This is a genomic window from Robiginitalea aestuariiviva (assembly GCF_029537735.1).
GTDB lineage: Bacteria > Bacteroidota > Bacteroidia > Flavobacteriales > Flavobacteriaceae > Robiginitalea > Robiginitalea aestuariiviva.
On sequence record NZ_JARPUQ010000001.1, the window covers coordinates 115468 to 172918 of the forward strand.

The 57451-nt window shown below is 57.7% G+C and carries 54 protein-coding genes (1 of these 54 cut by a window edge); 38 read left to right on the plus strand and 16 right to left on the minus strand.

What is annotated here, in order from left to right; all coding sequences use genetic code 11:
- Together OZ410_RS00565 and OZ410_RS00570 are read left to right on the plus strand one after the other, a co-directional pair.
- Positions 1–3898, plus strand: a 3898-nt coding sequence (locus OZ410_RS00565) for a beta strand repeat-containing protein (RefSeq protein ID WP_277705961.1), incomplete at its 5' end; no start/stop codon positions are given.
- Between the two features lie 3 nt (positions 3899–3901).
- On the plus strand, positions 3902–5044 hold the full coding sequence (locus OZ410_RS00570; protein WP_277705962.1) for a T9SS type B sorting domain-containing protein: 1143 nt from the start codon (positions 3902–3904) through the stop codon (positions 5042–5044).
- Positions 5045–5424: 380 nt separating this feature from the next.
- On the opposite strand, the gene OZ410_RS00575 is transcribed toward OZ410_RS00570, so the two are convergent.
- Entirely contained in the window at positions 5425–5709 is a 285-nt protein-coding gene (locus OZ410_RS00575; RefSeq protein ID WP_277705963.1) for a hypothetical protein, read from the minus strand.
- On the opposite strand from OZ410_RS00575, the gene OZ410_RS00580 reads away from it, so the two are divergent.
- The 14 genes from OZ410_RS00580 to OZ410_RS00645 all read left to right on the plus strand — a co-directional run bounded on the left by OZ410_RS00580 (position 5693) and on the right by OZ410_RS00645 (position 17601).
- Positions 5693–6175: a hypothetical protein gene (locus OZ410_RS00580; protein ID WP_277705964.1), complete on the plus strand. Its 483-nt coding sequence runs from the start codon at positions 5693–5695 to the stop codon at positions 6173–6175. The two genes, OZ410_RS00575 and OZ410_RS00580, sit on opposite strands and share 17 nt — an antisense overlap.
- A gap of 144 nt (positions 6176–6319) precedes the next feature.
- A complete protein-coding gene (locus tag OZ410_RS00585; RefSeq protein ID WP_277705965.1) occupies positions 6320–6571 on the plus strand; it encodes a hypothetical protein in 252 nt (83 codons plus the stop codon).
- A gap of 117 nt (positions 6572–6688) precedes the next feature.
- Entirely contained in the window at positions 6689–6814 is a 126-nt protein-coding gene (locus tag OZ410_RS00590) for a hypothetical protein (protein ID WP_277705966.1), read from the plus strand.
- Between the two features lie 279 nt (positions 6815–7093).
- Positions 7094–7483: a hypothetical protein gene (locus OZ410_RS00595; RefSeq protein WP_277705967.1), complete on the plus strand. Its 390-nt coding sequence runs from the start codon at positions 7094–7096 to the stop codon at positions 7481–7483.
- A 59-nt stretch (positions 7484–7542) separates the two neighbouring features.
- Positions 7543–8016 carry a hypothetical protein gene (locus tag OZ410_RS00600; protein ID WP_277705968.1) on the plus strand — a complete coding sequence of 158 codons (474 nt, stop codon included), beginning with the start codon at positions 7543–7545 and terminating at the stop codon, positions 8014–8016.
- A 23-nt stretch (positions 8017–8039) separates the two neighbouring features.
- Entirely contained in the window at positions 8040–9203 is a 1164-nt protein-coding gene (locus OZ410_RS00605) for a T9SS type B sorting domain-containing protein (protein WP_277705969.1), read from the plus strand.
- A 51-nt stretch (positions 9204–9254) separates the two neighbouring features.
- Positions 9255–9989, plus strand: coding sequence for a M15 family metallopeptidase (locus OZ410_RS00610; RefSeq protein WP_277705970.1), 735 nt, complete (start codon positions 9255–9257; stop codon positions 9987–9989).
- Positions 9990–10030: 41 nt separating this feature from the next.
- The gene (locus OZ410_RS00615) at positions 10031–10792 is read left to right on the plus strand and encodes a M48 family metalloprotease (RefSeq protein WP_277705971.1); all 762 of its coding nucleotides are present in this window, start codon (positions 10031–10033) and stop codon (positions 10790–10792) included.
- Between the two features lie 124 nt (positions 10793–10916).
- Complete coding sequence (locus tag OZ410_RS00620; RefSeq protein WP_277705972.1) at positions 10917–11084, plus strand: DUF6747 family protein; 168 nt, start codon at positions 10917–10919, stop codon at positions 11082–11084.
- Between the two features lie 292 nt (positions 11085–11376).
- Positions 11377–12906: a 2,3-bisphosphoglycerate-independent phosphoglycerate mutase gene (gene gpmI, locus OZ410_RS00625; RefSeq protein ID WP_277705973.1), complete on the plus strand. Its 1530-nt coding sequence runs from the start codon at positions 11377–11379 to the stop codon at positions 12904–12906.
- Positions 12896–13450 carry a thioredoxin family protein gene (locus tag OZ410_RS00630; RefSeq protein ID WP_277705974.1) on the plus strand — a complete coding sequence of 185 codons (555 nt, stop codon included), beginning with the start codon at positions 12896–12898 and terminating at the stop codon, positions 13448–13450. The genes gpmI and OZ410_RS00630 overlap by 11 nt, the downstream gene beginning before the upstream one ends.
- Before the next feature lie 36 nt (positions 13451–13486).
- The gene (gene map / locus OZ410_RS00635) at positions 13487–14305 is read left to right on the plus strand and encodes a type I methionyl aminopeptidase (protein WP_277705975.1); all 819 of its coding nucleotides are present in this window, start codon (positions 13487–13489) and stop codon (positions 14303–14305) included.
- 12 nt (positions 14306–14317) lie between these two features.
- Positions 14318–15094, plus strand: coding sequence for a class I SAM-dependent methyltransferase (locus OZ410_RS00640; RefSeq protein WP_277705976.1), 777 nt, complete (start codon positions 14318–14320; stop codon positions 15092–15094).
- Positions 15095–15216: 122 nt separating this feature from the next.
- Positions 15217–17601 (plus strand): T9SS type A sorting domain-containing protein, encoded by a 2385-nt coding sequence (locus tag OZ410_RS00645; RefSeq protein WP_277705977.1) that lies wholly within the window; start codon positions 15217–15219, stop codon positions 17599–17601.
- Here OZ410_RS00645 and OZ410_RS00650 read toward each other — a convergent pair.
- From OZ410_RS00650 to OZ410_RS00685, 8 genes are all read right to left on the minus strand, one after another.
- Positions 17598–18623: an FAD:protein FMN transferase gene (locus OZ410_RS00650; protein ID WP_277705978.1), complete on the minus strand. Its 1026-nt coding sequence runs from the start codon at positions 18621–18623 to the stop codon at positions 17598–17600. The two genes, OZ410_RS00645 and OZ410_RS00650, sit on opposite strands and share 4 nt — an antisense overlap.
- The gene (locus tag OZ410_RS00655) at positions 18601–18957 is read right to left on the minus strand and encodes a Na(+)-translocating NADH-quinone reductase subunit F (protein WP_277705979.1); all 357 of its coding nucleotides are present in this window, start codon (positions 18955–18957) and stop codon (positions 18601–18603) included. Before OZ410_RS00655 ends, OZ410_RS00650 begins: the two co-directional genes overlap by 23 nt.
- A gap of 75 nt (positions 18958–19032) precedes the next feature.
- Entirely contained in the window at positions 19033–20340 is a 1308-nt protein-coding gene (gene nqrF / locus OZ410_RS00660; protein ID WP_277705980.1) for an NADH:ubiquinone reductase (Na(+)-transporting) subunit F, read from the minus strand.
- Complete coding sequence (gene nqrE, locus OZ410_RS00665) at positions 20341–21105, minus strand: NADH:ubiquinone reductase (Na(+)-transporting) subunit E (protein WP_277705981.1); 765 nt, start codon at positions 21103–21105, stop codon at positions 20341–20343.
- Between the two features lie 26 nt (positions 21106–21131).
- Entirely contained in the window at positions 21132–21779 is a 648-nt protein-coding gene (locus tag OZ410_RS00670) for an NADH:ubiquinone reductase (Na(+)-transporting) subunit D (RefSeq protein ID WP_277705982.1), read from the minus strand.
- Between the two features lie 4 nt (positions 21780–21783).
- Complete coding sequence (locus OZ410_RS00675; RefSeq protein WP_277705983.1) at positions 21784–22530, minus strand: Na(+)-translocating NADH-quinone reductase subunit C; 747 nt, start codon at positions 22528–22530, stop codon at positions 21784–21786.
- Between the two features lie 2 nt (positions 22531–22532).
- A complete protein-coding gene (locus OZ410_RS00680; protein WP_277705984.1) occupies positions 22533–23810 on the minus strand; it encodes an NADH:ubiquinone reductase (Na(+)-transporting) subunit B in 1278 nt (425 codons plus the stop codon).
- 4 nt (positions 23811–23814) lie between these two features.
- Entirely contained in the window at positions 23815–25167 is a 1353-nt protein-coding gene (locus tag OZ410_RS00685; RefSeq protein WP_277705985.1) for a Na(+)-translocating NADH-quinone reductase subunit A, read from the minus strand.
- A gap of 152 nt (positions 25168–25319) precedes the next feature.
- Here OZ410_RS00685 and OZ410_RS00690 point away from each other — a divergent pair, with 152 nt between their 5' ends.
- The 4 genes from OZ410_RS00690 (at position 25320) to pruA (ending at position 29815) form a co-directional block, all read left to right on the plus strand.
- Entirely contained in the window at positions 25320–26564 is a 1245-nt protein-coding gene (locus OZ410_RS00690) for a type IX secretion system plug protein (protein WP_277705986.1), read from the plus strand.
- 16 nt (positions 26565–26580) lie between these two features.
- Positions 26581–27714, plus strand: coding sequence for a DUF3667 domain-containing protein (locus OZ410_RS00695; RefSeq protein WP_277705987.1), 1134 nt, complete (start codon positions 26581–26583; stop codon positions 27712–27714).
- A gap of 3 nt (positions 27715–27717) precedes the next feature.
- The gene (gene apaG, locus OZ410_RS00700; RefSeq protein WP_277705988.1) at positions 27718–28104 is read left to right on the plus strand and encodes a Co2+/Mg2+ efflux protein ApaG; all 387 of its coding nucleotides are present in this window, start codon (positions 27718–27720) and stop codon (positions 28102–28104) included.
- An 82-nt stretch (positions 28105–28186) separates the two neighbouring features.
- The gene (pruA, locus tag OZ410_RS00705; RefSeq protein ID WP_277705989.1) at positions 28187–29815 is read left to right on the plus strand and encodes an L-glutamate gamma-semialdehyde dehydrogenase; all 1629 of its coding nucleotides are present in this window, start codon (positions 28187–28189) and stop codon (positions 29813–29815) included.
- Positions 29816–29845: 30 nt separating this feature from the next.
- Here pruA and rsmG read toward each other — a convergent pair whose 3' ends face one another.
- Positions 29846–30493: a 16S rRNA (guanine(527)-N(7))-methyltransferase RsmG gene (gene rsmG / locus OZ410_RS00710; protein WP_277705990.1), complete on the minus strand. Its 648-nt coding sequence runs from the start codon at positions 30491–30493 to the stop codon at positions 29846–29848.
- A gap of 101 nt (positions 30494–30594) precedes the next feature.
- Here rsmG and OZ410_RS00715 point away from each other — a divergent pair, with 101 nt between their 5' ends.
- Together OZ410_RS00715 and OZ410_RS00720 are read left to right on the plus strand one after the other, a co-directional pair.
- The gene (locus tag OZ410_RS00715; RefSeq protein WP_277705991.1) at positions 30595–31698 is read left to right on the plus strand and encodes a fatty acid desaturase family protein; all 1104 of its coding nucleotides are present in this window, start codon (positions 30595–30597) and stop codon (positions 31696–31698) included.
- Positions 31699–31713: 15 nt separating this feature from the next.
- Positions 31714–32901, plus strand: coding sequence for a pyridoxal phosphate-dependent aminotransferase (locus OZ410_RS00720; RefSeq protein ID WP_277705992.1), 1188 nt, complete (start codon positions 31714–31716; stop codon positions 32899–32901).
- A 130-nt stretch (positions 32902–33031) separates the two neighbouring features.
- On the opposite strand, the gene OZ410_RS00725 is transcribed toward OZ410_RS00720, so the two are convergent.
- Together OZ410_RS00725 and trkA are read right to left on the minus strand one after the other, a co-directional pair.
- Positions 33032–34522: a TrkH family potassium uptake protein gene (locus tag OZ410_RS00725; RefSeq protein ID WP_277705993.1), complete on the minus strand. Its 1491-nt coding sequence runs from the start codon at positions 34520–34522 to the stop codon at positions 33032–33034.
- A gap of 1 nt (position 34523) precedes the next feature.
- Positions 34524–35873, minus strand: a complete 1350-nt coding sequence (gene trkA / locus OZ410_RS00730; protein ID WP_277705994.1) for a Trk system potassium transporter TrkA — start codon at positions 35871–35873, stop codon at positions 34524–34526.
- Between the two features lie 181 nt (positions 35874–36054).
- Here trkA and ubiE point away from each other — a divergent pair, with 181 nt between their 5' ends.
- Positions 36055–36783 carry a bifunctional demethylmenaquinone methyltransferase/2-methoxy-6-polyprenyl-1,4-benzoquinol methylase UbiE gene (ubiE, locus tag OZ410_RS00735; RefSeq protein ID WP_277705995.1) on the plus strand — a complete coding sequence of 243 codons (729 nt, stop codon included), beginning with the start codon at positions 36055–36057 and terminating at the stop codon, positions 36781–36783.
- A gap of 4 nt (positions 36784–36787) precedes the next feature.
- Positions 36788–37480 carry a type IX secretion/gliding motility protein PorT/SprT gene (gene porT, locus OZ410_RS00740; RefSeq protein ID WP_277705996.1) on the plus strand — a complete coding sequence of 231 codons (693 nt, stop codon included), beginning with the start codon at positions 36788–36790 and terminating at the stop codon, positions 37478–37480.
- Between the two features lie 3 nt (positions 37481–37483).
- Here the strand turns inward: porT and OZ410_RS00745 are convergent, their stop codons facing one another.
- Complete coding sequence (locus OZ410_RS00745; RefSeq protein ID WP_277705997.1) at positions 37484–38191, minus strand: TrmH family RNA methyltransferase; 708 nt, start codon at positions 38189–38191, stop codon at positions 37484–37486.
- A 24-nt stretch (positions 38192–38215) separates the two neighbouring features.
- On the opposite strand from OZ410_RS00745, the gene tamL reads away from it, so the two are divergent.
- Genes tamL through accD form a run of 3 tightly spaced genes read left to right on the plus strand, consistent with a single transcriptional unit; the run spans position 38216 to position 42826 of the window.
- Entirely contained in the window at positions 38216–40798 is a 2583-nt protein-coding gene (gene tamL / locus OZ410_RS00750) for a translocation and assembly module lipoprotein TamL (RefSeq protein WP_277707152.1), read from the plus strand.
- Between the two features lie 54 nt (positions 40799–40852).
- Positions 40853–41920 carry a class II fructose-bisphosphate aldolase gene (fbaA, locus tag OZ410_RS00755; RefSeq protein ID WP_277705998.1) on the plus strand — a complete coding sequence of 356 codons (1068 nt, stop codon included), beginning with the start codon at positions 40853–40855 and terminating at the stop codon, positions 41918–41920.
- Positions 41921–41950: 30 nt separating this feature from the next.
- Positions 41951–42826: an acetyl-CoA carboxylase, carboxyltransferase subunit beta gene (gene accD / locus OZ410_RS00760; protein WP_277705999.1), complete on the plus strand. Its 876-nt coding sequence runs from the start codon at positions 41951–41953 to the stop codon at positions 42824–42826.
- Positions 42827–42894: 68 nt separating this feature from the next.
- Here accD and OZ410_RS00765 read toward each other — a convergent pair whose 3' ends face one another.
- Positions 42895–43761 carry a hypothetical protein gene (locus OZ410_RS00765; RefSeq protein ID WP_277706000.1) on the minus strand — a complete coding sequence of 289 codons (867 nt, stop codon included), beginning with the start codon at positions 43759–43761 and terminating at the stop codon, positions 42895–42897.
- 193 nt (positions 43762–43954) lie between these two features.
- Between OZ410_RS00765 and rpsO the strand changes: the two genes are divergently transcribed.
- The 4 genes from rpsO (at position 43955) to OZ410_RS00785 (ending at position 48409) form a co-directional block, all read left to right on the plus strand.
- Positions 43955–44224, plus strand: coding sequence for a 30S ribosomal protein S15 (rpsO, locus tag OZ410_RS00770; protein ID WP_277706001.1), 270 nt, complete (start codon positions 43955–43957; stop codon positions 44222–44224).
- A 208-nt stretch (positions 44225–44432) separates the two neighbouring features.
- Positions 44433–46700 carry a polyribonucleotide nucleotidyltransferase gene (locus tag OZ410_RS00775; RefSeq protein WP_277706002.1) on the plus strand — a complete coding sequence of 756 codons (2268 nt, stop codon included), beginning with the start codon at positions 44433–44435 and terminating at the stop codon, positions 46698–46700.
- A gap of 171 nt (positions 46701–46871) precedes the next feature.
- Positions 46872–47735 carry a sigma-70 family RNA polymerase sigma factor gene (locus OZ410_RS00780; RefSeq protein ID WP_277706003.1) on the plus strand — a complete coding sequence of 288 codons (864 nt, stop codon included), beginning with the start codon at positions 46872–46874 and terminating at the stop codon, positions 47733–47735.
- Between the two features lie 170 nt (positions 47736–47905).
- On the plus strand, positions 47906–48409 hold the full coding sequence (locus OZ410_RS00785) for a VOC family protein (RefSeq protein WP_277706004.1): 504 nt from the start codon (positions 47906–47908) through the stop codon (positions 48407–48409).
- Here the strand turns inward: OZ410_RS00785 and OZ410_RS00790 are convergent.
- Positions 48406–49800 (minus strand): glycoside hydrolase family 99 protein, encoded by a 1395-nt coding sequence (locus tag OZ410_RS00790; RefSeq protein WP_277706005.1) that lies wholly within the window; start codon positions 49798–49800, stop codon positions 48406–48408. The two genes, OZ410_RS00785 and OZ410_RS00790, sit on opposite strands and share 4 nt — an antisense overlap.
- A gap of 169 nt (positions 49801–49969) precedes the next feature.
- Between OZ410_RS00790 and rpe the strand changes: the two genes are divergently transcribed.
- Positions 49970–50635, plus strand: coding sequence for a ribulose-phosphate 3-epimerase (gene rpe, locus OZ410_RS00795; RefSeq protein ID WP_277706006.1), 666 nt, complete (start codon positions 49970–49972; stop codon positions 50633–50635).
- Here rpe and OZ410_RS00800 read toward each other — a convergent pair.
- Positions 50629–51054, minus strand: a complete 426-nt coding sequence (locus tag OZ410_RS00800) for a CBS domain-containing protein (protein ID WP_277706007.1) — start codon at positions 51052–51054, stop codon at positions 50629–50631. The genes rpe and OZ410_RS00800 overlap by 7 nt on opposite strands.
- A 119-nt stretch (positions 51055–51173) precedes the next feature.
- Here OZ410_RS00800 and OZ410_RS00805 point away from each other — a divergent pair, with 119 nt between their 5' ends.
- The 6 genes from OZ410_RS00805 to OZ410_RS00830 all read left to right on the plus strand — a co-directional run.
- Positions 51174–52163, plus strand: coding sequence for a YpdA family putative bacillithiol disulfide reductase (locus tag OZ410_RS00805; RefSeq protein ID WP_277706008.1), 990 nt, complete (start codon positions 51174–51176; stop codon positions 52161–52163).
- A gap of 64 nt (positions 52164–52227) precedes the next feature.
- Positions 52228–55365, plus strand: a complete 3138-nt coding sequence (locus OZ410_RS00810; protein ID WP_277706009.1) for a PVC-type heme-binding CxxCH protein — start codon at positions 52228–52230, stop codon at positions 55363–55365.
- A 4-nt stretch (positions 55366–55369) separates the two neighbouring features.
- Entirely contained in the window at positions 55370–56341 is a 972-nt protein-coding gene (locus tag OZ410_RS00815; protein WP_277706010.1) for a ThuA domain-containing protein, read from the plus strand.
- A gap of 101 nt (positions 56342–56442) precedes the next feature.
- Positions 56443–56616, plus strand: coding sequence for a Lacal_2735 family protein (locus tag OZ410_RS00820; RefSeq protein WP_277706011.1), 174 nt, complete (start codon positions 56443–56445; stop codon positions 56614–56616).
- Between the two features lie 21 nt (positions 56617–56637).
- A complete protein-coding gene (folE, locus tag OZ410_RS00825; protein WP_277706012.1) occupies positions 56638–57321 on the plus strand; it encodes a GTP cyclohydrolase I FolE in 684 nt (227 codons plus the stop codon).
- A gap of 97 nt (positions 57322–57418) precedes the next feature.
- Positions 57419–57451: the beginning of a hypothetical protein gene (locus tag OZ410_RS00830; protein WP_277706013.1), read on the plus strand. The gene runs 477 nt beyond the window's last position; only the first 33 of its 510 coding nucleotides appear in the window; the start codon lies at positions 57419–57421; its stop codon lies off the right edge, out of view.

The following is a 57451-nucleotide window of genomic DNA, read 5'->3' on the forward strand; positions in this document are numbered from 1 at the left end:
TGCCAAAGTGGGCCTCACTCCAGACGGGGTTACCGATGTGGAACTGGCCAGCACCACCGTAACGGCCGGAGCATACTCCGCTGCCAATATTACCGTGGATGCCGATGGACGCCTTACCAGCGCTGCCGATGGTACCGCTGCAGATGTGAATTATTCTAATGTCACCTCCGCCCTGGCAGCCACAGACGTGCAGACCGCCATTGACGAAGTAGAAGCACGGGTAGATGTAAACGATGCCAAAGTGGGCCTCACTCCAGACGGGGTTACCGATGTGGAACTGGCCAGCACCACCGTAACGGCCGGAGCATACTACGCTGCCAACATTACCGTGGATGCCGATGGCCGGATCACCGCAGCAGCTAATGGTACCGCTGCAGACGTTTCCTACGACCCTACCCTTTCCGGGTTGGCTGCAACCGACGTAAAAGCAGCCCTGGACGAACTGGCCGGCGGGAGCTCGGATAACCAAAACCTCACCGGGGCTTCCCTGGATGGCAGTAACATTTTGCAGGTTGATATTGAAAACGGCACCTCTGCCACGGTAGACCTGTCTGCCCTGGTGGACGATGCGGATGCGGACCCCTCCAATGAGCTCACGTCCCAGGGCAGTGGCGCTCCTGTAACAGCAGGCACCCTGGCCGGGGAAACCTATGTGGATACCACCGCCGGGCAACTCTTTATCTGGGACGGCGCCGCCTGGCAGGCCGTGGGCAGCAGCAGCGCCGGGGATGCGGATGCGGATCCTTTGAATGAAATCCAGGACCTGAGTCTTTCAGGAAATACCCTCACCCTTTCTGGGGATGCCACTACGGTAGACCTCTCCGGATATGTAAATACCGACGCCCAGGACCTCACCCTGACCGGGAATACCCTGGCCATCAGCGGCGACCCCAATACCGATGTAGACCTCTCCGGATACCTGGATAATACCGATGCACAAACCGTCTCCACTGATGGTACGGCTGGTAACCTTTCCATTTCAGGGGGCAACACCATTGCCCTGAACGTGGACGATGCAGATGCTGATCCCGCCAATGAAATCCAGGACCTGAGCCTGACAACCAATACCCTGAGCCTTTCAGGTGATGCCACAATTGTGGACCTCTCCGGCTATCTCGATAACACCGATGCCCAGGACCTCACCCTGACCGGAAATACCCTGGCCATTAGCGGCGACCCCAATACCGATGTAGACCTTTCCGGGTATCTGGATAATACCGATGCGCAAACCGTTTCCACCGATGGCACGGCTGGAAATCTTTCCATTTCAGGGGGCAACACCATTGCCCTGAACGTGGACGATGCTGATGCTGATCCCGCCAACGAAATCCAGGACCTGAGCCTGACCACCAATACCCTGAGCCTCTCCGGGGATGCCACTACTGTAGACCTCTCCGGCTATCTCGACAACACCGATGCCCAGGACCTCACCCTGACCGGGAATACCCTGGCACTAACCGGAGATGCCACTTCTGTGGATCTTTCCGGATACCTTGACAATACCGACGCCCAGGACCTCACCCTGACCGGAAATACCCTGGCCATTAGCGGCGACCCCAATACCGATGTAGACCTTTCCGGGTATCTGGATAATACCGATGCGCAAACCGTTTCCACCGATGGCACGGCTGGAAATCTTTCCATTTCAGGGGGCAACACCATTGCCCTGAACGTGGACGATGCTGATGCTGATCCCGCCAACGAAATCCAGGACCTGAGCCTGACCACCAATACCCTGAGCCTCTCCGGGGATGCCACTACTGTAGACCTCTCCGGCTATCTCGACAACACCGATGCCCAGGACCTCACCCTGACCGGGAATACCCTGGCACTAACCGGAGATGCCACTTCTGTGGATCTTTCCGGATACCTTGACAATACCGACGCCCAGGACCTCACCCTGACCGGGAATACCCTGGCCATCAGCGGCGACCCCAATACCGATGTAGATCTTTCCGGGTATCTGGATAATACCGATGCACAAACCGTCTCCACTGATGGTACGGCTGGAAACCTTTCCATTTCAGGGGGCAACACCATTGCCCTGAACGTGGACGATGCTGATGCTGATCCCGCCAATGAAATCCAGGACCTGAGCCTGACAACCAATACCCTGAGCCTTTCAGGTGATGCCACAACGGTGGACCTCTCCGGCTATCTCGATAACACCGATGCCCAGGACCTCACCCTGACTGGGAATACCCTGGCCATCAGCGGCGACCCCAATACCGATGTAGACCTGTCCGGATACCTGGATAATACCGATGCACAAACCGTGTCTACCGATGGGACCGCAGGAAACCTCTCCATCTCCGGAGGTAATACCATTGCCCTGAACGTGGACGATGCAGATGCCAGCCCCACCAACGAAATCCAGGACCTGAGCCTGACCACCAATACCCTGAGCCTTTCGGGTGATGCCACAACGGTGGACCTCTCCGGCTATCTCGACAACACCGATGCACAAACCGTGTCTACCGATGGGACCGCAGGAAACCTCTCCATCTCCGGAGGCAATACCATTGCCCTGAACGTGGACGATGCAGATGCCAGCCCCACCAACGAAATCCAGGACCTGAGCCTGACCACCAATACCCTGAGCCTTTCCGGGGATGCCACTACCGTAGACCTCTCCGGCTATCTCGACAACACCGATGCCCAGGACCTCACCCTAACTGGAAATACCCTGGCCATCAGCGGCGACCCCAATACCGATGTAGATCTTTCCGGGTATCTGGATAATACCGATGCACAAACCGTGTCTACCGATGGAACATCAGGAAACCTCTCCATCTCCGGAGGTAATACCATTGCCCTGAACGTGGACGATGCAGATGCCAGCCCCACCAACGAAATCCAGGACCTGAGTCTGACCACCAATACCCTGAGCCTCTCGGGTGATGCCTCTACCGTAGACCTCTCCGGCTATCTCGACAACACCGATGCCCAGGACCTTACTCTTACAGGAAATACCCTGGCCATCAGCGGCGACCCCAATACCGATGTAGACCTGTCCGGGTATCTGGATAATACCGATGCCCAGGACCTCACTCTGACTGGGAATACCCTGGCCATCAGCGGCGACCCCAATACCGATGTAGACCTTTCCGGGTATCTGGATAACACCGATGACCAAACCGCAGCCGAAGTTAACCTGGTCACCCCCACCGACCTCAATGGGGATACGACAACGGAAACCACGGTTGAAGCGGCATTGCAAGTCTTAAATGGTATGACCTTGGGGGAAAATTTGGAAAACACAGATCTGTCTCAAACTGAATTATACAGAACATATGACCTCAATGGAGGAGACCTTGTATTTACTGGCGGATTAGGAGAAAATGTAGGTATTGGATCTGTATTTACACTGGTAAGCCCACCTACTGAAAAATTAGATGTAGACGGTAATGTGAGGGCCCGATTGCGCTTCAGGTCAGGTTTTGGCAGCCAGAGTGATCCCAATTATGGCTTTACCCAGGATACAAATACGGATACAGGTATGTACCGTAGTGGGGAAGATATTATTGGATTCTCTACAGGAGCTACACAAGCCATGGTCCTGGATGCCGAACAGGAAATGGGATTAAATGTCAATGCGCCAACATCCCGTTTGCATATGGACGGATCCTTTGCAAACAATGCCATCCGATCCGTGTCCGCCTCCACAACCCTGGATGGCACGGATTATACTGTGATCATTACCAATAGTGCCGCTGTTATTACCTTACCCGCCGCTGGAACAGCTACAGGTAGGGTGTATATACTAAAGAATACGACCGTATCCGATGTAACTATTAGCTCTTATCAGGATGAAACTAATACCGGAGCAACAGCTATTACGGCATCAACCGTACTCTGGCTCCAATCCGACGGCACCAACTGGCACCAAATCAACTAACCCATGTGCAAACGCCTCCTTCTCGCGCTTTTTTGCGGCCCCCTGGCCTGGGGGCAAACGGCCCTGCAGCATAACGGCGGCATGGCGCTGCACCCGGGTTCCCAGCTGGGCTTCCACACCCACCTGATCAACCAGGCGCCCCTGCAGGCCCAGGGCGGGCTGGTGGGCTTTTACGGCAGTAACCCCTTGAGCGTGAGCGGTACGGCTGCCCCGGTCTTTTTTGACCTGGAGATTTTCCGCACGGCCGATGTAGACCTGAACCTCTCCGTTTTTGCCGCCAATGCGGTAAACTTTATCGAGGGGGATTTCTGGACGGACCGCGCCCTGTCCGACCGCTACCTGGGGCTCTTGCAGGATGCCTTTACCAACGGCGAGAATAACCTCTCGAAGGTAAACGGCAGCGCTGCAGCCATCAACAAACAGGAAATCCTGTTCCCCGTGGGCGACGCCTCCGAACTCAAAGGCCTGACCCTGCAGGGCAGTGAACCCTACCCCTTTGCGCGCTGCGCCTATTTCCGGGAAGACCCCAATTTCCCTTCCATTTACCCCCAGTTCCGGACGGACCTCAAACCCCAGACCGTGGAGTTTGTGAGCACCTTCGAATTCTGGCGCCTGGAGGGCAGCGTCCCCGGTACCATTACCCTGCCCTGGACCCCGAGTTCCAACCTGGCGGCCATTGCGGACGACCCGGCCAACATTATCCTGATGGGGTGGGTTAAAAGCGGGCAACGCTGGATTGAACTGGGCACCACGGCCGTGGCCGGCGACCTCAGCAACGGTTTTGCCGTGTCCGAAGCCTTTGTGCCGGACGACTTTGAGATCATCACCTTTGGGGTGCGGGCCGTGGCCGAAGAGCTCACTTCTGTGGGGAATTTTTACATCAGCCCCAACAACGACGGCCTGAACGACCAGCTTATTATCCCGGAACTGCTGGACTCCCCCAACAACGAGATCTACATCTACGACCGGCGGGGGCTGCTGGTGTACCAGAAAGAGAACTACACGGACGAGTTTACCGGCATCTCCAATGTGGACGGCCTGGTCTTTGACAGGGAGGCCGGCCTGCCGGAAGGCATCTATTTTTACGTGATCCGCCTGTTCGATCTGGCCACCGAACATCAGGGATTTTTGTACTTACGTCGATAGACGGGTAACGCATTCCTGTCGGCGAACGGCAGCAAAGCGTAGACGATTGGCAAACGGGGGCCGTTACACAACATCCGGGGCACGCTTCACAACATTCTGCCGTACAGCCCTGGGGGCCGGGGTACCTTTAGGTACCAATAGCCCACAACATGCGTTTACGTCTGCTTACGATTTTAACCCTCCTGGTCACCTACGGGGCCACGGCCCAGCTTAAGGTGGGCCAAAACCCGGACCGCATCCACGCCAATTCCGTGCTGGAACTGGAAAGTTCGGACAAGGCCCTGGTCCTACCCCGGCTTTCCAACGCCCAGATGCAGGCCATTACCCCCCTGCAGGGCGCAGTGGTGTTCAATACGGACGCCGGTTGCCTCTTCTATTTCTCAGGCGGTACCTGGCACAGCCTGTGCGAAGGGGGCGGCACTGCAGCCGAATTCAGTTTCCAGGATAACGGCAATGGCACCTTTACCATCCTTTACGGCAACGGCACTGCCTACACCTCCCCGGACCTGACCGGACCTGCTGGTGCTGTGGGACCCCAGGGCCCGCAAGGCCCCGCCGGACCTGCTGGAGCTGATGGTGCCGATGGCGCTGTCGGACCCCAAGGCCCGCAAGGCGAAGTGGGACCCCAGGGACCTGCCGGAGCGGATGGTGCTGAGGGCCCTCAAGGCCCCAAAGGAGATACTGGTGCGCAAGGCCCTGCTGGCGCTGATGGTGCTGTGGGACCCCAGGGACCGCAAGGCCCCGCTGGCGCTGATGGTGCAGATGGTGCTGCTGGACCTCAAGGCCCGCAAGGTCCCGCCGGACTGGCTGGAGCGGATGGCGCTGTTGGACCCCAAGGACCCCAAGGACCTGTTGGACCCGCCGGCGCTGACGGCGCTGTTGGACCGCAAGGCCCGCAAGGACCTCAGGGAGAAGTGGGACCCCAGGGACCCGCCGGAGCGGATGGCGCTGTGGGACCACAAGGACCCAAAGGCGATACCGGAGCTCAAGGACCTGCTGGACCCGCCGGACCTTCAGGAGCAGATGGTGCTGTCGGACCTCAGGGACCCGCCGGAGCGGATGGCACTGTGGGACCGCAAGGACCCAAAGGCGAAATGGGACCGCAGGGACCGGCTGGAGCGGATGGTGTAGATGGTGCTGTCGGACCCCAGGGACCGCAAGGCCCCGCTGGCGCTGACGGTGCTGTGGGACCCCAGGGACCGCAAGGAATGAAAGGAGATACCGGAGCAGAAGGACCCGCTGGACCCGCTGGGCCTCAAGGACCTGCCGGAGCTGATGGTGCTGATGGAGTTGATGGTGCTGTCGGACCCCAGGGCCCCAAAGGAGATACCGGAGCACAAGGCCCTGCTGGCGCTGACGGTGCTGTGGGACCCCAGGGACCCAAAGGCGATACCGGAGCACAAGGTCCGCAAGGACCCGCCGGACCCGCCGGAGCGGATGGTGCTGTTGGCCCGCAGGGGCCCGCTGGACCTGCAGGAGCTGATGGTGCCGATGGTGCTGTTGGACCCCAGGGCCCACAAGGAATGAAAGGAGATACCGGAGCACAAGGACCCGCTGGCGCTGACGGCGCTGTGGGACCCCAGGGACCCAAAGGCGATACCGGAGCACAAGGTCCGCAAGGACCCGCCGGACCGGCTGGAGCGGATGGTGCAGATGGTGCTGCCGGACCGCAAGGCCCGCAAGGCCCCGCCGGAGTGGATGGCGCTGTTGGACCCCAGGGACCCAAAGGCGATACCGGAGCTCAAGGCCCACAAGGACCACAAGGAATGAAAGGGGATACCGGAGCACAAGGACCCGCTGGCGCTGACGGCGCTGTGGGACCGCAAGGACCCAAAGGAGATACCGGAGCACAAGGACCCGCTGGACCCACCGGACCTGCAGGAGCTGATGGTGCAGATGGCGCTGTTGGACCACAAGGCCCGCAAGGCCCGCAAGGACCCGCCGGAGCTGATGGTGCAGATGGTGCTGTCGGACCGCAAGGGCCGCAAGGAATGAAAGGAGATACTGGAGCACAAGGCCCCGCTGGACCCGCCGGACCCGCAGGAGCTGATGGTGCAGATGGCGCTGTTGGACCCCAGGGACCCAAAGGAGATACCGGTGCACAAGGACCCGCCGGAACGGATGGCGCTGATGGCGCTGTCGGACCCCAAGGGCCGCAAGGTCCCGCTGGAGCTGATGGTACAGATGGTGCTGTTGGACCTCAGGGACCCAAAGGAGATACTGGTGCACAAGGCCCGCAAGGACCGCAAGGCGAAGTGGGACCCCAGGGACCCGCCGGAGCGGATGGTGCTGTCGGACCGCAAGGACCCAAAGGAGATACTGGTGCACAAGGCCCCGCTGGACCCGCCGGGGCTGATGGTGCAGATGGCGCTGTTGGACCACAAGGCCCGCAAGGCCCGCAAGGACCCGCTGGAGCAAATGGCGCTGACGGTGCTGTAGGACCCCAGGGACCCAAAGGCGATACCGGAGCTCAAGGCCCCCAAGGACCTCAGGGAGAAGTGGGACCTCAGGGTCCCGCCGGACCCCAGGGGCCCGCAGGCCCGGGCAGTGTAGAGAAAAACCTGGCTACCGACCAGCTTACCCAGGATGCCGAGGCCCGTACCTACAACCAGAACGGACAAACCCTGGGCTTTACCAATGGCCAAACGGGCTTTGGCACGGCTACCCCCAATTCTACCGTACACATTGCCGGGACGCTTTCCCTGCCCATCCGCGCCACGTATACCTCCACCGCCCTGGGGGCCACAGACCATACCCTGGTGCAATACGCCGGGGGCCTTACCCTGACATTGCCATCTGCCGCCTCCTGTGCAGGGCGGGTCTATATTCTGAAAAACCTGGCCAATGCAGACAATACCACTTCGGTGAATTTTATCTCCGAAGACGGGGCCTCGGAAAACCGCATCATTAAAAACCGGGTGTACTGGCTGCAGAGCGACGGGGTGAGCTGGCAGCAAATCAATACCGACTAAAAGGGGACATAAGGGGAACGGACATGTTAAACAAGAAAATTATAGGGGGACTACTGGGGAGTATGACCCTGCTGGCAGCGCAAGCGCAGGATGGGGTGGGCAACCACGGCGCCATGCAGCTGCATGCAGGCGGGGCCGCCGGTTTTCATACGGACTTCCAGAACCACGGGGCCTTTACAAGCCCTGAAAGCCTGGTGGGCTTTTACCGGGAAAACGCCTCCCTGGTCATTTCCGGGGAGCATGCCCCGGAGGTCTTCGACGCGGAATTTGACGCCCCGGCCGGGATCTGGCTGGAAACCCCCATGGAAATCCGCAACAACGCCAATTTGATCCGGGGCGATGTGCGCACCACCCGCTTCAGGGCCGAGGCCTACCCCATGTTTGGCCTGGCCTCCTTCTACACAGGCGAGAGCAACGTCTCCAAGATAGATGGGTACGCCAGCATACGGGACAAAACCGAATTCACCTTCCCCATAGGCGACAATTCCCGCTTGCGGCCCCTGCGCATCCAGGCCGATGCCCCCGTGCCTGTGGCCAGCGCCGCCTATTTCTTTGAAGCCCCTCAGGCCAGCGGCACCCTGGGCATGAGCTTTGTCTCCAAAGGCGGTAACGGCAACCTGAAAATCTCCGCCAATGAATTCTGGAGGGTAGAGGCCGCAGTACCCCTGCGCGTAACCCTGAGCTGGGACGTGCTCAGCAATGCCCCCGGCCTGGCTGGCTTTCTGGGAGACCTGCGGGTAGTGGGCTGGGACAAAAGCCAGGAGGCCTGGGTAGACCTGGGCAATACGGACGTACAGGGCGGGCGGGATTACGGCACCATCACCTCCGACACCTTCCTGCCGGACCGATACGAGATCATTACCCTGGGCGGTACAGACGGCAGCGGGGCCCAATACCGCACCGTAGACCTGAACAACTATTACCTCTCCCCTAACGGAGACGGGAAGAACGAAACCCTGGAACTGGAAGCCACCCGGGAGGCCCCCAACAACACCATAGAAATCTACAACCGTTATGGCCAACTGGTCTACCGGGAGAATCAATACCAGGGCGGCTTTGACGGGCACGCCAACACCGATTTTACCGTGGGCCGGGGCAAGTCCCTGCCGGACGGTATCTATTTCTACATCATTACCCTACACGAACGCATGGAGCGTCACCAGGGCTACCTTTACCTGAATCCATAAGTCCAGGGTTCCCGGACTTTTGGTATCTTCGGAAATAAAATTCAGCACCTCATGCAACGCAGATCCTTCCTGACTCGTACCGCCCTGGGCGGGCTGGCCCTCTCCCTCCCCCTGCCGGCCTGGGCTTCCCAGGACCTGAAATACACCATTGAGGAACTCATGGGCAAGGCCAACCTGGAACTCTACGGGGAAGGCTACCAGTTGCAGGAGGAGGCCCACCTGGCCTTCCAGGAAATGAAACGGGACGCCTACCAGGACGGGATCACCATACAGGCGGTGAGCAGTTACCGCAGCTACGACCGGCAGCGGGCCATTTTTGAGCGCAAGTACCTGCAGTTTACGGACGACGAAGGCCTGACCCCTTTGGAGGCCATTGACAAGATTATCGAATACTCCACCATTCCGGGCACCAGCCGCCACCACTGGGGTACGGACGTAGACCTGATTGACGCGTCCAAACCCACCGAAGGGGATGTACTGGTAGCCGATAAGTTTGCTGAAGGGGCACCCTTTGCAGATTTCAAGGCCTGGATGGACGAGCACAGCGAGGACTACGGGTTTTACCTGGTCTACACGGACCACCCGCGCCGGCGGGGCTTTAAATACGAACCCTGGCATTACAGCTATGCGCCCATTTCCATCCCCATGCTCAAGGCCTACCGCTCCCTGAACCTGGTGCGCCTGATGGACAGTGAAGACTTCCTGGGGGCCGAACACTTCACTACGGGTTTCCTGCGTACCTATTTCACCGATAACATCCTGGACATCAACCCGGATTTACTGTAGTTTTTTCGTACCTTTTTCCGACTAACCATTAACCCTATCCCATGCGCCGAGGCAGTTGGAAATTCCGCATCCTGATCGGGCTGGCCATTGTGGCCTTTGCCTACATCAACCGCTGCAGCAACCAGGAAGAGAACCCGTATACCGGGCGGGTGCAGCACATCAATATGTCCGCAGACCAGGAGATCGCCATCGGGCTGCAATCTGCCCCTGAAATGGCCCAGAAGCACGGCGGGCTCTATCCGGACCAGCGCATGCAGGCCTTTGTGGATGCCGTGGGGCGGAAGCTGGTACAGCAAAGCTATGCGCGGGAAACCCCGTACCGCTATGAATTCCATTTGCTGGCCGACTCTAAAACCATCAATGCCTTTGCCTTGCCGGGCGGGCAGATCTTTATTACCTATGCCCTGTTTTCCCGCCTGAACGAGGCCCAGCTGGCCGGGGTACTGGGGCACGAGATCGGCCACGTGATCGGGCGGCATTCGGCAGAGCGCATTGCCGACAGCCAGTACTGGCAACAACTGTCCATGGGCGCCTCCGTTGGGGCCGACATGGGGAACGTGGTAGCCGGCATCGGGCAGAACACCCTGCTGAAAAACGGGCGGGGGGACGAACTGGAAAGCGACGAACTGGGGGTGTACTTTATGATACAGGCCGGGTACGACCCGGAAGAGATGATCCGCGTGATGCAAATCCTGAAGGATGCGGCCGGGCCCAACCGGGTCCCGGAATTCCAGAGTACGCACCCGGATCCGGACAACCGGATCGAGAAAATACGGGCGGCTATCGAAAAATATAGCTCCTGATCGAAAAAGCAGGGAATCCTACCCTATGGCGGCCCAATTTTTGTATATTCCGCCTATCCCAATCTTTTTACTTACCCGAATTTAGCCCTTATAGCTGTGTCTTGAGAACACTGAGAACAACTATATGGGAACATTATTACACTTTAAGGACATCTACGTCCACGCTTTTGACGAATGTAAACCGGCTTATGTGGTCCTCTTCCTGAAGGGGTATGCCTTTTGCTGCGCCCTGCTCTGGCTTGTGGCCATGTACGCCTTGTTTTACCGGATCTTTACCGGCTTCGAATTCTGAGGTACTTTCCGGGCAACCCCCGGTACGGCATACGAAAAACCCTGACGGCACAGTCAGGGTTTTTTGATTGATGAATAAACTCCAGGCTGCGGCCGGGCCGCTTCCGGGGTGGCGCCTTTCAGAGGATAATCGAAAAACGCTATTTAAATATAGAGAAAAGCTATGGCTGCCCGGGCAGGGGCCGCCTGTTAAATAACAGAACTTTAACAGGCGGGGAACCCGGTATTTAGCGGGGCCCATCCCTTCGAAAGCCCGTTAAAAGTGGTATTTTTGCCCCAGAAAGAAGACAACCATGAATACCAAAGCCATACTGATGATCCTGGACGGGTGGGGCATCTCCCCCAACCCGGAGGTCTCTGCCATTGCCCGGGCCAAGACCCCTTTTGTCGATAGCCTGTACACCCAATACCCCAATGCCACCCTCCTGACGGACGGGATGAACGTGGGCCTGCCCGAGGGGCAGATGGGAAACTCCGAGGTGGGTCACATGAACCTGGGGGCCGGGCGTATCGTTTACCAGGACCTGGCCAAGATCAACCGGGCCGTGGCCCAGGACACCCTAAAGGACGAACCTGCCCTGAAAGCGGCTTTTGCCCACGCCCGGGAACATGAGAAACCCGTGCACTTCCTGGGGCTGTTGAGCGACGGGGGCGTACACAGCCATATTGACCACTTAAAAGGCCTGGTGCGCGCTGCCGACCAGGCCGGGGTACAGGAATCCTTTGTACACGCCTTTACGGATGGCCGGGATGTGGACCCGAAAAGCGGGAAGCGTTTTGTGGCCGAATTGCTGGAAAGCCTTACAGGCACCCCTACCCGCCTGGCCTCCCTGGTGGGCCGCTATTACGCCATGGACCGCGACAAACGGTGGGAACGGGTAAAAGAAGCCTACAACCTGCTGGTGCACGGCACCGGCACCCCGGCCACCGATGCCATTCAGGCCATGGAGGGCAGCTATGCCGAAAATGTGACGGACGAATTCCTGAAACCGGTGGTCCTTACCGGCCAGGACGGCCAGCCGGTGGCTACCGTAAAAGACGGGGATGTGGTGATCTTCTTCAACTTCCGTACGGACCGGGGGCGGGAACTTACCCAGGCCCTGAGCCAGCAGGCCTTCCACGAGCAGAACATGCATCCGCTGAACCTCTATTATGTGACCCTGACCAACTACGACGACACCTTTAAAGGCGTGCACGTGGTGTACGACAAGGAAAACATACGGGAAACCCTGGGCGAAGTAGTGGCCCGGGCCGGCAAAAAACAGATCCGCATTGCGGAAACCGAGAAATACCCCCACGTAACCTTCTTTTTCAACGGGGGGCGGGAAGAACCCTTTGAAGGGGAAAAACGCCTGCTCTGCCCCTCTCCCAAGGTAGCCACCTACGACCTGAAGCCGGAGATGAGCGCCTACGACATCCGGGACGCCATCCTGCCCGAGCTGGAAAAAGGGGAGGCGGACTTTGTGTGCCTGAACTTTGCCAACCCGGACATGGTGGGGCACACCGGGGTGATGGAGGCCGCCGTTAAGGCCTGCGAAACCGTGGATGCCTGTGCCCGGGACGTGATCACCAAAGGCCTGGAAAACGGGTACACCACCCTGGTGATTGCGGACCACGGCAACTGCGACACCATGGTAAACCCGGACGGCACCCCCAACACGGCCCACACCACCAACCCGGTACCCCTGATCCTGGTAGACCCGGACCGTACTTATATCCGCTCCGGTGTACTGGGGGATATGGCCCCTACCATCCTGGAAATCCTGGGGGTGGAACAACCCGACCTGATGACCCAAAAATCCCTCTTACACGATGAAGCTTAGCACCTGGTTTGGCGCTGGCGCAGCCCTGGTATTCCTGCTGGGGATGGCCTGTAAGGCCCAGCCCCACCATACGGCCGAACGCATGCCGGACAAGAAAGAACACGAGATCCTGGTAGGGACCCTGAGTTTTGACTCCCTGCAGGTAGCCCCGTTCAACACCTGGTTTGGGGACAACCGCAGCGCCTACCAGCCGGACCCCGAAAAGGTGGCCCAGCTCAAAGGCCTGCTCAAAGGCGTTTCCATCACCACCTATATGGGTACCTGGTGCAAGGACAGCAAACGGGAAGTCCCCCATATTGTCAAGATCCTGGAAAGCGCAGGCTACCCCATTGAGGATGTGGAGGTGATCGCCATGACCCGCGACAAAACCACCCCCCAGCAATACGAAGCCGGCATGGACATCATTAACGTGCCTACCTTTATCTTCTACAAGGACGGGACGGAGTTGGGGCGGATTGTGGAATTCCCCATCGAAGACCTGGAGTCCGACATGCTGAAGATCCTGAGCGGGCAGCCCTACAAACACGCCTACGACTGGGACTGATCCCCATTGCCCTGAAGAGTACTATCTTTGCCGCCTATGATTCTTGTAAAGACTGCCGAAGAAATTGAATTGATGCGCGAAAGCGCCCTGGTAGTATCCAAAACCCTGGGGATGCTGGCGGCGGAAATCAAACCGGGGGTAACCGGCCTGCAGCTGGATGCCCTGGCCGAGACCTTTATCCGGGACCACGGGGCCGAACCCGGGTTCCTGGGGATGTACGACTTTCCCAATACCCTGAACATCAGCCCCAATGCACAGGTGGTGCACGGGATTCCCAACGACACCCCTTTTGAGGAAGGGGATATTGTTTCCGTAGACTGCGGGGCCCTGAAAAACGGGTTTTACGGCGACCATGCCTATACCTTCCCCGTGGGCGAGATTGCCCCGGAAACCCAAAAACTGCTGGAGGTAACCAAGGCCTCCCTGTACGAGGGCATCCGGGAATTTCGCCTGGGCAACCGGGTGGGCGATGTGGCCTACGCCATCCAGCACTATTGCGAAGCCCACGGATACGGGGTGGTACGCGAACTGGTGGGCCACGGCCTGGGCCGCGACCTGCACGAAAGCCCGGAAATGCCCAACTACGGCAAACGCGGGCGGGGCAAGAAATTCGTGGATGGGATGGTGGTGGCCATAGAACCCATGATCAACATGGGCACCAAGCGCATCCGCCAGCTACGGGACGGGTGGACCATCCTTACGGCCGACGGCAAACCCAGCGCCCACTTCGAACACGATGTGGCCCTGGTGAACGGAAAGCCCGAATTGCTCTCCACCTTTGCCTATATCTATCAGGCCCTGGGGATTGATTCGGATGAAGAAGCCGAATTCCGGCAGACCCCCATCACCCTTTAATCTGTACGCAAAGTGAAGCGGTTGTTCAAATGGGCCCTGGGATTGTTCCCCCGACCCTGGCTGATCCGCCTGAGCTTTGCCGTGCGCCCCATCCTGGCCCTGCTGCTGCGGGGCAAGCGCTATACCGACCCTATAGACGGGCGCAGCTTCCGGAACTTTTTACCCTATGGGTATGAAAACCCCAGGGATGCCGTGCTCTCCCCCTCTACCCTTTCCCTGGAGCGGCATCGCCTGTTGTGGCTTTACCTGCAGCGGGAAACAGACTTTTTCGAAGCCCCTGCCCGCCTGCTGCACTTTGCCCCGGAACAAGCCTTTTATGGCCGTTTTAAAAAACTCCCCCACCTGGAATATACCACCACGGACCTGAACTCCCCCCTGGCGGAGGTGAAGGCGGACATCTGCAACCTGCCCTTTGAAAGCGACCACTTCGACATCATCCTCTGCAACCACGTGCTGGAACATATCCCGGACCACCTCCAGGCCCTGTCCGAACTCTACCGGGTCATGAAACCCGGGGGCTGGGGCGTATTCCAGGTTCCCCAGGACCTGAAACGGGAACTGACCTTCGAAGACGCAACCATCACGGACCCCCGGGAGCGGCAGCGCATCTTCGGGCAGTACGACCACCTGCGCGTCTATGGCCGGGATTACTTCGATATCCTGCGCAAGGCCGGCTTTGAGGTAGAGGCGGTAGACTACACCGCCACCCTGGGCCCTGAGGCCGTAGAGCGCTTCCGCCTGGCCGCAGGGGAGCTTATCCCACGGGTATCCAAACCCCTGACGGCCTGAAAGTACCACTGACCGACACCTTCTCGCCATCCGCCTGATCCGGCCCTGCTCCTCCGGGGGCCTGTCCTACTTTTGGATCAAACAAAAACGCGGTACGATTCCGATACAACCCAAATCTTTTTATGCGAACCTTCCCCAAAGTTCCCCTGGCAACGGCATTCCTCTTTTGGATGCCGTTGCTTTTTTTACAGCCCCTGGCCGCCCAGGACCTGCCCCTGGACCCCAACGACTGTGGGTATTCCTGCAGCGCCAGCGATGTGATTCTGACCAACCCTTTCCTGTCCGCTGATATTTCCGGGACCCCGATAGGGACCTGTGACGGGGAGACGGGAGAAACCTTTGTAGCCTACATCGCCTTTACCATGACCAACACCACGGGCAACCTCCGCTATACCCCCATGATCCATGCCCGGCTGAACATTGACGGGGCCACTACGGTCCTGAGCGGGTGTTACCCGGATCTGGCCGCCAACAGCGGGGCGCTTTACGTAAGCCCCCTGGCCTATACCTTCAATTGCGGGTCCGAGGTGTTCCTGGAAGACGTGTGGGTAGGCTGGAACGTGTCGCCCACGGACTGCGGCGACATTGCCACCGCCAAAGGCTGCAACCAGCTGGTACCGGCCGGAAAGTGCGGGGATTACAACTTCTTTCCCGTGTACCTGTCCATGCCCGCAGACGGCCCGGTGGAACTGGGGCCGGAAAACACCGCTAAACGCTGCAGCGACGGGGTGGACAACGATGCCAATGGCCTGATCGACTGTGATGATTTTGAATGCACCCCCTTTGAAAATTGTGATTACACCGAGACTACCAGCGGGGAAGAAGGGGGCCTGGAGAGCAACCCCAGGCTGCTGGAGAAAATCGCCCGCCGCCAATACCAGCGCAGCCGCGAAGCCGGAACGCGGGAGCCCGTGGTACGCCCCGGGAATACCCTGGAAGCCGTGCGCGGCAAAGTGCGCACCCGACGATCGGAAAAAGCGGACTGGACTTTGCGCAACATGCTCCCGGATGGTACTGCCCTGGGGGCCGAAGCCTACGTAAGCTCCCCGGAAGACCTGGGCAGCCTGACCAATGCCCTGGAAACCTTTGCGGCAGACTACCTGCAGGAGGGCACCCTTAAAGGCGCCATCCTGGCCACCCGCACGGCATCCGGCGTGTATGAACACACCAAGGTAATCTGCGACCGGGTAGACGGCACCCGCCTATCCGGGATCTGGAAGGTAGACCTGTACCACGGCCAGCCGCTGCTGATGAGTAAGCTGGAACGCCCCGGCGGGGTGGTGGAATACAGCTGCAGCTTCTCGGCCCGCGTAGATGCCGGCGGCAGCCTGCATGTGGAGAACTTCTGGAACGTTGCCGAATACACCCCCGGCTCCGGCTTTATGAACTTCCAGGTCTGGGCCGCAGACCCCATGAGTATGCGTACCCTGACCCGGGGCGTACTGGACCGCCTGCTGGCCCAAACCAGCGGGCAGGCCTCCTTTGCCGTTGGGGAAACGCCCGAACTCTACATCCTGCAAAGCACCTACCGCAACCGCGTTCTGGAACTGGAAATCGCCAACCCGGCCGGGCTTAAAACCGTACAGCTGCACGGCATGCGGCGGCGTACGGAAACCGATACCGACCAGGCCTTTACCCAGACCCAGACCCTTTCCGGGGCAGCGCGGGAAACCCTGCAGTTCGATACCGAAGGCATCTATAGCCTGGGGCTCACCTTTAGCCCGCAGGCCGGCACCCCGGACACCGTCTTCTTTGCCGACGGCTCCTGGGGCCTGGATGCAGATCCCGCTTCCGAACAGGTTACCCTATCCGTGTTCCGGGATGTTCAAAGCGAAAACGACCAGGACTGGTACGTAGAGCGGGGCATCCGCATTCAGGGCGTACTGCACCAGCAAATGGCCTGGTACCGGGCCCTGAAAAACACCTTTGCCCCGGTAGACCTGAGCCCCTATACGGGCCTGGCCTTCCGCACCCAGTCCGAATCCCCCCTGGAATTGCAACTGGTGCTGACCTCCCCCGGCGTGGCCTGGGAGGACCTCCCGAAAAAAACCCTGCAGGTTGGAGCCGGGATGCAGGAGCACCGGATATCCCTGGACGATTGGGCCCCGGAAGCCCGCTCGCAGGTGAGTATGATGACTTTTGTGGTCCGCAATAGAAAGGAAACGCCCCAAACGGTACGCCTGGAGATGAACCAGCTGCGGTTCACCGTGGAATCGCCTGAGCAGGCTTCGGCCCCGGTGGCCCGCCTTTCCGAAGCCCAGGTGCGCCTGTATCCCAACCCGGTTTCCGACAGGGCCAAACTCGTATTTAGGGCAGCGGCCCCCGGCGAGGCCCGGTGGCAGGTATTCAGCTCAGGTGGCCAACAGCTGCGCGCCGGCACCGCAACGGTGCGTACGGGCGAGAACCAGGTTCAACTGCCCGTAAACGGCCTGGCCTCAGGGGTATACCTGGCGGAAATCGGTTTGCCGGAAGGCCGGCGCCTGCAGGTGCGCATGGTGGTGCGCTAAGGCGTAATTCCCAGGTCCTGTACCCGCTCCCGGAAGCCTGCGGTCATGTATTCCGCCGGCTGCCCGGCATCATCCAGGTAAATGATATAGCCTTCCAACTCCGGATCGGATGCCAACAGGGCCTGGGAGGCTTCCAGTTCCATAGCCATAAAGGCCGTGGCATAGGCATCTGCCAGCATACAGGTAGGGGCGATCACGGAAGTGGCCAAGACCCTGGCATTGCGGGTAAATCCCGTATGGGGGTCTATGGTGTGGACAAATTTTTCGCCCGTTCCGGGATCTACCCGGAACTTCCGGTAGTTCCCGGAGGAAGCCATGGAGCGGTCCTCCAGGTTTACAATCTGTTTAATGCGCCGCCCCTCGGTTACCTGGGGGTCGTCAATACCCACCCGCCAGGGTTGCCCCTTCAGGGGGTGCCCCCCCCGGGTGCGTACTTCGCCCCCAACTTCAACCAGGTAATTCGGAACGCCATGCGCATCCAGCATGGCAGCCAATCGGTCTATGGCATATCCCTTGGCAATGGCATTGAAATCCAGGCGAATGCCGGGTACCGTTTTACGGATGCGCCCGTCCGGGCCCAGGGATACTTTCTCCAGGCCCACGTAAAGCAGCAGGCTGTCTACGCGGGTACTGTCCATGATCAGGGCCTGTCCCGGGCCAAAACCCCAGGCATCTACCAGGGTGCCCACGGTGGGGTCAAAATACCCGTCAGTAGCCTCAAACACCTCCTTTGAGGCCTCCAGCACTTCCCGGAACATCTGGTCTACCTGTACAGTAGAATCGCCCGCATTGATGCGGCTGATATCGGAATCCGCCTGGTAGGTGCTTAGGGACTGGTTCAGCACCCGAAAGACCGAGTCAATCGCCGGCCGTAAATCCTCTGGTGTTTCGGAATAGGTGGTAATGGCATAGGAGGTGCCCAGGGCCCCGCCCTGGTAGTGCTGTTCCTGCAGGGTTGCTGTCCCGCATCCTGCAAAAAGCAATACCAACCCCAGCAGGTTATATTTCGATAAGTCCTTCATAATCCACCATATATTTTTCGTTCAGGTAAACCGGGGCATGGCGGTCTTCCGCATTGTACAGGCCCACACCGGCGTAATAGGTACGCGCCTCGAACTTCTGGGCGTGGTCCCGCACCTTCTCCATCAGGGCCTTGTCATAAGCCCTGGGGTCTTCGGGGAAGGGCACTGGCCGCACCACGATAAAATGCAGCACCTTCTCTTTGAGGCAGACAAACTGGGGGTTCTTACCCGGCTTGGAGTTCACGCCCATAAACTCGTAGCCCTCGGCTTCCAGTTCCCGGCCCACAATGTTCATGGCCAGGTTGTGCAATTCCTGTTCGGTCAGTTCCTTCATGTCAGGCCCTGGTTTTCGGGTTAAAAAAAACCGATATACAAGATATCGGTTTTTAGGTATTTTTCAGGCTCGGGACTATCCGCCGAAATCGTCGAAGCGGATATGTTCGTCCGGGATTCCGAAGTCCTCGCCCATTTTCTGAACCGCCTTGTTCATCAGGGGCGGGCCACAGAAATAGAGTTCGATGTCCTCCGGGGCGTCGTGGTGGTTCAGGTAGTTCTCAATCACACAGTTGTGGATAAAACCTACAAACCCGTCGCCCGGGGCGTCTATGTTCTCCTTCACTTTCCAGTTGTCCTCCTCCAGGGGTTCGGAAAGGGCCATGTAGAACTTGAAGTTCGGGAACTCCTTTTCGAGTTGTTTGAAGTGGTCAATATAGAAGAGCTCGCGCTTGGAGCGGCCGCCGTACCAATAGGTCACCTTGCGGTTGGTCTTCAGGGTTTTGAAGAGGTGGTACAGGTGGGAACGCATGGGGGCCATCCCGGCACCACCACCCACATACAGCATCTCCGATTCGGATTCGTTAATAAAGAATTCCCCGTAAGGACCGGAAATGGTCACCTTGTCTCCGGGCTTGCGGGCAAAGATGTAGGAGGAAGCAATTCCAGGATTTACATCCATCCAGCCGTTCTTGGAACGGTCCCAGGGCGGGGTGGCAATCCGCACGTTCAGCATGATCTCCCGCCCTTCTGCAGGGTAGGAAGCCATGGAATAGGCCCGCTCTACGGTTTCCGGGTTCTTCATCACCAGGGGCCAGAGGTTAAATTTGTCCCATTCCGCCTGGAATTTATCCGGGGTTTCGTGCTCCTCCGGGTGGGCGGTAATGTCGATATCCTTATAAGGCACCTCGCAGGGCGGGATCTCGATCTGGATGTAGCCCCCGGCCTTGTAATTCATGTCTTCGGGGATTTCCACCACGAATTCCTTGATGAAAGACGCCACGTTGTAGTTCCGCACCACGGTAGCCTCCCATTTCTTAATCCCGAAGACTTCTTCGGGAATGGTGATCTCCATGTCTTGTTTCACCTTCACCTGGCAGGCCAGGCGAGCCCCTTCGTTCAGCTCGCGCTTGGAGAAGTGCGGGGTTTCGGTGGGCAGGGCTTCGCCCCCGCCGGCCAGCACATGGCATTCGCACTGTATGCAGGTTCCCCCACCCCCGCAGGCGGAAGGCAGGAAAATCTTGGCGTTCCCCAACGTGGAAAGGAGGGAACTGCCCGAGGGCACTTCAATTTCCTTTTCCCCGTTAATGGTGATCGTTACCGGCCCGGAAGGGGATAACTTTTCCTTGGTAAACAGCAGGAGAGCCACCAGCAGTAATACCAGGATCAGAAAGGCAACTACGGTAATGACAATGGTTCCTACGGTACTTGCAGCTAAGATCATTTAGTTCGGGTTTGTAAGATCGTTATAGGATACGGCCTTGGCTGCCGCGTTCTCGGTTTCGGTATCGGTATCGGTGGTTTGGGTTTCCTTGTTCGCCTCGGGCAGGATAACCGCCTGCTCTTCGGTTTCCTCGGAACCGCTGTCGCCGCCGGTGAGCATGCCCCCGAAACTCTGGAAGCCAATGCCCATCAGGCCGGTGATGATAAAGGTGATGCCCAGGCCGCGCAGGGGTGCCGGTACGTTGGAGTAGCGGATTTTTTCCCGGATGGCGGCAATGGCCAGGATGGCCAGGAACCATCCAATCCCGGAACTAATCCCGTAGTTGAAGGCCAGCCCCAGGCTAGGGATCTCGCGGGCCTGCATAAAGAGGGAGCCCCCCAGGATGGCGCAGTTTACCGCAATCAGGGGGAGGAAAATCCCCAGGGAATTATACAGGGCCGGGGAGAATTTCTCCACCACAATTTCCACCAGCTGTACCATAGTAGCAATGGTGGCGATGAACAGGATAAAAGAAAGGAAACTCAGGTCGTAATCTGCATATTCCGGGCCCAGCCAGGTAAGGGCGCCTTCCTGCAGCAGGTACTGGTCCAGCAGCCAGTTGAGCGGTACGGTAACCCCGAGTACGAAGATCACCGCTGCCCCCAGGCCCACAGCCGTGGCCACCTTTTTGGAAACGGCCAGGTAGGAACACATCCCAAGGAATACGGCAAAGACCATATTGTCGATGAAGATGGATTTGAAAAAAAGTTCTACATGTTCTAACATAACAATGTGCTTTTAATGCGCTGCTATCAGTTTTCTTCGATCAGGGCGCGGTTGCGCGAACGTTGAACCCATATAATGATCCCCACCACAATCAGAGCGGCAGGCGGGATAATCATAAAGCCGTTATTCTCGTACCCCGTAGCGTAAAGCCCGGTCTTGGCAATGGGGTCGCCCAACACGGGGAAGCCGAACAGGGTCCCGGAGCCCAGCAATTCCCGGAAGAAACCTACAATAATGAGGATCACCCCGTAACCCAGGGCGTTGCCGATCCCGTCCAGGAAGGAGCGCCAGGGGCCGTTCCCCAGGGCAAAGGCCTCAAAGCGGCCCATAATGATACAGTTGGTGATGATCAGCCCCACAAAGACCGCCAGGGTCTTGCTGAGCTCGTAGGCAAAAGCCTTGAGTACCTGGTCTACAATGATTACCAGGGTGGCAATCACAATCAGCTGTACGATAATGCGGATCTTGGATGGGATGATGTTCCGCATGAGGGAGATCACCACGTTTCCGATCCCCAGCACGAAGATCACGGACAGGGCCATTACCACGGAAGCCTTGAGCTCTGCAGTAATCGCCAGGGCCGAACAGATCCCCAGTACCTGGATGGTGATGGGGTTGTTGTCCGCCAGCGGGTCCAGGATCAGGTTTGCATCTTTTTTGCTTAAGAGTGCCATATGCTTATTTTCTGATGGTTTGGAGATAGTCTTTGTAGAGCTTCAGGGTCTCGGAAATCATAGCGGTAATTCCGTTTCCGGTGATGGTGGCTCCTGCCAGGGCATCTACCTGGTTGTCCTCTTTGTCCTGGTTCAGGGGGTCGTTATTCCCCTTGGCCACGGCAATACCCGCATAGCGGCCATTGTCCATGATGGATTCCCCGGTAAAGTCGTCCATGAAGTAGCGGGCCTTAATGTTGGCCCCCAGGCCCGGGGTTTCCCCTTTATGGTCGAAATACACCCCCTGGACCACCATGTTTTCGTCCAGGGCGATAAAGCCCCAGATGGCATCCCAGAGCCCCTTGCCGTACATGGGGATCACATAGAAGGTCTTGCCGTCTTTCTCTCCGATCATAACCGGCAGGCTGGGGGTTTCCCCCTCCTTGGCCCGGCTGATCTGCTTCTTCATATCGATCAGGTAGGCCTCCGGGTTCTCGGAGATATCGCCGCCCTCAATCACAATTTGCTTTACGATGTATTCGGAAAAGGTCTGCTCCACCCGGTCGGTGGGGATGAAGTTCACAGCGCCCTCGTCCGTATTTTCATTAACGCCCATCGCATAGAGGATGTTCTGCTGCTTCTCGAAGCGCTCGTTCTCCTTAATGCGGGGTTTCAGCCCGGAGGCGGCGAAGGCCAGGATGGTCCCGACCACGGCTACCATTACCGCGGCGAAAAGTACTGTATAAACGTTTTTATCCGTATTCAGTGCCATAATCAGACAGTTTCAGCTTGAAGTTCTTCCATTTTACCGGCATCCGCCTGGGGCAGGATGGTGGCATTCTTAAGGCGTTTCAGACGCTTGCGGACATTGGCCCGGATCACGTAGTGGTCAATGGTGGGCGCAAAAACGTTCATCAGCAGGATGGCCAAAAATACCCCTTCCGGGTAGGCCGGGTTAAAGACGCGGATCATCACGGAAATAAAACCGATCAGGAACCCGTATATCCATTTCCCGCGATTGGTCTGGGAGCCGGTAACCGGGTCGGTAGCCATGTATACAATCCCGAAGGCCAGGCCGCCCACGATCAGGTGTTTCCAGAAATCAAAGCTCATCAGGCCGTAGAAGCGGCTGCTCTCGCCTACCCAGCCCATGTCTGCCACGCCGTTAAAGATCAGCCCCATAACCAGGGCGCCAATCACGGCGCTGAGCATGATCCGCCAGCTGGCGATCTTGCTGAAGACCAGGAAGAGCCCGCCCAACAGGATCAGGAAGGCGGAAGTTTCGCCCACGGACCCCGGGATAAACCCGAAAAACATATCGGCCGTACTGTAGGAGTAGGAGGCGTTCTGCGCCAGGGAACCCAGAATGGTTTCCCCGGAGATGGCGTCTGCCGTTCCGGTGCGTTCCACCGCCTGGTGTACCCATACCTTGTCGCCGCTCATCCAGGTGGGATAAGCAAAAAACAGGAAGGCGCGAATGGTCAGGGCCGGGTTCAGGATATTCATCCCGGTGCCCCCGAAAACCTCTTTCCCGATCACTACCCCGAAGACCACGGCCACGGCCAGCATCCACAGGGGAGTATCTACCGGTACGATCAGGGGAACCAGCATCCCGGTCACCAGGTAACCTTCCTCCACTTCGTGTCCCTTGATCACGGCAAAGATGAATTCTACCAGCAGGCCCACCCCATAGGATACAATCAGCAGGGGCAATACCTGGGTAAAGCCCAGCCAGAAGTTCTCCCAGGTCAGGAAGTTCCCGAAGAGGTCTACAGTGCGGGGGGTACCGTTGGCAGCGTCAATGGCCGCATAAAATTGGTAACCCGTGTTAAAAAAGGAGAATACCAGCACCGGCAACAGGGCCAGGATCACGGTATTCATGGTGCGTTTCAGGTCGTCTGCCCCGCGTACATGCGAACCACTGTGGGTGGTTTCGTCCGGGGTGAAGAGAAAGGTATGAAAGGCGTTGAATGCCGGCGCCATCTTCTTCCCCCGCAGACTGTGCTTGATAATGTGCAGGCGTTTCTTTAAGGTGAGTTTTTTGTGGCTCATACGATTATCCGATTTCTTTTTGGAGCAAATCCAATCCTTCGCGGATGATTTGCTGGTGCGGTTGTTTGGAGATGCAGATAAACTCGGTTAGCGCGAAATCCTCCGGCGCCACCTCATAGAGGCCCAGTTGCTCCATCTCGTCGATATCCTTGTACATGCAGGCCTTCAGCAGCTGCATGGGGTAAATGTCCATGGGGAAAACCTCCTCGTACTGCCCGGTTACCACAAAGGCGCGGTGTTCGCCGTTGGTGTTGGTGTCCAGGTCGTATTTCTTTTTCGGGCGCAACCAGGAAAAGGTCAGGGCCCGGGTATTGGAGATCTTGTTGAAAACCGGCTTGTTCCAGCCGAAGAATTCGTAGTCGTCCCCCTCGGGAATCACGCTCACAGCGTTGTTGTAGAAGCCCAGGTGGCCTTCCGGGCGGGTTTTACTGCCCGTAAGCACATCGCCGTTAATCACCCGGCAACGGGTTTCGTTCACCCCGCTCGCATAGAGGAAGGTAGAAATTTCCGCCCCGATGCGGGTGGTGTAGTATTTGGGTTGCTTTACGCAGGACCCGGCCAGGGCCACGGTGCGCTTAGGGTTAAAAATGCCGGTAAGCAGGGCTTCGCCTATAATCACCAGGTCCTGGGGGCTCACGGTCCAGACCCGCTCCCCCTTGTTGATGGGGTCAATGCGGTTGATCTGGGTCCCCACCAAACCGGCCGGGTGCGGCCCGCTAACGGTGTGGAGGGAAATGCCCTTGAGGCCGGCAAAGGGGGAATCTTCTCCCTTGCCCACGCTAACGTGCACGGTGCCCGGGGTAAGTTTCCCCAGGGCGTCCAGGGCCGCCTGTAATTCTTTTTCTTTCCCCTTCAGGGTATAGTTGATGTCTGCTGCCAGGGGGGCTGTCACGTAGGCCGAGACAAAAATGGCCTTGGGAACGGAAAGCGGGTCCGCGATCACGTCGTAGGGGCGTTGCCAGATAAAGGGCCAGCAGCCGGACTGCAGCAGAAAGGCGCGGATGGCGTCGGCATCTGCCTTGGCCACATCTACGGGTTGGTGTTTCAAAACGCGTTGCTGCTTGTCTGCCAGGATCCTCAGGGTGAGGATACGGCGGCGGGCACCCCGCTCAATCTCCACCAACTCCCCGCTAACAGGCGATACAAACTGCATTTCCGGGAAATCCTTGTTGTAAAACAGGGGTTCCCCAGCCTGGACCTCGGCGCCCTCGCGGACGGCCATTTTAGGGGTCATTCCGTGGAAATCACTCAGGTTGATCGCGTAAGTATTGCTGGAAACAGCTTGTGAAGTGGAAGGTTCTGCAGCACCGACAAGATTGATGTTCAATCCCTTTTTTATTCGGATGTCAGTAGGCATAGGATCGTAGACCTTAGATTAGAAAAATACGGCGCAAAAATAACGAACAAAAGATAGTAATCATAATTATTAACCCTTTTTTTGGGCTTTATAACGATCGGAATTTCAAGGGCATGGTTTTTGTTTACCTTTGCCCGTAAATCGGGGCCTGAATGCGTTTGAAGCTTAAACAAATTCCCTTCTTTTTTGCCGTGATGGGGGCCCTGGCCCAGGTGCAGACCGAGGTGCCCGACCCCCCCCATATCAAGTCCGTGGTCTTTAAAGGCCCCACCGAGGACCAGTTCCCCATTGTACAGCTCGGGGAGCCCGTTACCCTGGAATTCGACGACCTTTCGGCCAGCGAACAGGACTATTATTATAAACTTGTACACTGCGATTACGACTGGCAGCCTTCGGCCCTGCTCAAGTCACAGTACCTGAGCGGGATGGACAACCAGCGCATTATAGATTACGGCAACAGTTACACCACCTTGCAGCCCTACTCCAATTACCGCCTGAGTATCCCCAACGCCCAGGTGGGCCTGCGGGTAAGCGGCAACTATGTACTGGAAGTTTACAACGCCTACGGGGAAATCCAGTTTTCCCGCCGCTTTGTGGTCTACCAGGACCTGGTGCAGGTGCCGGCCGTGGTACGCCGCTCCCGCGACCTGGAATACCTTACCGAGAAGCAATCCGTGCAGTTCAGCATTATTCCCAACGGCATACAACTGATCAACCCCAAGAAAGAAGTCAAGGTGGCCATCCTGCAGAATTACCACTGGCCCACCGCCCGCTATAACGTGCCGCCCCAGTTTACCATCGGGCAGGAACTGGTCTACAAATACGATGCGCAAACGGCCTTTTTCGGGGGGAACGAGTACCTGAACTTCGACTCCAGCGACCTGCGGGCACCCACGGCCGCCATCTCGCGGATTTCCATAGAAGACCTCTACCACCACTACCTCTTCCCGGACCTCTACCGCAATGACCGGGCCTACACCTATTTCCCGGATATTGACGGGGATTTCCGCATCCGCACCCTGCAGGGCAGGGACCCCAGCCGGGAGGCAGAATACACCTGGGTGCACTTTACCCTACCCTATACGGCGCTGCTCGGGCTGGACGGGGTTTACATCTACGGGAAGTTCAACAATTACGCCCTGGAGGAAGAAAACCGGATGACCTACAACGAGGAAACCGGGAATATGGAAGCTGCCCTGTTATTGAAGCAGGGGTTCTATAACTACAAGTACGTTATCGGCCGCGAAGACGGCACCGTAGAACTGAATGCCGTGGGCGGCAATTTCCACTTTACGGAAAACCAGTACCTCATTCTGGTATATTACCGGAATTTTGGGGACCTTTACGACAGCCTGATCGGAATTGGCACGGCCAATTCCCGCACCATCAGCAACTAAAGACAACCCTATCCGCATGGAAACCAAGCCGGCCAGACGCGCCTCGCGCTACAAGCTTATGTACCGCAGCAACCAGTGCCAGAACTGCGGCCACCCCCTGGACATCAGCGACCGGTACTGCCCCAATTGTTCCCAGCTGAACAGCACCAAAAAAATTACCATGCGGGACTTTGCCGAGGAGTTCTTCGGCAGCATTATCGACTACGATTCCCGCCTGTGGCGCACCATCACGGCCCTGGTACTGCGCCCCGGGCAGATCAGCCTGGATTATGTAGCCGGCAAGCGCGTCTCCTATACCAACCCCTTCCGGTTTTTACTGAGTCTGGCCGTGATCTACTTCCTGCTGCTGAACCTGGGCGGCGACCTGCAATCCCTGGACCGCTGGAATCTGGATGACCGGGTAAAAGGGGTGCCGGGCTCTCCCCTGAACTTCGAAGTGCAGGGGGATGGGGAACCCCAGCAGGCCGCGCAGGCCGTACTCGATTCCCTGCAACATACGGATGCCGGGGTAATCATGGAGCAGATTTCGGATGAGAGCCGCAAAAAAGACTCGGCCCTCATGGCCGACCCCAAAGCCTATTTTGAAGCGTCTTCGGGCGGGTTTACCTCCCGGGTATTCCGCAAGACGGATGCCTTTTACAACCTGATGCGCAGGGATACCCTCTACACCTTTGCGGATGCCGACTCCCTGTACGGACTGCCCGCCACCCGCGAGAACCGAATGAGCTTTAATGGGGCCCTGTCTCTGAAGCGCGCCCTGAGCCGCCCGGGCACCTTTTTAAGCGATCTGATCTCCCGCCTGCCCTTTGTGACCTTCTTCTTCCTGCCGGTGTTTACGGTCTTTGTCTGGGCGGTCTACATCAGGAAAAACTATACCTACACCGATAATCTCGTATTTAGCTTCCACAATCAGTCCCTCTTTTTTATCTTGCTGATAATCGGCTATTTGATGGATAGCCTCTTTGGGGTGGACATCCTTGGTTTCTGCCTGCTGGCCTTCGGGATTTATCTCTATGCGGCCATGCGCAGGTTTTACAAACAAGGACACATAAAGACCTTCCTGAAGTATGTGTTCCTCAATACGATTTTTATAATTTTAGCGACCTTTGCAGGCATCTTCGTACTGTTCTCCAGTGCGTTCACCTATTGAAGTATGATCACACAAGTCACCAAAGGCATCCGGATTTCAGTAGCTACCAGTTTTGAAGGCACCTTCTTCAAGAACTACAAGATGCACTTTGCCTTTGGCTATACCATCACCATAGAAAACCAGAGCAAGGATTCGGTGCAGCTCACCTCCCGGCACTGGAACATCTACGATGCCCTGAACGACATGGAGGTACTGGACGGGGAAGGGGTAATCGGCAAGAAACCCGTGATCCGCCCCGGGGAATCCCACACCTACAGCTCCGGCTGCCTGCTGGCTTCCCCCATTGGTGCCATGCGCGGCCATTTCAACATGGTGAACTTCTCCTCCACGGAAAAATTCCGGGTTTACATCCCGGTGTTCCGCCTCTGCGCCCCATTCGCCCTGAACTAGGGCAGGATCTTTAATTCCCTTTCGTAAGGCTGCTGCTTTTCGTACCTTTGCGCCACGTTATTAACCGCGAAACACACGAATTATGGGCAAAGGCTTTTTTCAAGTCCCGCCGGCCTACAACGAGCCGGTCAAGTCTTACGCCCCGGGCAGTCCGGAGCGCGAGGCCGTATTGAATCAATACCGCGAATACTACAACGGGAAGGCGGACATCCCCATGACCATCGGGGGGAAGGAAGTGCGTACCGGGAAGACCCGGACTATGGCGCCTCCCCACGACCACCAGCACGCCCTGGGCCAGTACCACCTGGCCTCCCGCAAGGAGGTGGACCAGGCCATCGCTTCGGCCCTGGAGGCCCGCAAAGCCTGGGCGGCCCTCCCCTGGGAACAGCGCGCAGCCGTTTTTTTAAAGGCCGCCGAGCTGCTGGCCGGGCCCTACCGCAACCGCATTAACGCGGCCACCATGCTGGCCCAGTCCAAGACCATCCACCAGGCCGAGATCGATGCCGCCTGCGAGCTGATCGACTTTTTGCGCTTTAATGTGGAGTTCATGTCCGGGATTTACAAGGACCAGCCCGAGTCTTCCGAAGGCATCTGGAACCGGGTGGAATACCGCCCGCTGGAAGGCTTCATCTATGCCATCACCCCCTTTAACTTTACCGCTATTGCCGGGAACCTGCCGGCCAGCGCTGCCATGATGGGGAATACCGTGGTCTGGAAACCCAGCGACCACCAGATCTTCTCCGCCCAGGTGATTGTGGACGTTTTCCGCGAAGCCGGCCTGCCGGACGGGGTGATCAACACCGTATTTGGCGACCCTGCCATGATTACCGACGCCGTGCTGGAGCACCCGGATTTCTCCGGCCTGCACTTTACCGGCTCTACCGAGGTGTTCCGCAACCTGTGGAAACAGATCGGGACCAATATCGGGAAATACAAGACCTACCCGCGCATTGTAGGGGAAACCGGCGGCAAGGACTTTATCCTGGCCCACCCCAGCGCCAAACCTGCACAGGTAGCCACCGCCATTACCCGGGGGGCTTTTGAATTGCAAGGCCAAAAATGCAGTGCGGCTTCCCGCGTATACCTGCCCAAATCCACCGCCCAGGACATCCTGGACCGGGTAAAGGCAGACCTGGCCACCTTCAATAAACCGGGATCCCCCGAAGACATGAGCAACTTTGTGACCGCCGTGATCCACGAAGGGGCCTTCGACAAACTGGCCAGCTTCATTGACCGCGCCAAGGCGGATGCCGAGGCCGAGATCATAGCCGGGAGCGGGTACGATAAATCCGTGGGCTACTTTATTGAGCCCACCGTGATCCTGACCACGGACCCGCACTACGTAACCATGGAAACGGAGCTCTTCGGGCCCGTGGTTACCGTATACGTGTACGAAGATGCGGATTGGGAAGCCACCCTGCAACTGGTGGACCAGACCTCCGAATACGCCCTGACCGGGGCGGTGATCTCCACGGACCGCTATGCCATCAGCCAGGCTACGGAAGCCCTGCAGGATTGCGCGGGTAACTTCTACATCAACGACAAACCCACGGGTGCTGTGGTGGGGCAACAGCCTTTTGGCGGGGCCCGGGCCTCCGGAACCAACGACAAGGCCGGGTCTGCCCAGAACCTGCTGCGCTGGGTATCCCCGCGTTTGATTAAGGAAACCTTTGTGACCCCGGAAGACTATCGCTACCCCTTCCTGGGGTAACCCGGGATTACCACACTAAAAAGCCCTGCCCTAGCGGGGCTTTTTCTTTTGGGCGGCAGCGGGGAGGAAGACCACCTTTTTGGTTTCGAAAAAAGGTTCCTCAAACAGGTCGGAGAGGTGGGTAATGCGGGCCTGTGGAAATGCTGCCAGTTCTTCGGACAGGTCCCCGCCCTTCAGGTAATAGGTGCCGCCCAGGGGCGGACCGGAACCATCTGTACGCAACCGGCCATAGGTCCAGCGCACAAACGTGGGCATGGCCGCCACCGCCCGGCTCACGATATAATCGAAGCGCTCCTCCATCTGTTCGGCCCGTACCTGCCGGGCGGTGGCGTTGGGTAGCCCCAGGCCGGCAATAACCTCCTGCACCACCCCGATTTTCTTGGCGATGGCATCCACCAGGGTAAACTGGGTATCGGGAAACAGCACCGCCAGGGGAATGCCCGGAAACCCGCCTCCGGTGCCCACGTCCAGCACGGAAGCGCCCGGCTCAAAGTTGTGGACCCTGGCAATTGCCAGGGAATGCAGCACATGGCGGAGGTATAACTCGTCGATGTCTTTTCGGGATACCACGTTGATTTTCTGGTTCCAATCCTGATAGAGGGCCTCCATCTTCACGATCTGCTCCCGCTGGAGATCGGACAATTCCGGGAAGTATTTAAAAACGATTTCCGCCGTCATGCGTATATTTGTAAATATTGCAAAAATAATCCTTTAACCGGGTTCCCCCACCAGGGGCCCACCCAATTGAGAATGCCGCCTGTAAACAGGCACCCCGAGTTATGCAGAAACCTACCATCAGATTCCCCCGAACCGAAAGCCCGAAATTCTTTAAGACCCTCAACCAGAGGGTGAATGCGTATTTCCGGGAAAACAACCTGAAAAAAACAGGGAACTGGAAGTTGTACCTGAAATCCGCCGTGATGTTCGGCATCTTCCTGACCCCTTACTTCCTGATCCTCACCATGGGGTGGCCCAACTGGGCCAACCTGCTGCTTACCGTCCTGATGGGCGTGGGCATGGCCGGGGTTGGGATGAACGTGATGCACGACGGCAACCACGGCAGTTTTTCCTCCCGTTCCTGGGTAAACAAACTCATGGGCGGCAGTATCTATATCCTGGCCGGGAATGTCTATAACTGGCAGGTGCAGCACAACGTCCTGCACCACACCTACACCAACATCCACGAGCACGACGAGGACATTGAGGCCCGCGGCCTGTTCCGCTTTTCCAAGCACGCCCGCTGGCGCCGCATCCACCGCTTCCAGCACCTGTACTCCGTATTCTTTTACGGGCTGCTGACCCTGAACTGGGCCATCACCTCGGACTTTAAGCAGATGGTGCGGTACACCCGCCGCAAACTGGCCTACGGAAAATTTCCGAACCCCATCGTAAACTGGAGCGTGCTGGTAATCACCAAGCTGATCTATATAGGTATCTGGATCGTGATTCCGCTGGCGGTACTGCACATCGCCTGGTGGAAGGTGCTGATCGGTTTCTTTGTGATGCACTACGTTGCCGGGCTTATTTTGAGTATCGTCTTCCAGCTGGCCCACGTGGTAGACCACGCGGACATGCCCCTGCCCGAAGAAGACGGCAGCATGAAGAACAGCTGGGCCATCCACCAGTTGCGCACCACCGTGAACTTCGGCACCCGCAACCGCCTGGTGAACTGGTTTACCGGGGGGCTCAACCACCAGGTAGAGCACCATATCTTCCCGAACATCAGCCACGTCCACTACACAAAAATTGCCAAAATTGTGAAAGAGACGGCGGCGGAATTCAATTTGCCCTATAACGAATACAAGACCACGCGAAAAGCCATACTTTCGCACTTCAAACAGTTAAGGGACCTGGGGCAGCAACCCGGGCTCCAGCACACCTAAAAGCCGACCCATACCATGAATGCCTTCCTCTCCGACCGGATCAACGCCATGTCCACTTCGGCCACCCTCGCTATGGCCGCCAAGGCCCGCGAATTGCGGCAAGAAGGACGTGACATCATAGGCCTAAGCCTGGGTGAACCGGATTTCAACATCCCGGATTTCATCAAGGATGCCGCCAAGGTGGCCATCGATGAAAACTATAGCAGTTATTCGCCTGTGGACGGGTACGGAGACCTGAAGGCCGCCATCGCGCGGAAATTCAAGCGGGACAACGGTCTGGAATACGGCCTGGACCAGATTGTAGTTTCCACAGGGGCCAAGCAATCCCTGGCCAATGTGGCCATGGTGATGCTCAACCAGGGAGACGAGGTGATTCTGCCTGCCCCCTACTGGGTAAGCTACAGCGACATTGTGAAGCTGGCCGAAGGGGTGCCGGTAGAGGTGCCCACGGGAATTGAATCGGACTTTAAGATGACCCCGGAGCAATTGCGGGCGGCCATTACCCCCAAAACGAAGATGCTCTGGTTCAGCTCGCCCTGCAACCCCAGCGGTTCCGTTTACAGCGAAGCAGAACTGCGGGGCCTGGCCGAAGTGCTGCAGGACCACCCCGGCATCTTTGTGGTTTCGGACGAGATTTACGAGCACATCAACTTCCGGGGCGGGCATGTGAGTATTGCCGCCCAGCCTGGCATGTACGAGCGCACCATCACCGTAAACGGAGTCTCCAAAGCCTACGCCATGACCGGATGGCGGATCGGGTTTATCGGCGCCCCGGCCTGGATTGCCAAGGCCTGCACCAAATTCCAGGGGCAGATCACCAGCGGGGCCAACGCCATTGCGCAACGGGCCACCATTGCCGCCCTGGACGCGCCCCTGGAGAAGATCCGCTTTATGATCGATAAATTCCACGAGCGGCGCGACCTGATCCTGGACCTGCTGGGCGAAATCCCCGGCTTCCGCCTCAATGTACCGGAAGGCGCGTTCTACGTATTCCCGGATATCTCGGAGTATTTTGGAAAAACCGTGAAAGGGAAGACCATTGGTAACGCTTCGGACCTGGCTATGTTCCTGCTGGAAGAGGCCAATGTGGCCACCGTGACCGGCGAAGCTTTTGGCAACCCCAACTGCATCCGCATTTCCTACGCCGCTTCGGAGGATGAGATCCGCGAGGCCGTGCGCCGCATGAAGGAAGCCCTGACGTAAGCATTACCATCCGTCTGGGTTACATATGATCCCTGGTTAACACTTCCCATGGTGGTCTGAACCTGGAAAGCAATGTAGGTTTGCTCCGGGAGGAAGAACCGTTTCGCAACAAAGAGAAAGTAGCCCTATATCAGGTACGCCTCCAGAAGGCGGGGGTCAGCAGGATCAGCACGGTAAAGAGCTCCAGCCGGCCGGCCAGCATCAGGAAGGAACACCATAATTTAGCTGCCCCGGGCAGTCCGCTGAAGTTATTTAAGGGGCTCAGGCTCCCGAATGCCGGGCCCACGTTGCCCAGGGCCGAGGCTGCCCCGCCAATGGCGGAAACAAAATCCAGCCCGAAGAGCCCCAGCACAAATGCCCCGATAATAAACAACAGCATGTAGAGCACAAAGAAGGCGATGATGTTGTAAACGATGTGTTCGGATACGGTCTTGTTGTTAAATCGCACAGGGATAATGGCACTCGGGTGCAGGGTGCGCTTAAATTCCAGCAGGCCGTTTTTGATGATCAGGATGTGGCGCATCACCTTGATGCCCCCGGCGGTGGATCCCGCCGACCCCCCGGCAAACATGAGCCCGAAGAAAAAGATGGTCAGGAAAGGGGTCCAGGCCGTAAAATCTGCCGAGACAAAACCTGTGGTGGTCACTACGGCCACCACCTGGAACAGGCCGTGGCGAAAGGCGCTTTCTGCTGCCCCGTATACCTGGGGGTGGTAATCATCCACCGGCACCTCGGCACGGAAAAGGACCACCAGCCCTACCATTACAGCAAAAAGGGCGATATAGATCCCGTAGTAGCGAAACTCTTCGTCCATCAGGATCTTCTGCACCTTGCCTTTAAAGGCGAAATAGCTCAATACAAAATTGGACCCCGCCAGAAACATAAACAGGATGATGATGTACTGAATCAGGGGTTGGTCATTCCAATAGGCCACGCTGGCGTTTTTGGTAGAAAAGCCCCCGGTGGAAAGCGTAGCCAGGGCGTGGTTCATCGCATCGAAAAAGGACATCCCGGCCAGTTTCAGCAACAGGGTTTCGGCCACCGTATACCCTACATAGATGTACCACAGCCGCTTGGCCGTATCGGTAATGCGCGGGTGGAGTTTATCCCCGGCCGGGCCCGGGGCCTCGGCGGCAAAGAGCTGCATCCCGCCAATCCCCAGCAGGGGAAGGATGGCAATGGCCAGCACAATGATTCCCATCCCGCCAATCCAGTGGGTGAGGCTGCGCCAGAATAAAATCCCCTTGGGCAGCACCTCGATATCGTTCAGGATGGATGCCCCCGTGGTGGTGTAGCCGCTTACCGTCTCAAAGAGGGCATCCACCACGTTGGGGATGGCCCCTGAAAACAGGTAGGGCAGTACCCCGGAAACGGACATGACCACCCAGCCCAGGGTTACGATCATATACCCTTCCTTGCGTTTAACCTCCTTGCGGTGGCCGCGGGTAACGTACATGGCCGTAGTCCCGGCAAAAAGGGTGGTAATGGAAGCCAGGGCAATGTTATAGGTGACCCCGTCCTGATATATGCCGCTCACCAGGGCAGCAATAAGCATAAACCCCCCGTTGATGAGCAACAACATGCCCATCAGGTGTACAATGATACGGGTGTTCAGGGTCATATTACAGGAATAGCTTTTCTACCTTGTGGATGGCGCTGGGCAGGCAACAGACCACTACCCGGTCTCCGCTGGTAATGCGGAAATCCCCCAGGGCAATGATGCCTTCGCCGTCGCGGATCACCCCGCCAATGATGGCTTCCCGCGGGAAATCCAGTTCGCGGATTACGGCCCCGTTCACTTCGGAAGAGGGGTTCACCACAAATTCCAGGATCTCCGCATTGAGGTTGTTCAGGCGGGTCAGGGCCACCACCTCCCCTTTACGGATGTGGCGGAAGATGTTGTTGGCCGCCAGGAGCTTTTTGTTGATCAGGGTATCTACCCCAATGGAATGGGAAAGCTGAAAGTAGTCCATGTTCTCCACCAGGGCAATAGTCTTTTTGATATTCTTGGACTTGGCCACCAGGCAGGACATGATATTGGTCTCGGAATTTCCGGTAACCGCAATAAAAGCATCCATGGAATCCAGGGATTCCTCCTCCAGCAATTCCACGTTGCGGCAGTCCCCGTTTATGACCAGGGCATTGGGCAACAGGTCTGCCACCTCGAAGGCCTTGTTCTTATCCTTTTCGATGATCTTGACGTTAAAGCGCTTCTCGCAGAGTTCCCGCGCCGCCTTAACGCCTACCTTGCTGCCGCCCAGGATCATGACGTTGCGGATGTCTTCCTTCTTCTTTCCGGTAAGTTTGTAGAGTTCGTCCACCCCCTTGCGGTCGGTAATAAAGTAGATCTGGTCTTCCTCCCGGAAGACGGTATCCCCCCGGGGGATAAGCGTATACTGGGTGCCCCGGCGCTGCAGGGCAATGGGCATAAAGTGCAGTTCCGGAAGGATGCGGGCGGCCTCCTTCACCATCTTCCCCACAAAGGGGGCCGTGCGCGGCAGGGATACCCCTACCATGATCAGGCGGCCGTCGTCAAACTCATAGGTATCGTTAAAGGCAGACTGGTTCAGCAGCAACTGGATTTCCGTAGCGGCCAGTTCTTCCGGGGAAATCAGCTCGTCGATGCCCAACTGGGAGAAACGGATCAGCTCCCGGTATTCCACGAATTCGGTATTGGAGATCCGGGCAATGGTCCGGCGCGAACCCAGTTGTTTGGCCAGCATGCAAAGGGTAAGGTTGGTGGTTTCCGAAGAGGTTACCCCGATCACCAAATCCGACCCGGTTACCCGGGCTTCCTTCAGAACCGAAATACTGGTGGCGTCACCTTTCAGGACACGGATATCCAGGTGGCCTTCCGCATAGGAAAGACTCTCTTTGTCCGTGTCGATCAGAGTAATGTCCTGGGATTCGTAAGATAGCAGCTTGGCGAGATGGAAACCGACCTCCCCGGCCCCTGCGATGATAATCTTCATTCAAAATTGAGTTGGTTCCGGTCGGGTTGCGAATGCCCCAGGCCGGAAGCGTCAGGCACGCGGGTCAAAATTACGCAAATTTATGATTCCCCGGCGTGTAGCCTGCCGGAAATACCCGCACCGGTATCCGGCGCTCCTTCCCTGTGCATGTCGTATCTTTGCAGCCAAAACGAGGCCGCCGATGAGCAGGGACATATTACCGTACAAGGATTCCGAACTGGGGAAAAAACAACAGGTCCGCCAGATGTTCGATACCATTTCGGGCAATTACGACGGGCTGAACCGGGTGATTACCCTGGGGCTGGACCAGGGGTGGCGCCGCCGGCTGGTGCGCCTGGTTAGCCAAAACAACCCCCGGGATGTGCTGGATATCGCTACCGGCACCGGAGACCTGGCCCTGGCCCTGGCCAAGGCCGGCGCCACCCGCGTGGTGGGCCTGGACCTGGCGCCTGGTATGCTGGAGGTGGGGCGGAAAAAAGTGACCCGGCAGGGGCTGGATGCCCGGGTGGAAATGGTGGAGGGCGACAGCGAAGCCCTGGAATTCCCGGATGCCTCCTTCGATGCCGTTACCGTGGCCTTCGGGGTGCGGAATTTTGAAAACCTGGAAAAAGGCCTGGCGGAAATCTACCGGGTGCTGCGCCCTGGGGGTACCCTGGCCATCCTGGAGACCTCCGTCCCCGAAAAGCAACCCTTCCGCTGGGGGTACCAGCTCTACGGCCGCTACCTGCTGCCCCGGATCGGGAAATGGTTCTCCCGTGACGGTTCGGCCTACGCCTACCTTTCCGAATCCGCAGCCGCCTTTCCCTATGGCCAGCGCTTCAACAATATTTTGGGAAAAATCGGGTTTATAGGTATGAAACACCGGCCCCAGACATTCGGGGTTGCTGCCATATATGTTGCCACAAAATAAGGCTATGACCAAAATCGTTTCGCTCTGTTGCGCCCTGCTCCTGGCACAGGGGCTGTTTGCGCAATTCAACGAGGACCCCATCCTGAACCTGCAGAGCGAAGACGAAAAATTCCTCAACTGGGGGTATTACCTGGGGTTTAACCAATACGATTTTAAATTCACCTACCGCAACGACCTGCCCGAGGTGCTGGTGGATAAATCCATCGGCTTTAACGTGGGGCTGATCGGGGAGTTGCGCCTGAATGAATTCCTGGACGTGCGTTTTGAACCCGGCCTGTTCTATACCAGCCGCCTGCTGGGCTTTCCCGGATTCGATAACCAGACGGACGCCCTCAGGGAGGTGAAATCCACCTACATCAGCTTCCCGCTCCTTCTCAAGGTTAGTGCCCGCCGGCTGGGCAATTGGAAACCCTTTGTGATCGGAGGCGGCAGCATGGCCCTGAACCTGGGCTCCAACGAGGATTCCCTGGACGACAACAGCAGTGGCAATTTCCGGATGAAGCAACAGGTCTTCAACTACGAACTGGGCTTCGGGATCGATTTTTACCTGGAGTACTTCAAGTTTTCCCCATCCATCCGCGGGGTGTTTGCCATCACGGACGAACTGGTACCGGATACGGACCCCAACAGCCCCTGGACAGGCAACATCAATGCCATGCACACGCGCGGCATCTTCGTGAATTTCACCTTTGAATAAGCCTCAGGCTTTCCTTTTGATTTCGTAGAGCAGGATAGCCCCGGCCGTGGCCACATTCAGGCTTTCCGCCTGCCCGAAAGCGGGAACGCAGACCACCTGGTCCAGCAAGGCCCGCACCGGCGCGGATACCCCGTGGGACTCGCTCCCCAGCACCAGCACCCCCTTGTCCGGTAAAGTAACCGAGGCTGCCGGGGCGCCCTCCATACTGGCGCCGAACAGCGGCAGGCCACTCTGGGGCAGGACCTCCTCCAGCGGCAGGTAATGCACCCCTACCCGGGCCAGGGAGCCCATGGTGGCCTGCAGCACCTTGGGGTTAAAACAGTCTACGGTGTCCGGGCTGCAAACCAGCTCGCGGATACCAAACCAGTCGCACAGGCGGATCAGGGTGCCCAGGTTGCCCGGGTCCCGCACCCCGTCCAGGGCCAGTACCCAGCCGCTCCAGGCCGGCGGGTGCAACTCCGGGATATGGAAGACCCCCAGGGTGCGGTTGGGTTGCACCAGGGCGCTCATTTTCTGGAGTTCCGCCCCGGTAACGGCCTCGGCCCCCGCCAGCAGGTCCGGTTCGGTGCTGTAGATACGGTAGGGTTCCAGGCCTCCTTCCAACAGTTCCGAAACCACCTTGACCCCCTCGGCCAGGAACAGGCCGTGCCGGGTTCGGTACTTTTTTTGATGCAGGCTACGTATAAGCTTTAAATCGTTTTTGGCAACCATCCAAATAGTTTAATTTTGAGCGATATGAAGGTCTGTGGCCGCATGGCGGGGATCCCCCCAAAAATAGGATTATTCTTGCTGGGGATCAGCATTTGTTCCTGCAATGCCCTGAAACGGGTGGAGGACGATCAACTCCTGCTCACCGATTACGCCATTTACGCAGACAGCACCCGGGTAACGGACGCAGACGTGAACAGCCTGGTGCTGCAAAAACCCAACAGCCGCGTACTGGGCTTTCCCCTTCGCCTGCACCTGTACAACCTGGCAAAAAAAGATGCGGACTCTTCCTTCCAGGCCTGGCTGCACCGCAAGGAAGGACGGGAAGCACGCCTGGAGCGCCTGCTCTCCCGCAAGCAGGTGGGCCGCCTGGGCGAATCCTTCCTGGTGAGCGGGTACAGCCAGTGGCTTAAGCGGGTAGGCGAAGCCCCCGTGGTGGTGGATACCGCCCGCATTGAGCGCAGCCTGAGACGGCTGGGCGCCTACTACTACAACCGCGGGTATTTTGATTACAGCACCCGTTTTGAAGTGGACAGCACGGGTCGCAAACGGGCCCGCACCCGCTACCTGATTGACCTGGGCGAACCCTACACCATCGATTCCCTGGACCACGACATTGCCTCCCCGGCCCTGGATTCCCTGTACCGCCTGCACCGCAGCGGCAGCCAGGTGCAAACCGGCGACCGCTACGACCTGGACCACTTTACCCGGGAACGCGAACGCCTGACCGCCATCTTCCGGAATTCGGGGGTCTGGAATTTCCAGGAGAGCTCCATTACCTTTCTGATCCTGCGGGATACCCTGACTTCGGACCAGGAAATGGAGGTGACCCTGAATGTGGAAAACCTCCGAAGCCGCGGAGACAGCGCCGCCACCTCCTCGGAGTACCGCATCCACCGGATGGGCAACATCAACATCTACCCGGACCACAATTACCTGCAACAGGGCCAGCCCATGGACACCCTGCACTTCGATAATTACATCTTCCACTACAACGGGAAGCTGCGCTACCGCCCCCAGGCCATTACCGAAGCGATCTTCCTGCAACAGGACAGCGTATACCGGGACATCGACCGGCTTCGCACCTACCGCAAAATTGCCAGCCTGAACACCTTCCGGTACCCCAATATCGAGCTGCTGGAGGCGCCGGGGGACCGGCTGGATGCCAACATCTACCTGAGCGCCCGGCCCAAGAATTCCCTGAGCGTGGATTTTGACCTGACCCACTCCAACATCCGCCGGGTGGGGGTGGGCCTTGGGGCTGCCCTGATTACCCGGAACGTCTTTAACGGGGCCGAAACCCTGAGCCTTTCGGCCAACGGAAGCTTCGGGCTGCTGAGCGAAGATGCCCTGGGCGAGGATTTCTTCTCCGAAATCAGCGGGGAGATCAACCTGACCTTCCCCCGCATCTGGATGCTGCCCTTTGTGAACACCCGCAAAATCATCCCCTTCTACATGTTGCCCCAGACCCGGGTGCGCCTGGGGACCAGTTTCCAGAAGAACCTGGGGTTGGACAAGCAGACCTTCAATTCCATCCTGGGGTATAACTGGCAACCGGACGACTTTCGCCGCAACCAGTTTGAACTCCTGAACGTAGAGTTTGTGCGGAACGTAAACGACAACCGCTTCTTTAATGTCTATCGCAGTACCTACCAGCGCCTGGACAATGTGGCAGAGGCCTATGAGGGAAACCCGGCTACCGCGGGCTTCTTCGAGGCCACGGACGACCCGGCAGACCCCCTTCGCCTGAGCATCCCCGAAGGCACCACCGGCTTTACCCGGGCCATCCTGGAAGAAGGGCTGGCGCCCGTGGGCTCCACCGCCTATACGGAGGTTTTCCGGGTGGAGGAGCGGCGGCGGCGCCTGACCGAAAACAACCTTATTTTTACTTCCAACTATACCTTTACCAAAAACACCAAGGCAGACATTAACGACAACAGCTTCTACCAGTTGCGGTGGAAGATCGAAAGCGCAGGCAACCTGCTCTCGGGCCTTTCCCGCCTTCTTTCCTTCGAACAAAACGACGCGGGCGAACGCCTGGTGTTCGGGGTGCCCTACTCCCAGTATGTAAAAACGGAGGTAGACTTTATCCGCCACTGGGAAACGGTGCCGGGCAGCGTGCTGGCCTTCCGGGCCTTTACCGGCCTGGCCGTGCCCTACGGCAATTCCGGAGACATCCCCTTCGTGCGGTCCTACTTTGCAGGCGGGTCCAACGACAACCGGGCCTGGTTCCCCTATACCCTGGGGCCGGGAAGCACCCGCAACCTGAACGACTTTAACGAAGCCAACTTCAAAATCGCCCTGAACCTGGAGTACCGTTTCCCCTTGGTGGGGAACCTGAAAGGCGCCCTCTTTGGCGACCTGGGCAACATCTGGAACCTCTGGGACAACGAAGATGACCCCGCGGCCACCTTTTCCGGCATCAGTTCCCTTCGCGATATCGCCCTGGGTACGGGGTTTGGGCTGCGGTACGATTTCACCTATTTCGTCTTCCGGGCAGACCTGGGGTTCAAGACCTACAACCCGGCCGACCCGCTGTCCGACCGTTGGTTCCGGTCTTATAATTTTGCCAACTCCGTACTGCAGATCGGAATTAATTACCCGTTTTAAAACGGATATTATTACTTTTGTCGCAGCAATTATCTAACCAAGAAATCCATACATATGGCCCATTCCATTAAACCGGGCGTAGCCACCGGAGACGAAGTGCAGGCGATTTTCCAATACGCAAAGGAAAAAGGTTTCGCCCTTCCCGCCGTAAACGTGATCGGCTCGGACACCATTAACGGCGTCATGGAAACCGCCGCCGCCCTGAAGGCGCCGGTCATTATACAGTTCTCCAACGGGGGAGCTCAATTCAACGCAGGCAAAGGCCTGTCTAACGAGAATCAGCGCGCTGCCATCCTGGGGGCCGTGGCCGGGGCCAAACACGTGCACCAGCTGGCCGAGGCCTACGGGGCCACCGTGATCCTGCATACGGATCACTGCGCCAAGAAGCTGCTGCCCTGGATTGACGGGCTCCTGGACGCCAGCGAAGAGCATTTTAACGCTACCGGAAAGCCCCTGTTCTCTTCCCATATGATTGACCTTTCGGAGGAACCCATTGAGGAAAACATCGAGATCTGCAAGGAGTACCTGGCCCGAATGAGCAAAATGAACATGACCCTGGAAATTGAACTCGGGATCACCGGGGGAGAGGAAGACGGGGTAGACAATACCGATGTGGACGATTCCAAACTCTATACCCAGCCCGAGGAAGTGGCCTATGCGTACGAGGAACTCTCCAAGGTGAGCCACCGCTTTACCATTGCGGCGGCCTTCGGGAACGTCCATGGGGTTTACAAGCCGGGGAACGTGAAACTCACGCCTAAAATCCTGAAGAACTCTCAGGAGTACATCAGCGAGAAATACGGGGTGGGCCACAACCACATCGACTTCGTATTCCACGGCGGTTCCGGGTCTACCCTGGAGGAAATCCGGGAAGCCATCTCCTACGGGGTCATCAAAATGAACATCGATACGGACCTGCAATACGCCTTTACCACCGGCGTGCGGGACTATATGAAGGACAAGGGGGCCTACCTGCAGGCGCAGATCGGGAACCCGGAAGGGGCAGACCAGCCCAACAAGAAATACTACGACCCCAGGGTCTGGCTGCGCGAGGGCGAAAAAACCTTTGTGGAGCGGCTGAAGAAAGCCTTCGAAGACCTGAACAACGTTCATACCCTCTAAGCGGAGGGCGCTCAACCAAATTTCCAAACTATGTCGTCCTGGTTTAAACGCAAAGAGAAGGGAATACAAACGGCCACCGAAGAGAAGAAAGACACCCCCAAGGGCCTGTGGTACAAATCCCCCACCGGCAAGATTGTGGAGTCCGAGGAACTCGCGCGCAACTTTTATGTAAGCCCTGAAGACGATTACCACGTCCGCATCGGCAGCAAGGAGTACTTCTCCATCCTCTTTGACGACAATACCTTTAAGGAACTCGACGCCAAGGTTTCTTCCAAAGACCCGCTGAAGTTCGAAGACACCAAAAAGTATTCGGACCGCCTCAAGGCTGCCGAGAAGAAAACCGGCCTGAAAGATGCCGTACGCACCGCCGTGGGCCCTTCCATGGGCAAGGACCTGGTTATTGCCTGTATGGATTTTGCCTTTATCGGGGGCTCCATGGGTAGCGTGGTCGGGGAAAAAATAGCCCGGGCCATCGATTATGCCGTCGCGCACAACCTGCCCTTTGTGATGATTTCAAAATCCGGGGGTGCGCGCATGATGGAAGCTGCCCTTTCGCTGATGCAGCTGGCCAAGACCTCGGCCAAGCTGGCGCAGCTGGCCGAAGCCGGACTACCGTATATTTCCCTGTGTACGGACCCCACTACCGGGGGTACCACCGCTTCCTATGCCATGCTGGGAGATATCAACATTGCAGAACCGGGTGCCCTGATCGGGTTTGCCGGCCCCCGCGTAGTTAAGGAAGCTACCGGGAAAGACCTGCCTCCGGGCTTCCAGACCGCCGAATTTGTACAGGAACACGGTTTTTTGGACTTTATCGTTCACCGGAAAGACCTGAAACAAAAGATCAACCTCTATCTGGACCTGATCCAGAACCAACCCCTGCGCCAGCCGGCCGAGGCCGAATAAAGCGCAGCTTTCAATACCAAAACCCCGGACCTGACGGCCCGGGGTTTTTTCTTGGGATACTCCAATGATCAGGGACGCATACGCCGCCGCAGTTGTACGGTCTCCACGGTCCCGTCCGCGCGGGTAAGCTCGCCAAAGGCATCACAGCTGCCATCCCCGAAATCCAGGCTGGCCGTGGCTTCATTCCGTTGAATTTCCAGCACCCCGCTCACAAGAAAGCGGCAGCTGGCTTCCCGGCGCAGGGGCTCCAATACCGTCCGGCTAAAGGTATTCCCCAGGGGGCCGGTGAAGGACTGGCTGCCCGTAATCAGGAAGACATTGTCTCCCCAGAACCCACTGCCAAAGCCTTCGACCCATTCGCGGGTGCGGTTCCCGTTCCAGGTAGCCGTCTGCCCGTCGGGCCAGGTGGCCGCAAAACCGGATTGTACCTCGGACTGGGGGTTACCCTGCCCGTTGTCCAGCACCCGCAGTACATGGGCCCCGCCTTCCACGGCAATGCCATTGAAGGTGAAGTCCGCGAGGGAAAGCTCGAAGGTGCGGGAAGCCGCTTCGGGGTTGCGGGCAAACTCCAGGGTCAGGATGCCGGTCAGGACATTGCCATTGGGCATCTCGCACCCTTCCCCGAAGTCCACGGTGCGGGTTACGGTGGTTTCGGTACGCACGGTGGTTACCGTGGCGCAATCCGGGATCAGACCCGCAAAGGCAGGGCCTTTCCCCGAGGCAGACATCTCGTCTTCATAGACTTCCTCCCCCAGGTTCACGAGTTCTTCCGAAATCCATTCGGATTCATCGGCCTGCAAGAGTACGGCTGTGTCCAGGGACTCGCCGGTTTCGGCCAGGTCCGTGGTTTCGGCTTCCTTTTCACAGGAAACCAGGGCAAAGGCGGCTACCCCCAGAAGGGCCAGCCGGCGCAAAGAAATTTGAGGCGTTTTCATAAGAATGCAATTTTTTTGTTAACATTCCTTTGACACCCTGTGGGGTTCAAAGGTTTAATGGACTGAAATAATCCCCTGATCCCGAAGGGACAATAAAAAATAATACTATCTTTGCAGCCTGATTGGAAACCTCCGGTCATTACGGACGCAAGGTGCGTCCGGATACATAAAAATCATTTACAACAATATTGGCATGTATTTAACCAAAGAAAACAAAGCCGAAATTTTCAAGAAATTCGGCGGAGCTGAAAGCAACACCGGGTCTACTGAAGGGCAGATCGCCCTTTTCACCACCCGGATTAACCACCTCACCGGCCACCTGAAGAAGAACCAGAAGGACTTCAACACCGAGCGGGCCCTGGTGAAACTGGTAGGAAAGCGCCGCAGCCTCCTGGATTACCTCAAGAAGAAGGATATCGAGAAGTACCGTGCGCTCATCAAAGAGCTGAACATCAGAAAATAAGCATTTCAGGGGAGCCTTCGGGTTCCCCTGTTTTGTATATTGGCGGCCGTGAGGCCCCCACCCTACAAGCCCTTAATCGCTAAGGCAAACTTAAAAAGCTTACTTCCGGCTTTTCATTGGTCTGACCCACACAACAACACAACCCTGACCGTCCGGTAAGACGGTAGACCATTGTTTAATTTTTACCTCAGGGTAACAATACCATTTTATGATTCCAAACGTATACAAAGAGGTCATTGACCTTGGTGACGGTAGGGAGATCTCTATCGAAACCGGAAAACTGGCCAAACAGGCCCATGGATCCGTGGTGGTACAATCCGGCAAATGTATGCTGCTGTGTACCGTGGTTTCCAACTACAAAGCTTCTGACGTGGATTTCCTCCCCCTTACGGTGGATTACCGCGAAAAATTTCACGCTTCCGGGCGTTACCCCGGTGGTTTCTTTAAGCGGGAGGCCCGCCCCAGCACCGGCGAGATCCTGGTGATGCGCCTGGTAGACCGGGTTCTGCGCCCCCTCTTCCCCAAGGACTATCACTCCGAAACCCAGGTGATGATCCAGTTGATGTCCCACGACGAGGACGTGATGCCGGACGCCATGGCCGGATTGGCCGCCTCTGCGGCCATCCAGCTCTCCGACTTCCCCTTTGAGTGCCCCATTTCCGAGGTACGTGTGGGTCGCGTGAACGGAGAACTGGTCATTAACCCCACCCGCACCCAGCTGGAAGAATCCGACATCGACATGGTGATCGGGGCCTCCGCGGATTCCGTGATGATGGTGGAAGGCGAGATGGGCGAAATTTCCGAAGAGGAAATGACCGAAGCCATCAAATTTGCCCACGAGGCCATCAAAGTACAAATCGAAGCCCAGGTACGCCTGGCCGAGGCCGTTGGCCGTAAGGAAGTGCGCGAATATGACACCGCTGCCGAAGATGAAGCCCTGGAGAAGAAGATCTACGACATGGCCTACGATAAGGTGTACGCCATTGCCCAGGCCGGTTCCTCCAAGCAGGAACGCAGCGCGGCTTTCAGCGAGCTGAAGGAGGAGATCACTGCCAGCTTCAGCGAAGAAGAGCAAGAGCAGTACGGCGACCTGATCAGCAAATATTTCTACAAGGCCGAGAAGGCCGCCATCCGCAACCTGACCCTGAATGAAGGGAAGCGCCTGGATGGCCGGAAGACCGACGAAATCCGCCCCATCTGGTGCGAGGTGGACTACCTCCCCTCCACCCACGGATCTGCCGTCTTTACCCGGGGTGAAACCCAGGCCCTGGCAACCGTAACCCTGGGGACGTCCCGCGAGGCCAATATCATCGACATGCCTTCCTTTGAAGGGGAAGAGCGCTTCTACCTCCACTACAACTTCCCGCCCTTCTCCACTGGGGAGGCCCGCCCCATCCGGGGGACTTCCCGCCGCGAGATCGGACACGGAAACCTGGCCCAGCGGGCGCTTTCCCGCATGGTGCCGGAAGATTGCCCGTATACCGTACGGGTGGTTTCCGAAGTCCTGGAAAGTAATGGCTCCTCTTCCATGGCCACCGTATGTGCGGGAACCATGGCACTGATGGATGCCGGGGTACAACTTCAGAAGCCGGTATCCGGGATCGCCATGGGGCTGATCTCCGACGCCGAAACCGGAAAGTACGCCGTCCTGTCCGACATCCTGGGAGATGAAGACCACCTGGGGGATATGGACTTTAAAGTAACGGGTACTGCAGACGGGATTACCGCCTGCCAGATGGATATCAAGATCAAGGGCCTGTCCTATGAAATCCTGATTAAAGCCCTGAAACAGGCGCGCGATGGCCGCCTGCACATCCTGTCCAAACTCACCGAAACCATTGCCGGGCCGCGCGAGGACGTAAAACCGCACGCCCCCAAGATGGTAACCCGTATTATCCCGAACGAGTACATCGGTGCCGTGATCGGAAAAGGCGGGGAAGTGATCCAGGAACTGCAGAAGACCACCAAGACCACGATTGTAATCAACGAAGACCCTGCTACCGGCGAGGGCATCGTGGAGATCCTGGGGACCGACCAGGACGGTATCGACGCCGTACTGGCCAAGATCGACTCCATCATGTTCGTACCCGAAGAGGGCAGCGTATACGAAGTGAAGGTGATCAAGATCCTGGAATTCGGAGCCGTGGTGGAATATCTGGATGCGCCGGGGAACGAAATCCTGCTGCACGTATCGGAACTCGCCTGGGAGCGGACCGAAAACGTAGAGGATGCCGTTCAGATGGGCGATGTCTTTGATGTGAAATATATGGGAATTGACCCGCGTACCCGCAAGGAGCGCGTGTCGCGCCGCGTGTTGCTGCCCAAGCCGGAAGGCTACGTGGAGCGCCCGCCGCGCCGCGAAGGCGGAGACCGTCGCGGAGGCGGGGACCGACGCGGTGGCGATCGTCGTGGCGGGGACCGCAGAGGCGGAGACCGCCGGGGCGGGGATCGCGGAGGCCGTCGCAACCGCGATTAATCCGAACCTACCCATTGGAATTAAAACCCCTGTTTTTCAGGGGTTTTTTTATGCCCTTTGCCGGAAAAATCCATTTTTCACACCCCCCGTGTAACATTTACACAATTTGTACGTATAACTAAAGCAACCCCTTTGGGGAGTACAATTCTAAAGCAAAGGAAAGAAGCATAGATGAGACAGTTAAAGATCACAAAACAGGTTACCAACCGCGAAACGGCCTCTCTGGACAAATACCTCCAGGAAATTGGCAAGGTGGATCTGATCACCGCGGACGAAGAGGTGGAACTGGCCCAGCGCATCAAAGCCGGGGATCAGGGTGCCCTGGAGAAGCTGACTAAGGCCAACCTCCGCTTTGTGGTATCGGTAGCCAAACAATACCAGAACCAGGGGCTTACCCTCCCCGACCTGATCAACGAGGGGAACCTGGGTCTGATCAAGGCCGCCCAGCGTTTTGACGAAACCCGTGGTTTTAAATTTATTTCCTATGCCGTGTGGTGGATTCGCCAATCCATCCTGCAGGCGCTGGCGGAGCAGTCCCGGATTGTTCGCCTGCCGCTGAACAAGATTGGCTCCATCAACAAGATCAACAAGACCTACGCCTTTCTGGAGCAGGCCCACGAACGCCAGCCCTCCGCCGAGGAAATTGCCAAGGAATTGGATATGACCGTGGAAGATGTGAAACAGAGCCTGAAAAACTCCGGCCGCCACGTTTCCATGGACGCCCCCCTGATTGACGGGGAGGATTCCAACCTCTACGACGTATTGCGCAGCGGGGAATCGCCCAACCCGGACAAGGAACTCCTGCACGAAAGCCTCCGCACGGAGATTGAGCGTGCCCTGGAGACCCTGACCCCCCGGGAAGCGGATGTCATCCGCCTGTACTTTGGCCTGGCCGGGCAGCACTCCATGACCCTAGAGGAAATCGGAGAAACCTTCGACCTAACCCGCGAGCGGGTGCGCCAGATCAAGGAAAAGGCCATAAGGAGGCTCAAGCACACCTCCCGCAGCAAAATCCTGAAAACCTACCTCGGGTAGGAAAAATGCAAACGCCACGTTAAATTCCAGCAGTATTGGAATTCTGGTATAAAGTTTGTATTTTGTACCGCAACAGCAGTATATCATGACTGTTCGTTTTTTGATTGATGAATAAACTCCGGCTGATTACCGGAGTTTTTCATTTATACCCTTTTGAAGACACCACCCCCATGAAAAACCCGACGGAATCCCTTGCATACCGGGCACCTGACGGCACCCGCATCGGGCATGTGCATCTGAAAGTATCTGATCTGGAGCGCGCCCTGAAGTTTTACAGGGACTTGCTGGGCTTCCGGGTTACAGACCGCATTGAAGGCCAGGCCGTATTCCTGGCTTCCGGCAACTACCACCATCATATTGCCCTGAATACCTGGTACAGCAAAGGGGCTGAACCGGCTCCCCGGCGCAGCGCAGGGCTCTTCCACCTGGCCATATGTTACCCGAACCGGGCAGACCTGGCAGCCATATATCGCCGCCTCCTGCAGGCCGGATATCCCTTAAGCGGGGCGGCGGACCATGGGGTCTCCGAGGCACTCTACCTGGACGACCCGGACGGGAATGGTGTGGAACTCTATTGGGACCGGCCGCGGGACCAGTGGCCCACAGACCCCCAGGGGGGCCTGAAAATGTATACCCGGCCCCTGGATTCGGAAGGCTTGCTGGAACTCGGCTAAGGCTGGTAAAACCGCTTCACCCCCATCAGGATACCGCGAACCCGGCCCAGGTTAAGCCGCTTGAAGTACGTATAGGAACGGTCCAGCAGGGCCATTACTTCGGGCTGGTCCCGGAACTCCTGCCGCATCAGGTACAGATGGGCCGCCAGTTCCATTTCCTTTGGTTTTACCTGAACGCCCGTATACTGTTGCACGGTTTCCAGCAGGGTAAACCCGAACTCCCGGGAAGGCTCGATCATGGTGCCCTCCCCAAAGTCGTTCCAGGTGATCAGCTGTACAAAATCGGAAGCGGCATGGTGGGTGTACTGCAGGGATTCATGGAGGTTGGCCACCGATGGCGTGATCACAAAGGCATTGCTGCCCCAGTCCCATCCGCCGCGGGAATAATAGCTGCGGAAGCCGGGGTAGGCAGATCCTACCGTAACCCCGTGCTGCGGGAGGTTGGCATAGTAATATTCATGTGCCCCCAGGTTGTCTTCTGAAATCCAAAGGAATTCCCCCCCGGATAGCGCGCCCAGGAATTGGCGCGTGCCCCAGAGGCTGATCAGGCTTACCGGCGTCTGACCCAGCCCGTCCTCCAGGGCCTGCTGCCAGAGTTCGGGTTGGGTCAGGTGGTGTGGCCCAAAAACCAGCAGGGCATTGCGGCCGTCCACCTGCAGGTAATGGGGGTCGGAAAAATAATCCCTTCCCAGCAATTCCAGGTCGGATTGCAGGCGCTGGGCCTCCGTGGCCCCGTCAGAAGGGTTAAAGCTGGCTGCCGCCACCCGGTCTTCGTACATAATACCGTATTGCAGGCCTATCTCTTCCAGACTACCCATAAAGGATTCCGTGGCTTCGCGGATCAGGCCGTAATCCCATATGTCGCGGCTGCCATACCAGTCAAAGATCACCCCGTCAATACCGGATAGCTTCATGAGCAGGAAATGGTATTCGTGCAGGTAGGGGTCCAGGGAAGAGTACGGGCCTACCAGGGGATAATAATAACTGGCGATCTGGCGGCGGCCATCCGGTGCTTCCACCCCGGGGTCGCAATTGGCCATGGTCCAGTGCTGCCCCCAGTAGCCATCGTACCCCAGGCTCTGAAACCAGGGCATATAATGTACGTATACAGGCTTGGCATTGCGTTTGGGGACCTGCATGGGCCTGTCCCCCTTGCCGCCCGGCTTCCCGCTTTTTATGGAATCCAGTTCTTCCCGGATCAGGCGTTGCAGCTGGGCCTCTGAAAAGGGCCCTTCCAACTCCGGAAGGTGGTATTCCCCGACGGGTTCGGCAGGCGCGGCCTGGGTGTCGGGGGTTTCGTTTTCGGCGGGCAGGCCGGGTTGCTCGCAGGCGAGTCCGGCCAACAGCAGGAGCGCCACCCCAATGGCCGTCCAGGTATCGGTTTGCTTCATGGTGGTTATTTTGAAAGGGTTAAAATACGACAGCAAACCTCCTGGGCAGGGCCATGACAGGGTCAGTTCCCGGTAAGGGAAGACCAATGGAAGGTTTCTGCCTACCAGCGGAACGGAGGGTGTAACCTTCACCCGAAAAGCCTACCTTTGTACCACACCCCACCCTGGTATGGAACACCCAATAATTGCACCCTCCCTGCTTGCCGCAGATTTCGGCAACCTGCAACGGGACGTGGAAATGGTCAATGCCAGCGCCGCCGCCTGGCACCACATCGACGTGATGGATGGGCTCTTTGTCCCCAACATTTCCTACGGCATGCCCGTAATACAGGCCATTGCCCGGCACGCCACCAAACCCCTGGACGTCCACCTGATGATTGTGGATCCGGACCGGTACACAGACACCTTCGCCCAACTGGGGGCCTATAGCCTAACGGTGCATTACGAGGCCTGCACCCACCTGCACCGCAGCCTGCAGCATATCCACAAAGCGGGTATGAAGGCCGGGGTGGCCCTTAACCCTCATACGCCCGTACACCTGCTCGAGGATGTGCTGGAAGATATTGACCTGGTTTGCCTGATGAGTGTGAACCCCGGTTTTGGCGGGCAGCAGTTTATCCCCAGGACCTATGCAAAAATCCGGGAATTGCGATCCATGATCCGGGCGCAAGGCTGTGGGACGCACATTGAAGTAGACGGGGGGGTAACCCTGGAGAATGCCCCAGCTTTACTGGAGGCCGGAGCCGATGTACTGGTGGCCGGCAGCACCGTTTTCCGTGCCGCGGACCCCACGGGCACGATAGCGGAACTCGCTGCCCTGCCCCTGCCTCAGTAATGCTTCAGGAGGTATTTGATCAGGTCCGTAGTGGTGACAATCCCGACCAATTCGCCATTTTCGACCACGGGGAGGGCATGAAATTCTTCTTTCGCCAACATCTGGGCCACTTCTTTAACGGTAGTATCGGGTGCCACGGTTTTAATGTTTTTGGCCATTACCTGGGGTACGCTGAACATGTCGTAGACCACGGCCTCGATATCCTCTTCCTCTTCATAGGCCCCGTCGGCAAAACTGATCCGCAGCAGGTCCGTCAGGCTTAGCATCCCCACTACCCTGCGGCCACTCACCACCGGGATGTGGCGGATGTGGTGTTTCTTAAACAGCCTTTCGGCCTTTTCCAGTCCGTCGGAGGTGTTCAGCACGACCAACTGAGTACTCATGATACTGGAAACCGGTACGCGCTCCTGAACGTCCATGACTTATGGTTTTAGGGGGTTCAACGTATTAAATATCCTAGGTTTACACTCCAAAAAGAATGACAATTGTCATGCAGCAGCGGTTTCGGGCTTTGGGTGAATATGGCTAATTTTGTACTATGGAAACGGAAAAGAACCTGGATGTACTTATTATCGGGGGCGGGCCCATAGGCATCGCCTGTGGCCTGGAAGCAAAAAAACAGGGCCTGTCCTACCTGATCCTTGAAAAAGGGCCTATTGTGAATTCCCTGTTCAACTACCCGGTAAACATGCAGTTCTTTTCCTCCTCGGAACGCCTGGAGATCGACGAGGTCCCCTTTATCAGCAAGGAGGCCAAACCCAAGCGGAATGAAGCCCTGGAATACTACCGTCGGATTGTGACCTCCAACCGGCTGCGCATCCACCTTTTCGAAAAGGTAATGGACATTCGCAGGGCGGCCAACGGCTTCCGGGTTACCTCGGACAAAGCCGCCTACGGTGCGGACCGGGTGGTAATCGCCACCGGCTTCTACGACCTGCCCAACCCCCTGGGTGTTCCCGGGGAAGATTTGCCCAAGGTTTCCCATTACTACAAGGACCCGCATTTTTATGCCAGCCAGGACCTGGCCGTGGTGGGGGCCAGCAATTCCGCGGTAGACGCTGCCCTGGAGTGCTGGCGCAAAGGGGCGCGGGTCACTATGGTGGTGCGCGGGCCCGAAATTGGCCGGCGGGTCAAGTACTGGGTGCGACCCGACATCCTGAACCGGATCGAGGAAGGGAGCATTACGGCATACTTCAACAGCACCGTTACCGAAATCAGGCCGGATGCGCTGGTCATACAGACCCCGGAAGGCGCCAAAACCCTGCCCAATGATTTTGTGCTGGCCCTGACCGGGTACCAGCCCAATTTTGAATTTTTGGAGCAGGCAGGCATTCACCTGAGTGCTGACGGGAAACGCCTCCCGGAATACAACCCCGAGACCATGGAAACCAACGTACCCGGACTTTACCTGGCCGGGGTGATCTGTGGGGGGATGGAGACCCATAAATGGTTTATTGAAAATTCCCGGGAACACGCCCAACTGATCATGGACCACATTACAGCAGGCCGCACGGCAGCCGGGGCCTGAAGCCCTGCAGGGCATCCAAAATTTCCTTAGCTTTAAGGTCTGAGCAACCTGAAAGCCAACCCCTATGACTACCCTGTTCCGCAGTGCCCTGCCAGCCATACTGGGCCTGACCCTCCTGGTCCTGGCCGGTTCCTGCCGCCATACCCCGCCCCTGGAAACCCTGCATGCCCGGGAAACCCTGGTCCTGCTGGGCAATAACCTGCCTGCCCGGATGATGCAGTACGGGTATTTTGAGACGGCCGTACAGGCCGCCTTCCCGGATAGCCTGATCCGCATCCGCAATATGGGGGACGGGGGGAACACCCCGGGGTTCCGGCCCCACTCCGGCCGCAACCACTCCTGGGCCTTTCCCGAAGCCGAAGCCCTGCTCAGTGCATTGTACCCGCCTTCGGGGAACGAGGGCCACCTGGAGACCCCGGACCAGTGGCTAACCCGCCTGGATGCCGACCTGATCCTGGCCTTTTTTGGTTTTAACGAGGTCTTTCGCCCGCAGGAATATCAAGACATCACGGCCGCCGAACTGGCCGCTTTTGTGGCCCACACCCGAGCCCAGCACTATCATGGAAACGCGCAGCCGCGCCTGGTGCTGCTCTCGCCTACGGCTATGGAAAGCGGGGTGCCGGGGCCAGAACTTCCCGGTTTTGACGAAACCAATGCCAAACTGGAAGCCTATACCCGGATGATGGAGCGGGTAGCCGACTCCATGGGCGTACCCTTTCTGGACCTCTACCACCCCTCCCTGGAGTGGCATGCCGCCGCCGGGCCCAACACCATAGACGGGTTACAACTCAATGATGCAGGGAACCGCAAGCTGGCCGCTTACCTGGCCGAAAGGCTTTTCGGGATTAACCCGCCCGCCGCGGATGCGCCTGGGGTACTGGCCGCTGTCCGGGAAAAAAACTGGTTCTGGCAGAACGACTTTAAAATCCCCAACGGGGTGCACGTCTTCGGGCGGCGCTACGACCCCTTTGGCCCGGACAACTACCCCTACGAACTGGAAAAGATCCGGCAGATGACGGCCGTGCGGGATACTGCTATTTGGGCCGTGGCACGGGGAGATACTTATGAGGTGGAGGCGGCGGACGCCCGCACCCGCCCCCTGCCGCCTGTGGTATCGAACTACCAGCCCCAATCCTATGGCCATGGGGGCTCCTACCTCTATGGGGAAGACGCCCTGGCTTCGTTTACCCTGGCGCCCGGGTACCAGATTGAACTCTTTGCCAGTGAACGGGACTTCCCGGAGCTGGCGAACCCCGTTCAATTGTCCTTTGACGACCGGGGACGGTTGTGGGTGGCCACCATGCCCTCCTACCCCCACTACAAACCAGGGGACCCCATACCCAACGACAAACTGCTGATCCTGGAGGACACCAACCGGGACGGGCGGGCCGATACCGTCAAAGTCTGGGCAGACAGCCTGCACCTGCCGGTGGGGTTTGAACTGAGCCCGGAAGGGGTGTACGTGTCCCAGGGGAGCCACCTGAAACGCCTGAGCGATACGGACGGGGACGACCGGGCAGACCGGGTGGAAATCCTGCTGAGCGGCTTTGACGACCACGATACCCACCATGCCATCAGCGCCTTTACAGCAGACCCGAGCGGGGCTATTTACATGGGCGAAGGAACCTTCCTGCACACCAATGTAGAGACCCCATATGGCCCGGTTCGCGGCACCCAGGGGGGCTTTTATCGCTATAACCCCCGCAGGCAGCACCTGGAGCGCACCGCCCAGTTGCCCATCCCCAATCCCTGGGGTATTGCCTTTGACCGCTGGGGCCAACCCTTTTTCCTGGATACCTCAGGCCCGGCCCTGCGATGGATGAGCCCGGGCAGCCTTAAACCCGTATACGGCACTTCGGACCCCCTGCCCCGGGACCTGGTGCCCGAAGCGCAAAAAGTACGGCCAACAGCGGGGCTGGAGTTTGTTTCCAGCCGGCATTTCCCGTCCGAAGATCAAGGGGACGTACTGCTGTGCAACAGCATTGGGTTTTTGGGGATTAAGCAGCACCAGGTGTTGGAGGACGGTACGGGTTACCGCCTGGAGTTTCGCCAGGACCTGCTGCAGAGTTCGGACCGGAATTTCCGCCCCGTAGACCTGGAATTTGCCCCGGATGGTTCCCTTTACGTGGTGGACTGGCACAATATGCTGGTAGGCCACATGCAGCACAATGCCCGGGATCCCTACCGGGACCACAGCCATGGCCGTATCTACCGCATTACCCGGACAGACCGCCCTACCCTGGAGCCCGCACAAATTGCCGACGCCCCCGTAGACCGCCTCTTGGAATTACTGAAAGCCCCGGAATATCGCACCCGCTACCGGGCGCGCCGGGCCCTGCGGGGCTTTTCGGCCGAAAGCGTAATGCCACGCCTGCTAGAGTGGTTGCAGGATCTGGATCCGAAGGACCCGGCAGCAGAACACCACCGCCTGGAAGCCCTGTGGGTTTCCTGGGGCCTGAACCGGGTTGACCGGGATTTACTGGCAACCCTCCTGGGCTCTTCAGACCACCGGGTACGCGCTGCCGCCGTGCGGGCAATACGCTATAACCTGCATCAGCTGGACGATGGTTTTGACCTTTTGCAAACCGCTGCAGCGGACACCCACGGCCGGGTACGCCTCGAAGTGCTGGCCACGGCCTCCTGGCTGCCGGAGGCTCAGGCCCAGCCCTTGCTGAACCGCTTGGCACAGGCCGGGGTAGACGACTGGATGAACCCGCCTTACCTGGCCGTGCAGCACCGCCTTTCCGGGCAGCCAGCCCTGGAAGAAAAAACCAAACCGGCGGTTCCCGACCAGCTGAAGGGTACGGATAGCACCCGCTACCTGGCCGGACGGGAAATCTACCATCGGGACGGGTATTGTGCCACCTGCCACCAGGCCGATGGGAAAGGCCTTCCCGCCTCCGGCTTCCCGCCCCTGTCCGGGAGCGAATGGGTTACCGCCGATACAGAACGCCTGATTCAGGTTACCCTTAAGGGGCTGCAGGGCCCGATCACGGTAGCCGGGCAAAATTACGACGGGCAGGTACCCATGACGGCCTTTGAAAACCTGCTGACCGATGCAGAAATTGCGGCCGTACTCACCTATGTGCGCAATGCCTTTGGCAATGCCGCCGGAGCCGTTTCCCCGGAAGAGGTGCAGGCCATCCGGGACCGGGAAAAAGACCAAAAAACCTTTTACCTGGGGCCGGAACTCAATCGCTGATCTTATGAAAAAAGCCTTTTGTATGCTAGGCCTGCTGGCCGCTGTAACCACCTGGTCAGGATGCGGGGATAAGCAGCCCGGTCCGGAAACTCTGGCAGTACCCCCGCATCTGGTCTTTGTGATCGGGGACGAGGAGTACCGTTCGGAAGAATCCATGCCCATGCTGGCCGACCTGGCCCGACGGGAACTGGGTGCCCGGGTTACCCTTTGTTTTGCGGTAGACTCCTCGGGTTATATCGACCCCAACCGCCTGGACCACATCCAGGGGTTGCAAGCCCTGGACAGTGCCGACCTAATGGTGCTCTTTACCCGCTTCAGGGCCCTGCCCGAAAACGAACTGCGACACATTACCGCCTATGCGGAATCCGGCCGCCCTATGGTGGGTTTCCGCACGGCCACCCATGCTTTCCTATACCCGGATTCCTCCGGCCTGGCTCCTATGAACAACACCTGGCCGGCCCAGGTTTTTGGCCAGCAATGGATTACGCACCACGGGCATTTTGAGGACGGCAATGCCCCCCTAACCGAGGTCTATCCCACACCGAATGCCGCCCACCCCGTCCTGAAAGGAGTGGCTCCCTTCCGGGCCTATTCCTGGCTTTATCACGTTAACGGTGGGGAATGGCGTCTGCAGGGGGATGCCTCCCCTTTACTCACCGGCCGCGCCCTGCGCTCTGCGCATAAGGAGGCCGGGCGCACCGATCAGTACCCGCTGACCAACCCGGTAGCCTGGACCAAAACCTACACCGGCGCTTCGGGCAAGCCTTCACGCGTCTTCTTCACCACCCTTGGTCACCCCTACGACTGGAAGGACCCCAACATGCGCCGCCTGGCCCTGAACGGCATCTTCTGGGCCCTGGGACGGGAAATCCCGGATTCCCTGAACCTGGATTTCACAAGGGCCTATGCGCCCAACAATTCGGGCTTCGGGATGCAATACAAAACCGGTGTTCGCCCAGAGGATTTTGACCTCTAATCCCTGGGTTACCCGCTTCCCGTATTAATTTTGTTTAATCTTTAACATTTATACTTAAACATTATTGGTACTTTGGCTATCTGTAAGTTAAAAACAGTGCCATGTTCAACTGGTTTAAGAAAACTTCGGAAAAAGACAAACTGCAAGCCCGGTACCGGAAATTATTGGGGGAGGCCCATAAGCTTTCCCAGGTAAACCGCAGCCAGGGCGATGCCAAATACGCCGAGGCCGAAGCTGTGCTGCAGCAACTCAAAACCCTGGAACAAGCCTCATAGGCGCTTTTAGACCCGATTATTATGTTAGATGCACTCCTGAAAAACAAACCCCTCAATGGCCATTCCCACGATGCCTACGGGGACGACCACCTGCCCTCCGGCATGGAAACCCCCATGCGCCCGGATGCCTTTGACCTGAGCGATTCGGAGAAAAAGGCCAAAATCGCCTACCACTTTGGACAGATCATGGATACCCTGGGGCTGGACCTCACGGACGATTCCCTGAAGGGCACCCCCCAGCGGGTGGCCCGGATGTACATTGACGAGATCTTTGCCGGGCTGAACCCCGGGAATAAACCCTCGGTAAGCCTGTTCGAGAACAAATACCAGTACGGGCAGATGCTGGTAGAAAAGAATATCGGTTTCTATTCCAATTGCGAACACCACTTTGTACCTATTTTCGGGAAAGCGCATATTGCCTACATTTCCAGCGGGAAGGTAATCGGGCTGTCCAAACTGAACCGCATTGTGGATTACTATGCCCGCCGGCCCCAGGTACAGGAACGGATGACCAACCAGATTGGTGCAGAGTTGCAGCAAATGCTGCAAACGCAGGATGTGGCCGTGATCCTGGATGCCAAACACCTATGTGTCTCTTCCCGGGGGATACGGGACGACCACTCCACCACGGTAACCGCCTTTTACGGGGGTAAATTCCAGGAAAATGAAACCCTGGCACAGCTACAGCATTTCCTGAAGGATTAGTGCCGATCATCCCAAAAAGCGGGATTTTAACAAAAAACAAGGGGAGCGTAAGCTAAAACGTCCCCCTTTTGCGTTTAAGGGAGCAAACAATCCCTTTATGAAACGAATCCTTCTGTTCCTGTTTGCCCTG

Excerpts from the sequence above, each read along its gene's own strand:
- OZ410_RS00645 (WP_277705977.1), top strand. The coding sequence starts at position 15,217 with ATGCGAACCTTCCCCAAAGTTCCCCTGGCAACGGCATTCCTCTTTTGG.
- OZ410_RS00620 (WP_277705972.1), top strand. The coding sequence starts at position 10,917 with ATGGGAACATTATTACACTTTAAGGACATCTACGTCCACGCTTTTGAC.
- map (WP_277705975.1), top strand. The coding sequence starts at position 13,487 with ATGATTCTTGTAAAGACTGCCGAAGAAATTGAATTGATGCGCGAAAGC.
- OZ410_RS00785 (WP_277706004.1), top strand. The coding sequence starts at position 47,906 with ATGAAAAACCCGACGGAATCCCTTGCATACCGGGCACCTGACGGCACC.
- OZ410_RS00685 (WP_277705985.1), bottom strand. The coding sequence starts at position 25,167 with ATGCCTACTGACATCCGAATAAAAAAGGGATTGAACATCAATCTTGTC.
- OZ410_RS00810 (WP_277706009.1), top strand. The coding sequence starts at position 52,228 with ATGACTACCCTGTTCCGCAGTGCCCTGCCAGCCATACTGGGCCTGACC.
- folE (WP_277706012.1), top strand. The coding sequence starts at position 56,638 with ATGTTAGATGCACTCCTGAAAAACAAACCCCTCAATGGCCATTCCCAC.
- ubiE (WP_277705995.1), top strand. The coding sequence starts at position 36,055 with ATGAGCAGGGACATATTACCGTACAAGGATTCCGAACTGGGGAAAAAA.
- fbaA (WP_277705998.1), top strand. The coding sequence starts at position 40,853 with ATGGCCCATTCCATTAAACCGGGCGTAGCCACCGGAGACGAAGTGCAG.
- OZ410_RS00745 (WP_277705997.1), bottom strand. The coding sequence starts at position 38,191 with ATGGTTGCCAAAAACGATTTAAAGCTTATACGTAGCCTGCATCAAAAA.
- OZ410_RS00610 (WP_277705970.1), top strand. The coding sequence starts at position 9,255 with ATGCAACGCAGATCCTTCCTGACTCGTACCGCCCTGGGCGGGCTGGCC.
- OZ410_RS00670 (WP_277705982.1), bottom strand. The coding sequence starts at position 21,779 with ATGGCACTCTTAAGCAAAAAAGATGCAAACCTGATCCTGGACCCGCTG.
- OZ410_RS00595 (WP_277705967.1), top strand. The coding sequence starts at position 7,094 with ATGGTGCAGATGGCGCTGTTGGACCCCAGGGACCCAAAGGAGATACCG.
- OZ410_RS00815 (WP_277706010.1), top strand. The coding sequence starts at position 55,370 with ATGAAAAAAGCCTTTTGTATGCTAGGCCTGCTGGCCGCTGTAACCACC.
- rpsO (WP_277706001.1), top strand. The coding sequence starts at position 43,955 with ATGTATTTAACCAAAGAAAACAAAGCCGAAATTTTCAAGAAATTCGGC.
- OZ410_RS00675 (WP_277705983.1), bottom strand. The coding sequence starts at position 22,530 with ATGGCACTGAATACGGATAAAAACGTTTATACAGTACTTTTCGCCGCG.
- OZ410_RS00820 (WP_277706011.1), top strand. The coding sequence starts at position 56,443 with ATGTTCAACTGGTTTAAGAAAACTTCGGAAAAAGACAAACTGCAAGCC.
- OZ410_RS00605 (WP_277705969.1), top strand. The coding sequence starts at position 8,040 with ATGTTAAACAAGAAAATTATAGGGGGACTACTGGGGAGTATGACCCTG.
- OZ410_RS00800 (WP_277706007.1), bottom strand. The coding sequence starts at position 51,054 with ATGGACGTTCAGGAGCGCGTACCGGTTTCCAGTATCATGAGTACTCAG.
- OZ410_RS00585 (WP_277705965.1), top strand. The coding sequence starts at position 6,320 with ATGGTGCTGATGGAGTTGATGGTGCTGTCGGACCCCAGGGCCCCAAAG.
- OZ410_RS00720 (WP_277705992.1), top strand. The coding sequence starts at position 31,714 with ATGAATGCCTTCCTCTCCGACCGGATCAACGCCATGTCCACTTCGGCC.
- OZ410_RS00715 (WP_277705991.1), top strand. The coding sequence starts at position 30,595 with ATGCAGAAACCTACCATCAGATTCCCCCGAACCGAAAGCCCGAAATTC.
- nqrE (WP_277705981.1), bottom strand. The coding sequence starts at position 21,105 with ATGTTAGAACATGTAGAACTTTTTTTCAAATCCATCTTCATCGACAAT.
- gpmI (WP_277705973.1), top strand. The coding sequence starts at position 11,377 with ATGAATACCAAAGCCATACTGATGATCCTGGACGGGTGGGGCATCTCC.
- OZ410_RS00630 (WP_277705974.1), top strand. The coding sequence starts at position 12,896 with ATGAAGCTTAGCACCTGGTTTGGCGCTGGCGCAGCCCTGGTATTCCTG.
- OZ410_RS00570 (WP_277705962.1), top strand. The coding sequence starts at position 3,902 with ATGTGCAAACGCCTCCTTCTCGCGCTTTTTTGCGGCCCCCTGGCCTGG.
- OZ410_RS00765 (WP_277706000.1), bottom strand. The coding sequence starts at position 43,761 with ATGAAAACGCCTCAAATTTCTTTGCGCCGGCTGGCCCTTCTGGGGGTA.
- OZ410_RS00780 (WP_277706003.1), top strand. The coding sequence starts at position 46,872 with ATGAGACAGTTAAAGATCACAAAACAGGTTACCAACCGCGAAACGGCC.
- OZ410_RS00615 (WP_277705971.1), top strand. The coding sequence starts at position 10,031 with ATGCGCCGAGGCAGTTGGAAATTCCGCATCCTGATCGGGCTGGCCATT.
- OZ410_RS00690 (WP_277705986.1), top strand. The coding sequence starts at position 25,320 with ATGCGTTTGAAGCTTAAACAAATTCCCTTCTTTTTTGCCGTGATGGGG.
- OZ410_RS00590 (WP_277705966.1), top strand. The coding sequence starts at position 6,689 with ATGGTGCAGATGGTGCTGCCGGACCGCAAGGCCCGCAAGGCCCCGCCG.
- OZ410_RS00655 (WP_277705979.1), bottom strand. The coding sequence starts at position 18,957 with ATGAAGGAACTGACCGAACAGGAATTGCACAACCTGGCCATGAACATT.
- OZ410_RS00725 (WP_277705993.1), bottom strand. The coding sequence starts at position 34,522 with ATGACCCTGAACACCCGTATCATTGTACACCTGATGGGCATGTTGTTG.
- OZ410_RS00695 (WP_277705987.1), top strand. The coding sequence starts at position 26,581 with ATGGAAACCAAGCCGGCCAGACGCGCCTCGCGCTACAAGCTTATGTAC.
- pruA (WP_277705989.1), top strand. The coding sequence starts at position 28,187 with ATGGGCAAAGGCTTTTTTCAAGTCCCGCCGGCCTACAACGAGCCGGTC.
- OZ410_RS00650 (WP_277705978.1), bottom strand. The coding sequence starts at position 18,623 with ATGAAGGACTTATCGAAATATAACCTGCTGGGGTTGGTATTGCTTTTT.
- rsmG (WP_277705990.1), bottom strand. The coding sequence starts at position 30,493 with ATGACGGCGGAAATCGTTTTTAAATACTTCCCGGAATTGTCCGATCTC.
- porT (WP_277705996.1), top strand. The coding sequence starts at position 36,788 with ATGACCAAAATCGTTTCGCTCTGTTGCGCCCTGCTCCTGGCACAGGGG.
- accD (WP_277705999.1), top strand. The coding sequence starts at position 41,951 with ATGTCGTCCTGGTTTAAACGCAAAGAGAAGGGAATACAAACGGCCACC.
- apaG (WP_277705988.1), top strand. The coding sequence starts at position 27,718 with ATGATCACACAAGTCACCAAAGGCATCCGGATTTCAGTAGCTACCAGT.
- OZ410_RS00775 (WP_277706002.1), top strand. The coding sequence starts at position 44,433 with ATGATTCCAAACGTATACAAAGAGGTCATTGACCTTGGTGACGGTAGG.
- OZ410_RS00805 (WP_277706008.1), top strand. The coding sequence starts at position 51,174 with ATGGAAACGGAAAAGAACCTGGATGTACTTATTATCGGGGGCGGGCCC.
- tamL (WP_277707152.1), top strand. The coding sequence starts at position 38,216 with ATGAAGGTCTGTGGCCGCATGGCGGGGATCCCCCCAAAAATAGGATTA.
- OZ410_RS00680 (WP_277705984.1), bottom strand. The coding sequence starts at position 23,810 with ATGAGCCACAAAAAACTCACCTTAAAGAAACGCCTGCACATTATCAAG.
- OZ410_RS00790 (WP_277706005.1), bottom strand. The coding sequence starts at position 49,800 with ATGAAGCAAACCGATACCTGGACGGCCATTGGGGTGGCGCTCCTGCTG.
- trkA (WP_277705994.1), bottom strand. The coding sequence starts at position 35,873 with ATGAAGATTATCATCGCAGGGGCCGGGGAGGTCGGTTTCCATCTCGCC.
- nqrF (WP_277705980.1), bottom strand. The coding sequence starts at position 20,340 with ATGATCTTAGCTGCAAGTACCGTAGGAACCATTGTCATTACCGTAGTT.
- rpe (WP_277706006.1), top strand. The coding sequence starts at position 49,970 with ATGGAACACCCAATAATTGCACCCTCCCTGCTTGCCGCAGATTTCGGC.